This is a genomic window from Pseudomaricurvus sp. ABR4_320 (genome assembly GCF_056159445.1).
This window is the reverse complement of record NZ_JBSWVF010000010.1, coordinates 1-57671: the sequence shown is the minus strand read 5'-3', so window position 1 is coordinate 57671 and position 57671 is coordinate 1. Positions and strand designations below refer to the sequence as shown.

Genomic DNA, 57671 nt, shown 5'->3' with positions numbered 1-57671 from the left:
ACGCCAACCGCTCCCCACAGCCAGCCCCAGATAATCAACCACACCATGAGCACCAGCGGGTTCAAGCGCATATGCGCGCCCAACACCGTCGGAGTTACAAACTGAGCCTCCAGTAAGTTGATCAGGAAAAAGGTAAACGTCGGCAGCAAGGCAAGCGTCGTCAGACCATATTGCTCAAGACCAACAATAGCGAGAATACCCATCCCGATGATCGGACCGACATAAGGCGCGTAGTTCAGCAGCCCGACTAATACACCCCACAACACAGCGTCATCAACACCTTGCAGAGCGAGAGCCCCCGCAGTCGCGCACCCCAACAAAAAATTGATGGCACTTACAGTCACAATGTATCGTGACAGCTCTCGTTGCGTGTTCGACACCAACACCATCAATTTACGCTTGTCGCGTATTTGCGGCAGGGCGTCCAAGCCCGCCTGATATAAGCGCGGACCAAACACCAATAAAAAAAGTACCAGAATCAACACCGTCATCAATTGAGCAACGAGCACAGGAGTAACGCTTAGCAGTGACAGGCCGACCTCCAATGCTCCTTGCATCAAACGCTCTGAGATCCTTAGTGGCTCTTCTGTTGCCGGCGAAGCCCCCTGCTCCTTGTTGCTGCGGAAGAAGCCAAAGAGACCTCGCGGCTTCTCTTCACCAATGGCTTGCTGTGAGGGCGCCAACGCCGCCTGCATATCTCGCAATTCCTGCGACAAATGCGTTGAGATCTCCGGCACACGCGCCAACCATTTTTGCGTAGGCTCCGCCAACTGCACCCCTAAGAGTCCGAAAGGGACGCCGAAAGCCGCTATGAGCAATACTGCGGACAAGGTCCGAGGGATATAAAATCGCTTGAGAAAGGTCACCAGAGGACTTAACAACAAGGCGAGCATCAACGCCACGACAACAGGCATCAACAGTGTGCGCGCAAAATAGATCGTGTAAAACAGAGCCAGCCCAAGCATCGCCCCTTGAATCTTTGTGCCTTTGACCGCCAGCTGGCCCTGCTGCCATACCTGCGTCGAACTTCCCTGGCTTTTTGCCTCAAACTTTATATCTTTCTGCTGATCCATTGCCGCCGCGCTTTCTGCGTCCCCGTGGTCGTAATTGATTGGGCCATGCAGGCCCCGCGCCAACCTTAACAACGAGTAAACCCGCGCCAACAGGTAGACAGCCTGCGCCCTCCAAACAGCAGACAACCCAATACTTCATCAATCTTGCAAGATTTACAGACCGGAATGCTATAGCAATCGAGTCTCGCCTCCAGAAAAAAAATCGGTTACCATATTCACAGACATTAAGGAATTATCTCCTGCCGTTATTGTCCGCTTTGGCCGGTCGCAACAGCTAGCCCGGCAATCAGCAACAAATTCCCCGAGACAGTGCTCCATTCGCGGTATACTCCCTGCTTAGTTAATGAGCCGTGGCTTAGTTCGTATTATTACGCGTCCCGTGCCGAGTCTTGGCCTGCTGCCCTTTTAACTCTGTAAGGCAATTTAATGACAACTGAGCACACGCTTTTTACCGACCTTGGTCTCTCACAACCAATTCTTTCTGCGATTGAAAAAGTTGGGTATGAACAGCCCTCACCAATTCAGGCTCGCAGCATTCCAACCTTGCTCGCCGGCCGCGATATCCTAGGTATCGCCCAGACAGGTACGGGTAAAACCGCAGCCTTTGCGTTGCCCCTTCTGAACAGTCTGGACGTCAATCGGCGTGAGCCTCAAATCCTGGTTCTTGCTCCAACACGCGAGCTCGCCATCCAGGTGTCTGAAGCATTTAAAACCTACGCGGCGCATATGCCTGGCTTTCATGTTTTGCCGCTCTACGGTGGATCCGATTTCCGTGGGCAAATTAAAGGCCTCCAGCGCGGCGCCCAGGTTATCGTAGGAACACCGGGTCGCCTTATGGACCATATGCGTCGTGGCAACTTGTCCCTCGACACTTTGAAAGCGGTCGTGCTTGATGAAGCCGACGAAATGCTGCGCATGGGCTTTATTGATGACGTGACCTGGATTCTTGACCAAACTCCCGACGACCGTCAGGTAGCCCTGTTTTCCGCAACCATGCCGAGAGAAATTCGTCACGTTGCCGAGACCTATCTCAACGATCCGGAAATCATCAAGATTGCGTCTGAAACCCAGACCGTAGATCGTATCGAACAGCGCTACTGGCTGGTGCGCGGCGTGAATAAACTCGATGCTTTGACGCGCATTCTTGAGGTTGAGAACTTCGACGCCCTGATCATTTTCGTACGCACGAAGAATCTCACCGTCGAATTGGCGGAAAAACTGGAGGCTCGAGGATTTTCAGCCAGTGCTCTTAATGGCGATATGAGCCAGGCACTGCGCGAACGCGCCATTGAGCGCTTAAAAAATGGACAGCTGGATGTCGTGGTTGCAACGGACGTCGCAGCTCGTGGTATTGACGTATCCCGAATTAGCCTGGTCGTAAACTACGATATTCCCTACGATGCCGAGGCTTACGTCCATCGTATTGGCCGCACCGGCCGAGCAGGTCGCAGCGGTAAAGCCATTCTGTTCGTCGCGCCCCGCGAAAGACGCATGCTACGCACGATTGAGAGAACCACCAAGCAGCGAATCGAAGAGCTGCAACTCCCAAGCCGTGCGCAAGTGGTTGATAAGCGTATTGATCAATTTAAATCACAGATCAGTGCGGCAATGGAAACTGAAGAACTGGAGTTTTTTCGCGACTTACTCCTGCAATATGCCGAAGAATCTCAAGCGGAGCCTCTCGATATCGCGGCCGCTCTCGCATTTATGGCGCAGCGTGAACGTCCTTTGACCAAATTGGTAGAAACCGAAGTCAAAGAACGCTCTTCAGATAGAGATGATCGCCAGGATTCTCGTCGCCGCGGGCGTCAACGTGATCGCAATACCAACATGGACGTCTATCGCCTAGCGATCGGTCGCAGCCAGCAGGTCAGGCCGAGTGATATCGTCGGAGCCATTGCGAATGAGGCCGGCATTCAAAGCGGGGCGATTGGGCACATTCGTATCAACGATGCCCACTCAACCGTAGAGCTGCCGTCAAACTTGCCTCAAGAGCAAATACAAAAACTGCAAAAAATCCGCATCAAAGGGCAGCCAGCCAATATCACCCTAGGGCGCGACGAGGGACGCTCACGAGGCGGCCGAGATGACCAACGTCACCGTGGAAATCGCGATGACTATAGCCGCAAGCGCAAAGACTCTCGCCCTGCTCGCCGCCACTGATTGGTCAACAGCACAATAGGGGGAAAGCCCCTATTGTGACTGGCGCTGCCGCACTGCCTCGAATAAGCAAACCCCCGCCGCAACAGAAACATTCAGACTGGAAATCGCTCCAGTTAAAGGAATGCTCGCAAGCTGATCACAGGTTTCGCGAGTCAGGCGCCTCATTCCCTTGCCTTCAGCGCCCAGAATCAAAGCAGTAGGTCCGCTCAAGCGAATATCATAGAGCAACTCTGTCGCCTCTCCGGCCGTCCCGATGAGCCAAACGCCCTGCTCTTGCAAACGCTTGAGCGTTCTCACCAAATTCGTCACAAGAATATAGGGGACCACCTCTGCGCCGCCACAGGCAACCTTACGCGCCACTGAATTCATTTTGGCCGAGTTATCTCTAGGCGCTACGACGGCATGAGCTCCAGCAGCAGCGGCCGAACGCATACAAGCGCCCAGGTTGTGAGGATCAGTAACGCCGTCCAACACCAACAAGAGAGGTGTTTGCTCAAGCCCTTCCAGCATTTCGTAAAGATAAGCCTCGTCGTACAATTTGCCGCCACTGGTTTCAGCGATAACCCCTTGATGACGCCCGTCAACCAATTCATCGAGCCTCTGCCGAGCCACGACCTGCACGGGAATATCTAACGACTCAGCCAAACTCAGCAGCTGCTTTAGTCGTCGATCATCACGCCCTCGCTGCACCTGCAAGCCACGGATGTCCTGAGGAGTAGTATTCAACAGTGTCTGTACAGCATGTATGCCAAAAATGAATTCACCGGCCACGAGAAAACCTATTATCGATTAACGAAATGGCGGGAGTGTAACCTCCCACTCATTCAGTCGCACGCGTATTATCGCCGACGACGGGATTTCGCACGCCCTTTGGGCTTAGGAGATTTGGCCGCTGCCTTCTGTCGGTTAAGACCGGAACGCGCAGACTCTTGCGGTTTTTCTGCCGAAGCAGATTTAGACTTATTTCGCGTCTTTTTGGTAGCGGGCTTGGTCTGGCCATCGAGCTGCTCTAAACGCCGTCGATTCTCTCGTGTGTTGATGCTGCCAGCCGTCTTGCTCTTACGCCGACTACTGGACTGGAACTTGACCAGCCCAAGGTCTACCTTGCGATCATCCAGCTTTACCTGCTCGACACGTACGTCCAGCTCATCACCAAGCCTGAAAATTTGCCGTGTTCTCTCACCAACCAAACGATGCTGAGCTGCCTCGAACGAGTAATAGTCATTGGGCAAGTTTGTTATGTGTATGAGACCTTCAACAAACAGATCCTGCAACTCTACAAACAAGCCAAAGTTGGTGACTGCGGTAACAATGCCGGGAAATGTCTCGCCCACACGGTCTTGCAAATACTCACACTTAAGCCAACTGACGACATCGCGCGTCGCGTCGTCAGCCCGCCGTTCTGTCATCGAGCATTGCTCGCCGAAGGTCAGGATATCAGGAACGCTGTAAGGGTATATTTTTGCTTTCGGCAGCACCCTGGCGCCTTTAACTCGCTTTACCAGGGTAGATGCCAAGCGGGAGCGAACGACATGACGAATAGCCCGGTGAACCAACAAATCCGGATAGCGGCGAATGGGCGAGGTAAAGTGCGCATAGGCTTTGTACGCCAAGCCAAAATGGCCTTTATTCTCTGGCTGATATTTAGCCTGACTCAGGCTGCGCAACATCACGGTTTGAATCAACTGGACATCGGGGCGCTCGCAAATACGCTCAAGCAGCGCTTGATAATCCTGTGGCGCTGGGTCTTCGGCACCAGGCAACTGCAAACCAATTTCCCCGAGAAATTCACGAAGGTTTTCTAGCTTCTCAGTTTTCGGCCCTTCATGAACACGGAAGAGTGCTGGCAATTCATGTTTTTCCAAAAACTTCGCAGCACAGACATTCGCTGCCAGCATGCATTCTTCAATAACTTTATGAGCGTCATTGCGTCGGACAGGGACTATTTCCTGAATCTTGCGCTGCTCGTCGAAAAGGATGCGCGTTTCCGTCGTTTCGAAATCAATCGCGCCACGAGCCTCACGGGCCGCACGCAATTGCTTATAGAGACGGTGCAGCTCCTGAATCGACTTGAACACACCGCGACAATTATCACTGATGTTTCCTTCCAATGCGTTACCCACTTCGGTGTAGGTTAGACGGGCATGGGAATGGATCACCGCTTCATAGAAAACGTAACCGCTGACGTTACCTCGCGCTGACACGGTCATTTCACAGACCATTGCCAAACGATCAACCTTGGGGTTGAGCGAACAGAGCCCATTGGAGAGTGCTTCCGGCAACATGGGCACCACGTAATCCGGAAAATACACGGAATTACCGCGGGATTGCGCCTCCAAATCGAGTGCGGAATTTATTGGAACATAATGAGAAACATCGGCAATGGCGACGTAAAGGCGCCAGCCACCAGATTTTTTTGTCTCACAGTAAACGGCATCATCAAAATCTCGAGCGTCCTCTCCGTCAATGGTGACAAGAGGAAGATCACGTAAATCCACTCGGTGTTTTTTATCAGCCTCGGCCACTTCTCGCCCGAGCGTCTGCGCTTCTTTTTCCACAGCAGTAGGCCACTGATGTGGAATGCCCGCAGATCGAATGGCCACGTCGATTTCCATGCCCGGCGCCATGTGATCACCAAGCACTTCGGCGACACGCCCCATCGGCGGACTCTTAGAATCCGGCTGGCGCGTAACATCAATCACAACCAATTGGCCGGGACTGGCTTTGCGATCATTGGGAGGAATGAGAAAATCTTTCGCCAATCTGGGGTTATCAGGGCGGACGAAATCGATGCCATTCTCGCTAAAGTAACGCCCCACGACTTGCCGGGTGTTATGGGAGAGCACCTCTACCACACTGCCTTCACGGCGCCCGCGATGGTCTGTCCCCGTCTCACGAACCAGCACTTCATCACCATCGAGCACACTTCGCATCTGTCGAGGCGAAAGATAGAGATCATCACTGCCATCGTTCGGTAAAACGAACCCATAGCCTTCACGATGCCCCTGAACTCGGCCTCGAATCAACTGCATCCTGTCTAGAACACCAAACCCTTTGCGTCGATTGCTCAGCAATTGCCCATCTCGGGTCATTGCAATCAAACGGCGTCGCAACGCCTCCACCGAGTTTTCATCGTGCAAATCCAAATGCTGGCAAAGCGCTTCGTGAGTCATCGGACCCGACGCTTTCTCAAGCACCTCCAGAATGTACTCACGGCTGGGAATCGGGTTCTCATACTTATCCGCTTCACGCTGAGCAAAGGGATCCTTTTTCTTGGTTTTTTTTCTAGACAATACGTCTCCTGACTGACAGCCCCCAATTGACAATAGGAAGCCGCCTGAATTTCAATGAATAATACGTGCGCTGACCGGCTTAATACGAGAATTTAAACGACAAATCAACATTTTTGCTGTCTTTGGTGCCCACACCTACCTGGTGGGCAAAAGACCTCGAGCTTGCAACTAATTTCGCTTGGCAGGATATTTCGGATCATAGAATTTGTCCTCGGGCGATAATTTTGCCTTGGACCTTCGAGCACAGCCGATCAGAAGCGAGCTGACACCGACATTAGAAACAAACCCCACTCCCGCTCTGTCTCCGACGGGATCGGGTTTTCTAACCGAGACAGCCAACCGGTCCCGTCAATGTCGTGATATTCCATACTGACCAGATAATGTTGATTAATATCCCAACGCAATCCAACCGTCCAATCTTTCGCAAACCGGGAGTGAGCCGGTACCGCGGGGGTACCCAACATAGCAGACGCCTGTGTTGAGGATTCTGCGAACTTCTTACCATCCCGATCGTCATTATCCCAAACCAAACTATCGTACCGAACAAAGGCACTCCAACTGGGGTTGAAACGATAGCTCGCTTGGACAAAATAGCTGGTTCCGGTAAAACTCTTTTCGGAGACACCTTCGGGTCGAAGCCCTTCTGTTTTCGTCGTTCGCAGGGCGTATTCCGTCGTATAGGTTATCGTTTCAGTCTGATATTGAGCTGAAAGGATGATTGGCCGAAAAACGAATTTTCCTTCACCGGGATAATAAGGCGCCTCCGGAGCATGGCTCGGCGCCTGATTTCCCGCCAAGTCAGAGTAGCCAATGCTCCCGAGATTGAACGACGGTCCAGAACCATGGGAATCATAATCCATGTTGATTTCTGCGGCTGTAATTCCCAGTCGAACGCGGCCAAAATCATAATCGTACAGAAACCGCCCTGCCCAACTGGTATCCCCATCGAAGCTTCCAGGAGCCTCCCCTGCAAGCAATGTGGTCTCCAAATCCGGATCATCCGGTCGCGGCTGCCCCGCCCCTAAAACAAAGGAGATATCACTGTTTTCACTGAATTTTTCGAAATACAGATGCACGCCATCAGAAGAAAACGACAAATTCCGATTTACATCAAAATAGATCGACTGAGGTAATAAAATGCTGGGTCGAGTCGCAGCGATATCTCGGGTTTCGTTGTAAAAACCAAGAGGATTGGCAATACGACCGATGCGAATGCCACTGTTCACGCGATCGGAATTCAACCAGTTGTAGTCAAGGAAGGCATAATCCACCCTAAACTGACCGTCATCAGTTTCCCCAGCATCTCGAGCGACGATTTGGGCCGCCACATTCAGTTGGGGTATCGGCTTCCACAGGGCATTAAGACCCACTTCATAGAAGTCAAAACTGCCATCCTCGCTTTCGCCGAAGAAATTATTATCGGTACTGTAGAGATAATTTTGTGTTGCGAAACCATGGAAATCGACGTTATCCAAATAAGACAATTCGACCCCATAGCTGGTGGCGCCATGGATCGCCAACATCCCTGACGCGAGTAGATAAGACAAGCTTTTTTTCTTAATCATGTCTAATCAAACCCCAATACGTTAACGCCATCCTTGACTGCAACACTTCCTATATATCCTATTGAGTTTTCTGTTTTGGAAACCATTTCCAACATCTCGGCTTCCGAACCGACGACCGTTGGCGATTGCCCCGTGCCAGAGAACACCTTTCTGTCCCAGATACGACGCAAATTGTAGGGAAAGGTATTGAGAACCTCCTTGGCAAATTTGACGTGAACCGGATCATCATCCGGCAATACAAAGACTTTTATGACAGATCCGCCCTGCCATTTGCGATTCCGCATTCCGAAGATAGCGCGCAGGGTTCCCGTGTTTACTTGATCAATAGGTACACCGGGATTCGTGATAACCTTCACCCTTCCGGCTGCGATGGCATCAGAAGTGGCAGCATCAGCCGAACAGGGCGTTGCGCCGAAGGACAAAGGAAGAACACATACGAAGGCGAACAGGTATAAAATGCCGCGCATGGATAATCGCCCATCAATGATGATGGAAAACGTCCACAGCTTGCTAAATAGCTTGCTTCTGGCTAACAACATTAATTCTGTACTCGAATCACACCCGCTGTGTCGCTCTCTGAACAAAGATGCGGTTGCGGCTTACCAATATGATAACCCTGTGCGTAATTCACACCCATGGCTGCCAGTAATGCCAGTGACTGGCGGTTTTCTACGAACTCAGCGACGGTCTTTTTACCTAGCCCCTGAGCGACGTCATTAATAGCCTTAACGAATAGTCGATCTTCAATACTCGAAGACAACTCTCTGACAAATGAGCCGTCAATTTTAACATAATCTACAGGAAGCTGGCGTAGATAATACCAGGAGGAAAAACCCACACCAAAGTCGTCTAGAGAGAACTCATAGCCAACCTTACGGAAATGCTCAATAACGGTTGCAGCAGCTTCCAAGTCTTCAACAGCGGATGTTTCCGTCAACTCAAAGATAATTTTAGACCGTTCCAGGCCTCTTGATGTAATTTCTCTCTCAACAAGATCAATAAATTGTTTATTGGATATCGCTTTAGCGGATAAATTTACCGAAAGCTTTATATTTTTCCCTTCGCGCTCGAACTTCTCTAGCGCTTTAGCTGCCAGCTTGATGACATGAACGTCAATCTCGTAAATAAGCCCGGTTTTTTCCGCCACAGGAATAAAAGCACCAGGAGGAATAATCTCACCATCACTTCCCACCATACGAACCAGAGCCTCGTAGTGAGAAACCGTATTGGAGGCAATGTCCAGTAACGGTTGAAAATAAAGCACAAACCGATCTTCTTCTAACGCGTGCTCAATTCGGCGCTTCCAATTAACTCGATAGTAAAGCTCTTCCTTATCAGGCGCATCGACTGAATACACCTCCCAATTACTGCGTGCGTTGGTCGATGCTTTTGCTTTATACATGGCCAGATCAGCATTCGCCATCAACTCCTCAAGTACGGCGCCATGCTCCGGATAGAGTGCGATACCGATACTCAGGCTAATTCGGTGAGTCGAGTTCTTATCGATAACCTGGATATCGCTGGCTTGCTCACAAAACCTTCGAGCAAAAAGTGCAGCATGAGCTCGATCTGTCTTTTCCAGCAGAATGGCGAATTCATCTCCCCCCAACCTGGCGATGGTATCGCCGGGTCGAGTCAACGCCCTCAACTTAGATGCGATATCCCTAAGGAGCTGATCTCCAACCGGGTGTCCACTGGTATCATTGACCGTTTTAAACTGATCAATATCGAAGAAAATCAGCGCTCCCGGCTCTCTAACATCATCATAATCACGAAGAACTCTTTCGAATTCCCTCTGGAAGCGACGACGATTATAAAGTTGAGTGAGTGGATCGTGATCAGCAAGCCAGGCAAGGTTCTTCTCAGCCACCTTACGAGCAGTAAGATCCAGACCGACAGACAGCACAAGTTCATCGCCAATTTCCATAATGGGCAATCGGCTGTGGTACCACTCCATATGCAAAGAGGCATTGTTTAAATCACGAAATTCCAGCTCCTGACGGAATTCGTTAGCACCGTCTTCATCAAGACCTTTAATGCCATCGAAAAACCTTGCTCGATCAGCAGGCTGTAAATAGTCCGCAAAATTCACCCGCTGCGCGTCAGGATTATCGAAATCAATAAGCTTAGTGCCTTCTGAGTTCAACAATTTCACATAACCTTTAAGGTCTTGAGTCAAAATCACTACATGTACGTTGTTAAGGAGGCTGGTAACGAAATTTCGCTCCCTTAACAGCTCTTGGCTACGATTTTTCAGGCGCTGAGTTCTTGACCTGACCGTTTCGTCAAGTTCCTGAAGTGTATGCGACAATGAAATAGACGCGTCGAAAATTTCATGAATTTCATTGCGGACGAGATCTCTATGACCGGCACTTAACTGCAAGCTCTGAATGTTTTCCGTGTGATTCCCAGCCAACTGAGGTAAAACCTTCGCCAATTTTTGCAGGCGCCTCATGGGCAACCAGAGCATCATCAGCAAAACCAACTCTGAAATAATCAGAACGATTCCTGACAGCCCCAACAGATAATTTCGCAAACTGTCCAGCCGAGCCATCTCATCAGTGACATTTTCGATAACGACCAGATGAGCGATTTCTTGCTGCAAGGAGGTGCTAAAAGGTATAAAGCTGATTTCATAGGTCTCGCCATTCAGAGACCGCATTGTCCGTTGATTAGCGACTTGCTCGAAGGAATTTTCCGCAGACAGTCCTCGTAGCAGGTCGAGAGTAACCGGAGCTCCGGTTAATGCCGTAATTTCATAGTGCCAATATTGAAGCTGCTTTTGACTCACTCGTTGAGGATCTTCCGTTTGAGCAACCAGTATTCCGATATCCGCTGCTGTGTTAGCCTGAAAATTCAATACGGCATCGGTTAGAGAGCTGGTCAGTACCATTAAAAACGGTTTGGTTTCATCCGAGAAGGTCGGCACAATTTCGATTTGCACACAGGTGCGAGGACACCAGATTTGGCTGACGGGCGATTCCTCCTGTCGAGCTGAACTCAGCCAATCGGAAGGCAATGTCGCTTGAGAGAGGGGCTCCCCCCAAGATGATATTTGCTGATTTTCGGCATCAAGCAGCAGTAAACTGTCCAAACCCCATTCAAAATTCAGCTGATCCCAATTTTGATCAATGGTTGTTACCAGCGCAGACCTGCGCCCTAACTCTGGAGATAGCGCTGCCTGTCCTTGAAGATGACCGGCCAACCGCTGCATTTGTAACTGCAGCGCTTGCAAAGATCCAGTAACGATATTTTGACGATCAGAGAAAACCCTTTCTCGCTCTGTCGCGAAGCTCTCTTGAAGATTTCTGTGCCCAACATAGGTCAACAACCCCGTTCCCAAAATCAAGACCAAGCTGACACTAAACACAGCTTGCCACTTTAGGCTCAAGAAACTTCCGGAACGAGGCTTGGATTCGGACACGACGGAAACCGTTTCGTTAATTGGCTATCGCGCGTTCAAACGTACAATGTGATGCGTAATCGGCGCTATCTGGAATAGCCATCGCATTACGGTTTGAACACGCTTCTTGCTCACGCTGGCTTAATTCCAGTTGCCACCATGGTCGCCATGCTGCTGTAGAACAGACCATCTTCAGCCTGTTTGCGCAGGGTTTTATGCCATTCAGCTAAAGACTCTGGCGTCATTAAGGATGCTGACATTGCAGCCTCTTCGACTTGATCCATTTGCCCCAACAATCGCCATAGAACATAGTCCGTAATATGGTAACTGGTAGGATAGGCATACACGTCCAACAGACCTGCCGTCTTCATCTGACCGTAGAGATTGCGCCCAGAAAACCCGTTATTGACAAATTTTTCAGCCATGAAATGGGAAATTTTCCGCTCAACAACATCATTTCCTGATGCCGTTGACAAGCTGGCCCAATCAGTATCGACTATAATTATAGTTCCTCCCGGCTTGGTAACCCGCACCATTTCCCGCAGTACTGCCATAGGGTCGGGGAGATGAATGAAAAGCCTTTCGGATCTGACCACGTCAAATGTATTGTCGTCGAAATCAACCTTATCTGCATGGGAAGCAACATGCTTGACAGTATCCTGCAGTCTTTCCGCACGGGCTCGTGCGTCTGCTGCCTGCACCATGTTTACATCCATGTCAACACCGGTTATTGTGGATCCCGCACCCGCCAAGCGGGCCATCGCGCACGTATCAATTCCTGGCCCGCACCCAACGTCCAAAATGTTCTGGCTGGAATCCGGATTGATCGGCGCATAGCTCGCCTTTTTAAGTGGCGCCAACAGCTCAGCAGCCTTTTGCAGATAGGTTTCGTTAATTTGACTTTGATCGATGGTTGTCATGGCATATCCAAAAAACTAATTAAAAATGTTTTTTTATACACAAACTAAACTGTAACTAAGCATAGCCCATAGAGGACTGATGTATATGCAACTTGCCAGATACTTTAATGAAAATTTTTATGTCTGCCAGGCGGAGTCCGAAGAGTTGCTTAACAGTTGCTATCGTGTTCGGCACGAAGTGTATTGTAAAGAGTACGGTTATGAAGCTGTACAGTCCAACGGACTCGAAAAAGATCCCTACGATCCCTGCGCCTTGCACAGTGTTATTATGCAAAAAGAGCAGGATTCACCCATTGGCTGCCTCAGACTGATAGAAACCGGCCCAGACTCCATGAACAAAAAACTCCCTGTGCAGGCTTTTTGCCCTGACAGTCTCGATCCCAACTTGTTTGATTTGGATCGATACCCGCCCGGCCATATCGCAGAGTTTTCCCGGCTCGCCGTGAAGAAAGATTTCCGAATGCGCGCTGAGGACCGCCGAAATACGTCAGTACCCGATCGCCGCAAGCTTGCCCAGATTGAAGATGCAGAACGCCAAAGCGACAGACGTCGACGTATCGAACGACGTCGTTTTCCTGTGGCCACCCTGAGCTTATTTATGTCGGGAATGGTACTGCTAGCCCGCAGTGATGCCGAGGCGGCAATTGCAATGATGGAACCCAAACTAGGCCGCATGCTGCGCATGTCTGGATTTTTATTTCAGCCGATCGGCAAACTCGTTGACTATCATGGACCTCGTGCTCCTTTTATTGTTTTTAGACACCAGATGTTTGATTGCCTGACGACTCCAGCCGTTACTGAGCTCTACAACTCTGTAAAAGCGTCAATGGATGATCCGGCCGCAGCGCGGGAGAGCTTCGACTTCCCGTTTATCGATGCGACCAGTCGTCAGTCGTCTGCTCTTTCAAGAGCATAATTTATCTTTGTACGCCGAAGTAGGTGGTAACACCATGGAGGCGTAACAAGCGTGCTGCCGATTTGCTGACATTTTGAAAATCAAGATACTGACCATTTTCAACCAGCAACCTTTTAAACAGCATTAGGGTACCAAGAAACGCCGCATCAAAGTAACCAAGATAATGCCATTCCAATACGACAGGCTTATCCTGAGACAGCAATTCTAAGCACACCTTTCTGAATTCTTCTCTATTATCCAGAGTCGCTGCGCCATGAATTTCCAATACAATATCGGAACCTCGCTCTTTAGTAACGAATTTTGTCTCTTTATAAAGCTTACTCTTGCGCCGGTAACGCCGATGCAAAAAATAAAGTGGCATCACTTTCTTCGACATCAGACGACAGAGATCCAGTCCGTCAGATAAGTAGCGACTCCAGAGCTTTGGCTCCTCATAGATCCTAAACAGCCACTCCAAACCCATTTTTTGTAAAAGTACAGGTGCTCTATTTACGGTGTTGGATTCAAAATTGACCACTGCCCCAAGGTGCGAAACCACTGGAACATTAAGAGACTCCATGTTCTTTTGGATCCACGCCTGCCCTTTTCGAGCTCCCAGCGACACCACTAAAAAATCCGGGCCACTGGCACGAATCTGAGTCCGAATGGCGTCCGTACTCATGGACTCAACGGTCCCCATTCCGGGATTGTAATGACCGACGCAACTCATGGCGCCACCATCATCATTAACCCTTTCACAGGCAATTTCGGCGACATTATCCTGTCCACCAAAAAAGAAAACCTTCATCGCTTTGGATTTGAGAGACTCAAATAGCGATGCACCCGCCACCCTTTCAACGATAGGGACACCAATAATTCTTGAAACCCAAACTAACGTCATTCCATCTGCAACGGATATGTCACTTTGTATCACGGACTGCTGAAATTCATAAGCAGTGATCGACGCAACGAGAAAGTTGGTATTTGGCGTTGATAAGAAGCATTGAACACGGTTTTGAACACAGTAGTCCAAATGATCCATTGTCTCATCAAAAGATAGATTGTCGATCAGCAGGCCAAGGATACACCAGGCATCACGATTCAGTGTTTCTTCCCGACTGGGACGTCGTACGAGCTCCGACACTTTATGCATCTGACTGGTCACAATAGTTCTCCCTGCCCTTATTCGGCTGTGTTTATCGCGGTAAGGAGCCTTCGGGCATTTTCCCCTTCGGAAAATTCCGTTTCCACTCGCTGTCTGCCGCCGTCGACTAATTGGACGGACAATCCTTCGGTCTCGACAAGCTGCTTAAGTGCCATGGCTGTCGCTTCTGCGTCATTTGGCTCAACCAATAATCCTGTCTCATGATCCAATATCAGCTCAGGAATACCGGAAATTTTCGTTGAGATGACTGGAACGCCAATTGCCATGGCTTCCATTAATACGACGGGAATGCCATCCATATCACCATTACTGTCAACCTTGCAGGGCAACACAAATACATCCAACTCGCTCAGCCAGTGATGCACCTCGGAATGAGGTAACGCACCGACAAATTCCACAAAAGGCGCCACAGTCGACTCTTTTACCTGATCAACCAAGGCTTCTTTTAGTGGGCCATCTCCTGCTAATTTTAGCGTAAATTCGACACCGGCAATATGTAATAGTTGACAGGCAGCAATTAGAACGTCAAAACCTTTTTTCTCAACCAATCGGCCCAACGCGCCGATAATCAGCGGTTTACCGGGCTGACGCTGGGGGCGTAGAGCAAATCGTTCGGGGTCGATGCCACAGCGTACGATGCGGATTTTATCGATATCCGCTCCGAGTTTTCGTAGATAATTGCGATTGAACTCTGATATCGAGGCACAAAACAAACTGCGGCTGACTTTTTCACGGAGCAGCCAACCCCGCTCAAACAAATCATTCGCATGCCCCATAAAGCTGAAGGTAGCGCCACACATCGCGGAGGCGTACATGGCCAGATCCGTGGGAACATGGGCAAAATGGACATGTATGTGCTGACACTTTTTATTATCCACGTGCTCGGCCAGACTAGCCGCCGCCAGAAAACGATATACCTGACCAACTGAGGTTCGCCCAAAACCGAGCGATGCTAAGTCGGACATCAACCACCGGATTGCTTTCAGGTATTTTCCAGGAGTCCGCAACAACCTGAGAACACTGCGGACAAGGTGTTTAACCAATCCATCTTGATAGAGCTCATCAATCTCTCCCAGAGCCTGAGCCACTTCCGGGTGCGCAGACTTCTCTGGCGCGTGCACGGTCATCACGTCGACATCGGCGCCCGCCTTACGCACAGCAAAAATTTCGTTATAAACGAAGGTCGCTGAAAGAGAAGGTATCTCAGGCGCCAGATAGAGTATTCGTTTCAAGGCTCTTTCCCTGTGATCGCCAGCAATCAGATGTTTTCTGGATGCCAGGCAGCTTCCTGCTGCTGATCCAATTCGGCCATGGCTTTCGCCCGTCCTTTAAACAGACACTGCCATTGGTATTTTCTAATAAAGTGGATGAGATCGGTATCCTCCATATGGGGGTTACGATCCAAAACGGCTTTGACGTAGCCCCACATCATATTCAGGCCACCGGCAAGGTAGGGCGGCTCGGTCATACGGAACACCGAGGACGCCAACATGTAAAAGAAGCCCGTTCCCATATAATGCTGACCAAAACCATGCCGCCGCTTGCCGACGTAAATGCTCGTCTGACTGGACCCCATTGGACGCAAATGCGTGAAGCGTAGATCTGGCTCATCCCAACTTACCGCCTGCCAGCCCAAGAATCGACATTTGTGACTGTCGATGGCATCCCACATGACTTCACGAACGAAACCGCCGATCTGCAGAAAACAAGTGGTACGAAAGAACTTAGTCATCCCTACCGACATATCATCACTGCGCCGCTCACTCACCAATTCACCATCTTGCTTCACATACGGCTTGCCGCTGCAAGTGCCCAGGCGAGGATTCTGCTCCATACGATCCATTAGAATTTCGAAATAGCGCGGCGGTAGATGCAGATCTAAATCTAGCTTACAGAGGTAATCATAATCCGTCGGCGTTATCGCCTCGTAGCCAGTATAAAACGCATCAATAACACCAGGCCCTACGCTGCGATGACCTCGATCTTGCCGAGTGACGATCTCAATAAAGGGATAGCGTGCTGCATAGTCCGCAAGAATCTCAGGCGTAGCATCCGTTGAGCCATCATCGACAATGACCCATTTCGCAGGCGGGATGCTCTGCCCCACAACGGTATCGAGTGTCTCTTTCATAAACTCCGCTTCATTGCGACACGGTGAGATGATGAGATACTTTTTCGACATGGGTTGACACCTATCCTTATTGACCAACTATTTGTATTCGATAATGCGAGTGCGGCTGGTCAGTGTACTGAACAGAAACTGAAATACGCCGACACATTCCGCAAATTTTCCCAGGACCAGGTAAAACGCCCAGCGGCGCCCATCCCGTCCGGCGATGGGTGCCTGTTTGGACAGTCGCCATATCTGCAACGGATAGATAAGAAACAACAGTAAAAACCAAACCTGACACAACGAGAGAACGACAATTGCCAGTGGAAGTAGACCTCCCCACAAGCATGCACGCAGACATTCCCTGACCTTAAAACGTTCCTCACTGGCGCCGTGTAACCAAGCGCCAGAAGCAAATGAGTAACCCGCTCGAACCGTACGCTTCCACCATTGACCGAATCGGAATATCGCCGCGTCATGCAACGTCATGTCAGCATCAAGGCGATAGATCTCATGCCCCGCTTTACGCAAACGAAAGCATAATTCTGGTTCTTCGCCCGCAATACGATCCGGACGAAAACCGCCGACCTCACGAAACGCCGCGATCCGCATCAATGAATCACCACCGCAGGCTTTTGCCACTCCAATAGGGGTATTCCACTCAAGATCGCAAAGCCGGTTATAAATTGAGCGCTCGGGAAACTTCTCTCGACGCCGACCACATACAACGGCAGTACTCGGGTTAGCATCAAGATAATCCGCTGCGAATTGCATCCACTGCTGATCGAGAACGCAGTCGCCGTCTATAAATTGTACGAACTCAACCTCTGGCGCCAACTCTAGGAGCTTGTCGACCCCCTCATTGCGGGCTCGCGCCGCGGTAAAAGGCCGCGACAGATCCAGCTCCAAAACCTCACATTGCAGTTCTTTGGCAGCTTCACGGCTCCCATCTGTTGAACCCGAGTCGACATAGACCACCTTATCCGCAAGCGCCGTGACCGATCGCAAGCATTGAATCAGGCGCTCCCCCTCGTTGCGACCAATGGCCACAACGCCAATGCGCCGGGATAAATCGGTGTGCACATCAGACATCGGCAGGCCACTGGATCTTGAAGTCTTTTTCAGCAAACACCGAGGAGAAATTAGCACAGGAGATGTCCACCCCCAGCCAACGCCCCAGGATGCTGAGATCCTGATCAAACACCTCGGCCAGCTTAATAGCTTGAGCCTCATTCAATTCCGGCCGTTCAGACATAGACAGCTGCTTTCGCACTTTCTCCCTCAAACCTTTTGGTATCAGCGCACGACGCGCCCAGGCCATCAACGCAGAATCCACCAGCAAATGGTAACCAGGAAATTTGCGAAAGCGCTGGCTGGAGACATTTTGAGAGGGCGCTTTTTCCTGCCAACGTACGTCACTGGTATAGCCAGCAAACTTCGCGACCCGAGACAGTTGTTCCTGCGGGCGAGCTCGCAGAGCCTCATTCGCTGTAATCAAAATGTTCGAAGCACCATACGCTTTGATATATGGCTCCAGCTGTCTGGCATAGCAGCTGTAATTAATCAATTCCGGAAAGTCAGTAATGGCTTGCCCAATATCACAGCGGATAACCCCCTGCGTCCACTGATGGATATAGTGAGAAACCAATCTTTCAATCGGGTGACGCAGCACGTATATCAAACGACACTGTGGCAACAGTGCCTGCATACGGTCCAGTGTCAGCGGATAATCGGGAAATTTCGTATAGTGGGTGCTGGATTCGCCACAAATATCAGACGCCTCAGCACCTTTAAAAAGGTCCAAATACCAGGATTCGCCGAGCGCGTACTGCTCATCGTCGCTGAAATAATTGGGCTCTTTTGGGTCCGACATGAAAAAGCCGGGCTGTAAGGCCAACTGTTGATGCAGCGTGCTGGTCGCGCTTTTCATCGCGCCAATAATAATGAAATCAGGTTTTCTCACGGTAATCGTCCGGATGCACGTAAGGGCGCTCTGGTTTAGAAAAGTTGATCCAAGTATCAGTCCATTGCTTCGCGCAAACGCTGCTATCGTAGCCTGCGCTGATTTTGGATCTGGCACTCGAAATAGCGCCACCAAGAGTCCACAGAAGGTTCGCCGCCAGCAAGCCGGCACGACCATAGAACTGATTGAAATAACGGGTACGAGATTCGTAATTATATCTCGGCAACCGCTTTTTTAAACGCGCTTGAGCTTTGAGAGGAGAGGTTCCGCCACGCAGGTGCACGACATGAATATTGGGATCATTAACGATTCTCCACCCCTTTTCACGGGCTCGACGGCAAAATTCGACGTCTTCAAAATACATGAAGTAGTCTTCATTCAGCCCCCCTAACGCCTCCATGACCTCACGGCGAATCATGACGCAGGCGAAGCTGGTCCATTCAGGGTAGCTGACGCCATCCTGAACCGGCAGAGCCACTTCATATTGCTTAAAGAGTTGGGTAATCGGCCCTGTATTGGCCGAGCGGATCAACTCGCTTACGGGAGAGTGAAATCGAAAACAACTTTCCTGCGGCCGACCATCTGGCCACTCCAAGCGAGGACTGGCCAGCCCACATTCAGGATGAGCTTCCAGCAATTTGGCAAGCGCAGAGACAGAATCGGGGCGAAGCAAGGTATCACTGTTGAGCAACAGGTAATAGTCTGCCGAGAACTCGGCAATGCCTAGATTGTTCCCCGCCGCAAATCCCCCATTAATCGGAGAATCAACCAAGGTAACCTTAGTTTTAAATTTCTCAGGCAAGCCTTCCCGGATCCTTGCCAAGGAGTCATCTTTTGAGCAGTTGTCGACAATGACGACATGCATATCGTCCCACAAGCTCTCATCAGAAAAGCTCTCCAGACAATCAAGCACCATCCCCGGTGTTTTGTAATTAACGATAACAACTGAAATTTTCATCCGGATGCTTGACCAGCCCTGTAAATCCCTCTGACAGCGCGACAAACCGCTACCACAGCACAATAGTTAACTGTAAGTGTAATTCAAAATGAGCGTTAAGCCCCAATCTTACGCGGCGAACGAAGCCACCAAGCGGCACACAAAGTGCCAACCGCACCGCCAGTGGTATTTAAAATAAGATCCAAGACACTTGAATGCCTGAAATACATCCACGACTGGATATACTCAATGGAAAAACTCACTAAAAAGCTGCCACCAATTGCCAGAGGCAAAACGTAGGCCGGGCGTTGGCGCCAAAACACCAGCAAGAACAACACTCCCAGCGGAATAAAGCCCGCTACGTTTACGACGTAATCCACGAGAGACCAAAATTTCCACCGCTCGAAACGACTGGGCATAGAAAGAAGGTCCTGCTCCATCAAGCCAATCTTGTCAGGTACGGTCAAACCGCCCGGAACATCCGCACCCGAAAGCAGGTGCTCTCCTTCGTTAACAAAGGGTAGCTCCAAAACAGTCTGCCATCGCCCGCCTGATTGAGATGACGAATCTGATAGCCAATGCCTCAACGCGACATATTCTATGTCGCCCACCCAACCGTTATTCAGGTGGGCGGAATTACCCAGTAACAACCGAGTCCCTCCGGACACAATGGGGAGCTGTAGTGCGCCTTTATTAAAGTGACTAACGGGCTCATCATTTAAATACAACGTGCTACGTCCGTCCCGAGAAACCAAACGCAACACTTGCGGCCCTGCGGCGACCGTCGTGCTTAACCGAGGCTGACGACGACTGGCATCGTAATCGTCGCTATCCATAGCGATGAGATGATGCCGCCACTGCCACACGATAAAAGTATCTAAATTTCGGTCACCGTCTGGTATCACCAAAATATTACTTCCACGACGTGAATCCACATCGGTAAAACGACCGCGAAACTCTAACTCAAATCCATCTTGGTTCAGCTGACTTGCCAACTCAGGAGTCAAAAAGGGTTTCGTAAAAGCAATCCCGGACTCACCAAGCGAGAGAGCACCATCCTGCTTAAATTCATACTGATTGGTGACCGAAAACCGACCACCAAGAAAACCGGCCATATAGATTGCCAACAATACTGAGGCCAGCAAAATTGACAATACAACCCGGTTTCCAGCGATAAAGAGGAGTAACTTGCGAATCACAGAAAGATCACTTAACGCATTCGAAAAGGCGAGGGCTAACAATCTGAGTGGACGGCACACGGCTATCCAAGACGATCCAAATATCTGTTCCCATCATGTCGCTTGTTACCACTTGTCGTTCATCACTTACAGGCCCTTTTTTAAGAGCACTACCGTGATCAAATCTTCATATATTAGTCTTGCGCTCGCTGCACAATCCCCATCAACTTGTAAACGAGCAGAGCTGCTGAAAAATCATAGGCGTGCAAGCCTTTCATGGGGGCAAACTCAACCACATCAAAACCGATAATATCCCGCTGCCTCGCCAGGCTATTGACCAGAGCAAGCGTTTGATACCAGCCTGTACCCCCTGGCACGGGAGTCCCTGTCGTCGGGAAAACCGATGGGTCCATTCCATCTACATCCAAGGTGAAATAGACTTTCTCGGGAAACTCATCCGGCAGCTCAAAACTCTGAATCTGCCGTGTTACCAGAACCTCAGCATCAATATGATCAACCCCATAGACTTTACGGGTTTTGATTTCTTCTTCACAGAGCGCGCGAATTCCCAACTGAAACAGCGGAATGTCTTCATCGACAACCCTCTTCATTACCGAGGCATGGCTATAGGGGTTGCCCTCGTATGCCTCTCGTAAATCGGCATGCGCATCGAGTTGAACGACGCCAAAATCCTCAACGCCTGCCGCTAGCAAACCTCTAATGACACCAATTGTCACCGTATGTTCACCGCCAAGAGTAATCGGGAACTTGCCCTGCCGCACGATCGCTTCAGTACGCTCAGCGATACGGCCCACAACGGCCTCCGCCTCACCGTCACAATCGACAGCTTCGTGAGTGTAAATTCCCAGGGACGAAGGGTTGCTTTTCCCGTCCCAGGTCTCCAGCTGCAGCGACGCATCAATAATTTTCTGCGGTCCCAAAGACGTACCCCCTCCGTAGGAAACTGACGCTTCGTAGGGCGCGGGCAGGATATGAAAATGCGCTGCTTCAGGCGATAAGGAATCAATCTCAGAGCCTAAAAAAATTGTCGGCTCACTCTTGTTTACAGTTGTCATAGTCATTCAGTGAAAGGCTAAGACTCAGGAGAGTCGGGATTTGAAGTCTTCATAACCGAAATCGCGAATAACACGCAGGGTATCGGTTTCCGAATTCCAGATGGCGATCGATGGTAAACGCACACCATTGAATGTCGACGTTTTTACCATGGTGTAATGAGACATGTCATCAAACATCAAGCGCTGGCCAATCTCCAGCGGCCTATCAAAACTATAGTCACCCATAACGTCGCCAGCCAGACACGATTGACCACCCAAGCGGTAGGTATGAGACTTAGCTCCCGCTTCACCGGCACCAAAAATCTCCGCCCTATAGGGCATTTCCAAAGTGTCAGGCATATGGCAGGTGGCAGAAGTATCAACAATAGCAATGTCAACGTCATTGCTTGTGACGTCTAAAACCTCGCACACCAGCACCCCACTGCAGACAGCAACGGCTTCGCCAGGTTCCAAGTAGACCTCCAGGCCGTAACGCTGCCGAAGCTGCTGAATACGAGAAATCAGCCCCTCTACATCATAACCTGGCTTGGTAATATGGTGCCCTCCCCCCATATTCAGCCAATGCATCGATTCTAGGTATTGTCCAAACTGAGATTCGACAGCATCCAACGTGCGTGATAGAGGCTGGAATTGCTGCTCACATAACGTATGAAAGTGCAGACCGGAAAAATCACTTAAATCTTCGCCACGAAAAGCATCGAGCGGGATTCCCAAGCGAGAGCCTGGCGCGCACGGGTCGTAAATTGGAACAGCACCTTCGGAGTGTCGAGGGTTAACACGTAAACCAAAATCAACGTCACTACGCTGCTTTCGCGACGCCAGTGCGATCTCCTTATATCTGTGCCACTGATTAAAGGAGTTAAACAACACGTGATTAGACAGCTCGAGAATCTCTGGCATATCAGCTGGAGAATAGCCGGCGCTGTAGGTATGCACCTCGCCACCGTACTCCTCACGCCCGAGCTTTGCTTCATGTAATCCGCTAGCGCAGACGCCTGAAAGATAACGCCTCACCAGGGGCGCCAAACCAAACATCGAAAACGCTTTGAGCGCCAGGAGGATTTTAGCCCCGGACGCCCTCTGGACTTGATCAAGAACCTTAAGATTCTTTTCGACAGCGACCTCATCGACGACAAAACAGGGCGATGGCACACGGCGCGGATCAAAACTCGCAAATGTCTCTGCATTTATCGTTGCCACAACAAACTCCTCTGGCGCAAGATCAAACGAGATCGAAACCTGGGTTTTCAATGACCTTCCAGGGCAATCCCCAGAGGTTCATGCGCTCCATAAAAGGATCTGGATTAAGCTGTTCCATATTCCAAACACCTGGCTTTAACCAAGTCTCATCACACAACAAGCTGGCCCCAATCATTGCGGGCACACCGGTCGTATAAGAAATAGCCTGAGATTTAACTTCAGCATAACAAGCCTGATGATCGCAAATATTATAGAGATATACCGTCTTCTCTTTTCCATCCTTCACACCGCGTACAACACACCCAATACAGGTCTTACCTTTCGTCCTCGGACCTAACGTCGATGGATCGGGTAGTAGCTGCTTCAGAAATTGAATAGGAATAATGTCCTGCCCCTGAAAACTAACAGGTTCAATAGACGTCATCCCCACGTTACCCAAAACCTCTAAATGCTTAAGATAACTGTCACCAAAGCTCATCCAGAATTGAGCCCGCTTCAACGTAGGAAAGTGCTTGGTCAATGACTCAAGCTCTTCGTGATACATCCGATATATGTTGTAAGTTCCAACACTTTCTGGACATGTAAAGCTCTGCTTCAACGACATCGCCGGCGTTTCCTGGAAGGCACCGGACTCCCAGTGACGACACTCCGCTGTCACCTCTCGAATGTTAATCTCCGGATTAAAATTTGTGGCAAACGGATAGCCATGATCGCCGCCATTAACGTCAATAATATCCAGATAGTGAATTTCATCAAAATAATGCTTAGCGATATAAGACGTAAAAACGTTCGTCGCGCCTGGGTCGAAACCGGATCCAAGTAACGCCATCAAGCCCGCTTTTTCAAACTTTTCTTGGTACGCCCACTGCCAGTGATATTCGAACTTCGCCGTTTCTGGAGGCTCATAATTCGCGGTATCCAGATAATGAACACCCGCCTCCAGACACGCATCCATTATGCTCAAATCTTGGTAAGGAAGCGCTACATTGATTACCATAAAAGGCTTTTCTGCTTTTAACAGTGCAGCCATTTCCGCAACATTATCCGCATCAACTTTCGCCGTTCTTATAGGAGAATTTATTTGTGATGCAATCGCCTTACATTTTTCTTCGGTACGGCTGGCTAGCAGAATATCAGAAAAGACTTCAGCATTCTGAGCACATTTATGAGCAACGACCTGACCGACGCCACCAGCGCCGACAATTACGATTTTTTTCATTTATGTATCCTCACTCATCTTCCCGTTCGTAATAGGTATAACCATCTAAGCTCGCCTTGAACGTTTTCAACATCTGCTGGCGTTCTCGAGCAGTAATACGACCTTCTCTCACAGCCCTCTCTGCGGTATTACGATAGCGCAATGCAATTTCCGCAGGATGAAACTCAACATAACTCAGAACGTCTTCGATTGTGTCACCATGAATCTCTTTGACGATATCGAATGTTCCACCACGATTCAAACGCACGCTGGCGACATTAGTATCGCCAAACAGGTTATGAAGATCACCCAGCGTTTCCTGATAAGCACCGACAAGAAAGACCCCAAGGTAATACTCTTCACCGACTTTTAAAGGATGCACAGGCAGCGAATGGGACACACCTTTTCGAGGATTAATAAAACGATCAATCTTGCCATCACAATCACAGGTTATATCAGCCAATACCGCTTCACGCGACGGCTTTTCATTCAAGCGGTGAATTGGCATGATTGGAAACAACTGGTCAATTGCCCAGATATCTGGAAGCGATTGAAACAAACTAAAATTACCGTAATAAATATCCGCCAGCGACAAGCGCAGATTTTCAAGATCCGCCGGCACCTCATCCATGTCCTCAAGAAGCTCCGCAATTGCCTGAAGAATTTTAAGGAAGAGGTTTTCTCCTACCGCGCGTGTTCGCAAATTAATTTCACCGCGGCGAAACAGTTCACGAATTTCATTGCGATGATAGTTTGCATCGTTAAAACATTCCTGCACTCTATCCGCTCGCAGATAACTGAAGATTTCATTCATCAGGTTAATCTGAGAGTGCGGCTCGACACTTTCACCTGCCATTTCAATGGGCTCAAAGGTATTGCTGTCGAGAATGTTGAATAAAAGTACGGACGAATATGCAACCGTTGCGCGCCCAGATTCAGTCACAATCACCGGATGATCAATACCAACTCGATCAAGCGTCGTCTTTATCGTCTCGACAATATCGGCACAGTACTCTTCAAGATCATAGTTACGACTTTGATTATCGTTGCTTCTTGCACCGCTGTAATCGACAGCCAAGCCTCCACCCAGGTCCAAATGAGAAAGTGCTGCGCCTTCGTTGCAAAGATCGATATAGAAGCGACAAGCCTCTGCAATACCGCGGCGAATTTCACTGATGTTTGGAATCTGCGAACCCAGGTGACAATGAAGAAGTTGCAGACAATGCAACATTTCCTCTTGCCGCAGGGTATCCACAACATCGATTAACTGCGCCGTTGTCAGACCGAAGACACTGCGATCCCCGCTAGTAGAATTCCAGTGACCACTAACCTGGCTGATCATTTTCACGCGCACACCGATGTTGGGCTCTACTCCCAATGCGCGACTGCGAGAAATGATAATAGGAAGCTCGGTAGGCGTCTCGATAACAAAAAAGCATCGAAACCCGAGCTTTATTGCCTGCAAACCGAGATCGATAAACTCCTGGTCTTTATATCCATTACAAACGATTAAGCTACCCGGCTCTTCCAGAGTCGACAGAGCGGCAATCATTTCAGCTTTGCTACCGACTTCGAAACCGTGCTGAAAACGAGAGCCAAAAGCGGCAATTTCTTCAACAACCTGAGCCTGTTGATTCACCTTTATCGGGTAAACACCTCGATAACTATTTTTGTAATCAAACTCTTTAATCGCTTTAATAAAAGCATTATTCAGGCGTGATATCTGCGCATCGAGTACGTTTTCGATTCTCAGCAGAACCGGCATTTGAAGGTCCCGCTCCAGCAACGCCTCAACGATATCCAACAAAGGAACTGCCGTATTGAGGGTCTTGGCAGTTACGTTGCCGTCCTCGTTGACACCAAAATAGTCATTTCCCCAGCGGTCAACACCGTAAAGCTCAGCGGATAGTTCAGCGTTCCACTGATCGAAGGAGCGAATATTCAACCAAAGTCTCCCAATGCACAGGTAAAAGAATGGCGCTGACGAGGCAGGCCCGCCTCCAGCGAAAAGCGCAATTCTGAACGTATTGGCAGCAATTTGCTACCAAAATGGCGCAAATAATATCGTTGACAGATTTACCTCCAAATTAGGATAAAACAGCAGAAAACGATCAGAAAATAGGCTCAATCTCCAAAAAAAGGAGGCTCGCAAGGAATTTGCAATCCAGAGCATATCGGCCCTGTTTCACTTGTCCCAAAGCATTGGGCACAAAAAAGCCTGGGTGACGGATCACCCAGGCTTCTCTAAAAATTCTGACGATCAGAATTAGTTGGTAGCGTCGTCTACCGCATCGCCAGCGTCTTCCATTGACTGATCAATAGACTCGCCAACATCTTCGGCGCTGTCGGCGCTGTCGTCGCTGCATGCAACAATTCCCAGGGCCATGAAGGCCAGAAAGAAAGGAAGTACCAGTTTCTTGTAACTCATATCAAACACTCCTTGGTAAGAAAAACTTCACAATCGCGGCGACTTGCCTCTTAAGGCTCCCGAAATGAGAGAGATCGCAAGCAACACGACGAACACAAAGAAAATAATTTTCGCGATTCCCGCAGCAGTTCCGGCAATTCCGCCGAACCCAAAAACAGCTGCGATAATGGCGATGACTAAAAATGCTAATGACCAGCTCAACATGGTTCTATCTCTCCTCAGCTTGTTGTGAATACTGCTGATAGACGATAGAGCCAATACCGTGCCACTTCTTTAGACAACATCATTCGTGTTTAATTTTCGCCAACCCAATAAATATTTATTACCTATAATCAATAAGTTACAAACCAATAAAATTAACTGTCAGGTAACAACACATTGACTGGCGGTTAACACAAGCTGCAAACCACAGCTGTAACCTTTACAGATTACTCAGAAAAAGTTGCAGCCGTATGAATGACCTCCGTAAGAAGAGATCTTAAAATGACTTATAAAAAGATCACTGAAAAGAAGAGAGAGTTTCGTTGTAACGACGAAAAGACAGAAAGTTCAGACGTCAGAGGCAGCTGTTTCGACAACCGCTTTTAAACGTTGCATATCGACCGGCTTCAAATAGCAGTCATCAAGATCCGATTCATGCAGAACCTGCGAAGGAATTTCTTCACCAGTAAGCGCAATGATTTTAAAACCGGCACCAAATTTTTCTCTAAGCCGCTGCGCCAAATGATAACCTGAATCGTCCGGCAAATTGATATCCAGCAGAACGACTCGTGTACAGCCCGGCGTAAATTTATCGACAGCCGAGGCTGCAGTTTCAGCCTCTTCAACACCACACCCAAGCATACGCAGTAGCTGCGCTGTCGACTGGCGCGCATCACGATCATCTTCGACCAGCAGAATGCGGGGATCCGAAGTTTGATCTTTCGAACAGGGGGCACAGGGTTGCGAAGCGCTACGCAACTTAGCAAGGTTGTCTCGAATACACGTCAACAGCTGCTGCTGATCGATCGGCTTCGTTAAGTGATCGGTAAATCCCGCCCTAAGATTATCATCTTTCTGCCCTTTCATCGCTGTTGCAGTAAGCGCAATAATCGGCTGAGAAAATGCCATCTGTCTTAATTTCTGCGTTACTTCAAGTCCACTTAATCCTGGCATTTGCATATCCAGAATTAACAGATCAAAGGGAACTCCGGCATCACGCGCGGCCACACTTTGCGCGAGGGCTTCTCTACCGTCACACGCATAGGTCACTTTACCGCCGGCTTGCTGAATAATGTGCCCGACCAAATTCAATATTTCCGGAACATCATCGGCCACCAGTATCCTGCCATTGATGGATGCACTGATCTCAAGTGACCGGTGCTGGCTTGGTTGCGTCAAATCCAGAGGCTTACACTCTTTCCAATCATCCTGCTGCAACGGCAGAGATAACGTAAAGCGACTGCCAGCCCCCAAGTGACTGCTAACCTCTATGGTACCCCCCAACCTGGAAGCCAACTGCAAGCTGATGGCCAAACCAAGCCCGGTACCTTTCTCTGTATCAAACCCAGAATGGGCGGCCTGACTAAATGGTTTGAAAATTCTCTGCAGGTCACTGTCAGAAATTCCTCGCCCCGTATCTTCAATATGGAACAAAAGAAGATGTTGCTCACCGTCTTCTTTGACATCGATAGAAAGAGACACACTGCCCTTTTGGGTAAATTTAATCGCGTTACCAAGAAGGTTTAACAGTATTTGCCGTAACCGAGTTGAATCCATAGATATCTGCGTGGGAATATCTCTCAGCGCATTAACGTTCAACTCCAGAAATTTATCTTTTGCCTTTACCGCCATAAGCTGGAAAATATCCGCAAGAAATGCGTGCAAATCCAACGGTAAATATTCGATTTCCAATTTGCCCGCTTCAATTTTGGAAAGATCCAAAACATCATTTAGCAAACTGAGCAGATGATGGCCGTTTCGCTTAATAACCTGCAAACTATCTTGATTGACAGGATCAGCGGCCTGACTCAGCATCAAATCGGTGTAGCCTAAAATAGCGGTTAAAGGCGTGCGCAGCTCGTGGCTTAAGTGCGCTAAAAATTCACTCTTAGATCGATTCTCAGATTCCGCACGCAGGCGCTCAACCCGCTCAGCCTCCATCTCCTTTCGAGCCACCGCATACCGAATAGCACGAGCCAATCGCGATGCATTTAGCTGGGACTTCACCAGGTAATCGACCGCTCCCGCAGATAATGCGTCGGCATCCAGCCGCTCGTCATCCTGCCCGGTCAACATGATAATTGGGCCACGAAAGCCCAACTGAGATGCTTCCCTTAATAAAGAGACACCATCTTCCGGTCCCAGAGAATAATCCATAAGGCAAACGTCGTGACGATTAGCGGACAATTCAGCCCTGGCACTCTCCACATCATGAACCCAATCCAGGCTATAGGACTCTTCGCCGAGATCCCGCAGAAGATCTCGCGTAATGATGAAATCATCTTCATCATCCTCGACCAGAAGTAGCTTGGTTTTAATCATGACGCGCGCCGCACTATCCTCGACTTACCTATCTGCCGCACTGGGCAGTTCTACAAATTCAATCCAATATCGCCCCAGAGCTTTCATAAGCTCGACCAGGCCGTCGAAGGTTACCGGCTTTGTTAAATAGGAGGCGGCACCCAAGTTGTACCCCTGCAACATATCCTCTTCAACTTTTGAGGTTGTCAGAATGACAACGGGTATTCGGCGCAACGCATCATCAGACTTTAATTCCAATAATGTTTCCCGACCATCCTTACGGGGCATGTTCAAGTCCAGAAGGATTAAACCTGGCCAGGGGCGCGCCTGATCTTTAAAACGCCCCTCACCCCGCAGGTATTCCAGTAACTCCACACCGTCGTTAACAATGTGCAATTCATTGGCAACCCGACTTTCCTGCAGGGCTTCCTGAGCGAGCAGCTGATCGTCCTTGTCGTCATCCGCCATTAAAATAACGATAGGTTTTTTATTCACTTTGCGATGCCTCGCGTTCGACGTTCAATAATGTATCTTCGCGATACTTGGTTAACTTAAGAATAAACCGACTTCCAACATCGGGCGTGCTGGTGACATCAAGTTCTCCCTGGTGCCGCTCAACGATTTTTCTACAGATGGCCAAGCCAATACCAGTTCCCTGATACTTTTCACGACCATGCAAACGCTGGAAGGGTGTAAATATTTTATCGATGTACTTTTCGTCAAACCCGATGCCGTTATCTTCAACTGCAATCAGATAGTGTGGGTTTTCTGTACCATCTTCAGGCTCCATGCTTTCAGAACTGATTCTGACTTCGGGTGGCACATTTTCACGACTGAATTTTATTGCATTGCCCAGTAAATTCTGAAAAAGCTGGCGCATCTGAGATTGATCGGCTTCTATCTCCGGCAGTGTCTCCACAAGAATTTTTGCACCAGACTCTTCGATTTTAACATCGAGATTATCGATAACTTCCTGTAACACGCCGTTGAGATCTACCATTTGAAAAGGGTTTGCACGAGTGGAAACCCGTGAGAACTCCAACAAGTCTTCGATCAGGCGAGACATACGAGCGGCGGCTTTTTGCATGCGATTGATGTAATCCGCACCCTGACCCAACTCACTGCTGTACCCACTTTTTAAGCGATCTCCAAAAGCTTGAATTTTTCGCAGTGGTTCCTGCAAGTCATGGGAAGCAACAAACGCAAAATCTTGCAGCTCACGGTTACTGCGTTGAAGCTCGTCAGAATAGTGCTCCAATTCCGCCGTACGTGACGTCACCATTTCTTCCAGTTTCTCGGATTCTTGCACCTGAGAATCCAGCGCCCGACGAACCAGTATCGCAACCATTAGAACAAGCAGCAAACCGACAGAATTTGCGATAACAATCGTTCGCATAACATCATTGCGACTTTGAGATGCGACCAACGATTGATTGGCGAGATGTTCGTATTCTTCTGCTTCCAGCTCTTCAATCACATCCCGCAGCTCTTTCATGCGGTTGTGACTTTGCATCATTTTAATTGACGAGAGCCATTCCGAGGATTCGTTGGCTTTTTTCTGCTGTATGTGCCGGCCCATCTCTTCCAAGCGCTCGACGATCATACGCTCCAGAAGATCGACACGCACCAGCTGCTGTTCTGACTCATAGTTATAATCTTTGAGTTCCAGCAGATTTGCCTGTATTTGATCCAGCGATTGAAAATAGGGCGTTAGATAGCTTTCATTGCCGGACAGAAGATAACCTCTCAACCCAAGTTCCGCATCCTGAACTGAGGAATAGAGATTCTTGACAGTACGCAAGGCGGATTTGGTCACGCTCGCTCGGTTTTCATTCGCGACCAGCTCATTGATTGCCCGGTACGACTGCCCCGCATTAAGGGCCAGCATAACCACCAGCCCAACGATAATGACCACCCAATTTCGCTGAAAAGATTTTACTCTGTTGGCCACGACACCTGCGCCTGCGAACCGGGAAAAGCAATCATAGCAAACGCCTAGCTTTTAGAAGGAGAAAAGGCGTCATCGAGCAGAGAAGAGCAGTTCTTACACTCTTGCAATATTTTATCAGCACTACTGAGCACCTGAGGATTTGCATCACCACTTTGCACCAGCAATTTTATCAACTCGGCATTCACCGAGATGGTATTTAGCTGATTGCGAAGTGCATGGCGAATATTGCCATCTTGATCACTTTGCATTGTCACACATGTCCTATTGTCTCCAGGAGATCGAGTTCATACGTCGAGCTCTGAATCACTGCCACCAAATTTCACCCTGCGACATCGAAAACCACAGGGCAAATACCACTACAACATTTCTAATTTTAGTCTTCTTTCTGGTACTGATTGAGCCGGTTGTATAGCGTCTTCAAACTAATACCGAGCATTTCTGCCGCTTTAGGTTTGTCGCCGTCTACTTTTTGCAGGGTCAGAGAAATCAGCTCTTTCTCAATTTGCTGTATCGTCGTACCGGCGCGCAATGAGCTGTCCGGTGCTTTCTTGCTTGAGAAAGGCGAACCTAACTGCTCCGGCATGCGCAAATACCGCTCATCGCTACCGGTAAGAATAAAGGCCCTGAACAGAGCGTGCCGAAATTCACGCACATTACCTGGCCAGTCGCACTGAATAAGACGCGCCATGGTCGCCTCATCAATCTGTACCGTCGAATTGTGCTCTTCATTCATTTGCTCAAGGAAAAACTGACTTAATCGAGGGATATCATCCTTGCGCTCTCGAAGTGGCGGCAAATCGATCGGGAAAACCGCCAAACGAAAATAGATATCTTCCCGCAAACAATTATCCTGAGCCAACTGCTCCCGGGTACGGTTCGTTGCCGATACGACACGGCAGTTGACGGCAATCTCTTCGCTGCCTCCAACTCGCGTGATTTTTCCTGTTTCCAATACCCGCAACAACGTTGGCTGCATTTCAATCGGCATTTCAGTGATTTCATCGAGAAACAGGGTGCCATTTTTCGCCTGCTCAAACAGGCCGATCTTACGGCTGATCGCCCCCGTAAACGCTCCACGCTCGTGGCCAAAGAGTTCACTGCTCAACAACTCTGGAGACATGGCCCCACAGTTTGTTGCCACAAAGGGACCGTTGTAGCTGGAAGCATTGTGGATCGCTTGCGCCACCAACTCCTTACCCGTACCACTCTCGCCTTGAATCATCACATTGGCACTTGTTGGGCCAACTTTTGAGATCATGTCATATACCGCACGCATCTCTAGCGACTCGCCGACCAGTACGCCAAAATGGCAAGAATTGTCGGGATCTTCAATGTGCGTCGCACGCTCCAACAGCGCACGGATAGAATCGATATCAATCGGCTTCAGCAGATAACTGACATCTGGCCCGGTTACCGATTTGATCAAAGATTTAATCGCTGTGTGCCCGGTGATAAAAGCAATGTGCTCCGGGCGACTGTCTGCAGGCACTTTATCGAGCAGATCCAGTCCATTGCCGTCAGGGAGCATTATATCGAGTAACAACAGGTCGAATCGTTGCTCATGCAATAAAAGAAGCGCACTGGAAATCGAGTCCGCCACGGTGGTTTCATGGCCTAGCAACTCGATGATTTGCCGAGTAGCTTCGGTAAATCCCTTGTCGTCATCCACCAAGAGAATTTTTGACACTAATGCTCCCCTATATAACTGGTCTGCAGAACTAATAACTGAGGACTGATATAACATATTATGCCCTTCCAAACCACAGAAACTGCGTCAACACAAATAATTTCCTTTATTTATCAACCAGTTATAAATAAACACAAGCAGCACTCATCTTAAGCGAGAAACCTCCGCTTGCAAGACGCTGTCACTGCATTCGCTGCGCTGCCGCTTTTACCGGCCGGACCAGCAACAAATTCTTCACCTGAGTCACGCCCTTCACTCCAGCCGCAATATGCTCTGCAAGCTTCCGATTCTGGGCGTTAGCTACACTCCCCTGTAGAGTGACAATTCGCTCTCGGGTTCGGACATCGACGTCTTCGGCACTGACATCCTTCTCAAGAATCAATTTGTACTTCACTTTGGCGCTGATGGTTGCGTCGGTGATGGATTGGGCAGGTGTCGAGCCCCCATCCGCTTGCCCCGCTACACTTGCCAGAGAGCGATCAATTTGAATTTGATTAACAATCGACTTAACACCTAACGCTTTTTCGACTAACTCCTCAAACATGGATTTGTCCATGCGATTGGCCACAGCGCCAGTGAGTACCACCCCCTCGCTTGAGCGGGAAACCTGAATTCCGAGCGGCTCTAACTCTGAGACGAGTACCGCCAAACGTTCATCAGTAACACCTGCCAGGGAAAAGTCCTCATCGGCAGAATCATTAGAACGAGCAGAGGCAACCAACGCCTGCAAGTCCTTTCCAAAATTATCCGGCAGCTTGAGCACCGTCGAATCAGATGATGACATGGGTGAATTTGACACTCCCAGCCACCCAAAAATGACCAGCAAAGAGCCGCCGACAAGCACACCCGCAAGGATAATGGGTCTGGTGAATTTTTTAGCGTTCATAAACCAACAGTGATAGTCGTCCCGGTACTATCCTTTACCCCACGTCAGAAACTGATCTTGCGGAGGGACGATGACAGTTACGAAAGGAGCCAGATGAAATTTGAATCGGGCGCCACGAATCCATAGACAGTCATTCCTGCCTAACTACCCCGCCATTCAAAATGTGCGCCACAACAAACGCAGATTTCGCGCGCCAAAACACACGAAACAGGCCGCTGCTTCCAACAATTTCCCAGTCAACAAAAGTAAGAATTACAAGAAACCGCGAAACTTACAAAACAATCCTGGCGCGGCACGCTTTTTGTCGATAGAAATACCCCGCGTGTGGCGACATCTAATAACGCATCCAAAGTAGAGACATCGTAAAGACTGGCGACAACGCAGGAGAATGCGGCGAAAGATGAGAATCGCCGAAGGAAAAGGTCTGCAATTTGCTTTATTCCAGAAGTACAGGCAACCAAACCTGGTTGACTGAGAAACGTTGTGCAAAATTGAAATTAAGGGCGCCTCTAAAGACTGTGATTTGAGTATTCTGGTCAGGAAAAGATGACTCAACGCGAAAGGAGCATGAACAGTCTTATGTGACTCGTTGACCACAGCCCTGACACGGCCAGAATTTCAACATCAGTATTTTAGAGACACTCTTAAGAGGGATTAACGTCGGAGTAGGAGCATTATGAGACCCGGCCTTTACTATACAACTGGCGCGCTGATCAGTGTTGCACTTGCATGGATAAGCCTTAGGAGCGTTCAATCCCCGATGCTCGCTAATGTGCTGTTCACGCTATTTCTTTGGATAGGCATTTCTTTAGCATTGGTGGCAGTTGCCTACCTGCAAAATAAAGCCACGTTACTTCGCAAAAATAAGGACGGCCGCATACCGGCAGCAATACGCTGGCTGTTTATCCCCTACTTCATCGGCTGTAACCTCTACAACCGCTGGGCGAGACAGCAAGAACAATGTCCACCGCTGCAACAAATTGAAAATCATCTCTTTCTCGGCGCCAGACTGCGCGCCAGTGAAATCAGTCTACTGAAAGATCATCACATTGATGCCGTTCTCGACGTCACAGCAGAATTCGACGCTTTGGATTGGTCACTGATTAATACACCGGTGGATTATCTGAATGTCCCCGTATTAGATCATGGTGTTCCCTCTGCCGACCAAATTAAACAAAGCATCAACTGGATTGACCAAAAAATCTCATCAGGGAAAAACGTCCTAGTCCATTGCGCGTTGGGACGACAAAGATCCGCCATGATTGTCGCCGGTTACCTGCTCGCCGCGGGTCACTCAGACAGCGTCACCTCGGTCATACAGACGCTCAAGCAACAACGAACACAAGTGGGTTTGACTCGTCGACAAGAAGCATTGTTAGAAAATGAATATGCCTCGGGCAGGCTCAAGCTTCTCAAGGAAGCCTGGATAATCGCCAATCCGGTCTCAGGCGGGGGCAAATGGCCACAGCATAAAGACGACATTATCGAACGGCTCTCCCCCTATTTTTCTCTTCAAATTTTGGAGACAACACCGGAAACTGGCGCGGGCGCGTTAGCAGAGCAAGCCTTAAAGAAAAACGCCCGGCTTGTTATTTGCTGCGGGGGGGACGGATCAGTGACAGAAGTCGCCTCGCACCTCATCAATACAGAAACCGCCATGGCGATCATACCCATGGGGACTGCCAATGCGCTCAGTCACGTCTACTTCGGAATCAGCTCTAAAATAACCCCGATAGATGTCGCCTGTGACAACATCATCGGCGGTAATGTTCAGCACATAGATGCGGCCTACTGTAACGATCAGCCAATGTTACTGATGGTTGGCCTGGGCTTTGAACAGGAAATGATTGAGCTGGCCGACCGTGAAGCCAAAAACCAACTCGGGCAACTCGCCTACATTAAAGGCCTTATGCATGCCTGCAGCCAGAATCATATACACACGCTACAGATAGCGATCGATAATCAACCAGAGACAACCTTGGAGACCAGTAGCCTGATTGTTGCCAATGCCGCACCCCTGACCAGCCTTCTGGCACTCGGCAGCGGTGAGCCGGACATCGCCGACGGACTTCTCGACATTACCTGGCTGGAGCCAGGCGAAACCGCAAGCGACAATTATATCAACCTTCTCGAACTCGCTTACACCGGCCTTACCGAACACTCGCTGAACATTGGCAATCAGCACACAACCGCGGAACAGATAAAAATTCGCGGAGAAGGACCGCTGAAATACGTCATTGATGGGGAAGTTTTCGAGGCGGATTCTCTCGATATTCGAATTCTCCCCAAAGCCATTAAAATGGTGCTGCCAGAGACCAGCCCTGCCATTTCCAGTCCTGTTGAGGTCACAGACGCCGAAACGTCTGACACCGAGTCTCCTCTATCCTCTTCAGCCGCTTAAGCGGCTGACCCACCTAGAAATCGGACATTCTTCCTGGCAGCAACACCCCGTTGCAAAATAATTTCCGGCGAATGGTTTACACTATTCCTCTTCAAGTGCTATAGCTTGCGTCCAATCGCTAACTCAAGCGAAAACACCTTAGGGCCAGCTCAAGGAAAGCCTGGAAGTAATGAACAACGCTACGCAACACACGGAGAGTGGAATCATCGCTCCTCCACTCATGCCTGTCCCAATTATTTTGATGGCTGCCCTGATGGCAATGGGACCCCTCGCGGTCGATGCCTACCTACCTGCACTCCCCAAAATAGCAGAGACCTACGGCGTATCCATTCATTCAGTGGAACTGACACTTAGCTTTTATCTCGCAGGTTTCGCTGTCGGCCAGTTGGTCGGAGGCCCTTTCTCAGACCATTTTGGGCGCCGCCTGTCCACTTTTGTTGGTATGGGACTTTTTGCGATCGGCAGCCTCGGCGTCATGCTTAGCCCGAATATTGAAGGGCTCTGGCTGTTTCGGCTGGTTCAAGCATTGGGCGGCGGGTTGGCCGTGATAAATCCAGCGGCAGTCATTCGAGATCTCAGCAGCGGCATCGAAAGTGCGCGGAATATGGCTCACATGGCCATCATTATGATGATGGCCCCCCTGCTCGCCCCCTTTATTGGCAGCTTTATTCTCTACCTGAGTCAGTGGCAGAGCATCTTTCTGTTTTTATTGATGTATTGCCTTATCATCACCGCCATTATCTATTTTCGACTTCCCGAAACGCGAGTCTTGCAAGAGACTCGCCCCAAAGCGTGGACTCGCTATTGGCAAGTTTTAAGTCATCGCCATTCTCTCGGCTATATTTTTGCCCAGAGCTTCGCCTTCGCAGGCATGTTTGCGTTTGTGACGGCATCGCCGCAGATTTACATGAACTTTTTTGGCGTCAGTCAAACCCAATATTCGTTTTTATTCGCCGGCAACGTTCTGGGGTTGATGGTCTTTAATCGCATTAATGTAAGACTACTTCGGTACTTTTCTCCCCTGAACATACTGCGCGCCGGACAAGCTGCACAAATTATTATTTGTCTATTGTTTGTTCTCTATGTCAATCTGACTTCCGACATGCAGCTGAGTATCGTCGTCACATTGATTGTTTTGAGCATGGCGACAGGCGCTTTTATTGCCTCCAACGCATCGGCAAACACCATCGAGTACTTTCCCACCAATAGCGGTACGGCAACGGCACTACTTGGCGCAGCCTCATTCCTTACAGGCTCTCTCAGCGGGGCGGTGGTCGGCCTGATTGGTGACGGAACACCGATACCGATGGCTGGTGTCATGCTGGGATGTGCGGTCGCAGGAATGTTACTGCGTGTTGGCTTTCAGCTTGGCAAGGATCCAAACGCCAAATCAACTCATTAACCCAAAGAGGAAACCGTAGAGCCCGAGAGATGTCTAGGGACGTATAAATCTGCATTGCGAGAATGGGGTAAAGCCGTTACGCTTAATTGAGGAGACTTTACAAGTATGAGGATGTCAGATATGTCCAACAGTCGCTTCAGGGAAGTTCTAAACTCCTGGACTGAAAAAGCCGCAATAAAAGAAGAGACTGAGACGATTTCCGTGACTGTCAAAGCATCGGACTTTCACAAGCTCGAGGCGTTGGCCAGTGTCTACGACCAACCTCTGGAAAGCATCACGTGTGAACTGCTGCACAACGCTATCCGTGAAATTGAAGCAGCCATGCCTTATGTGGAAGGTGATAAAGTCATCCGTGTCGAAGACGGGCAGGAAATTTACGAGGACGTCGGACCAACCCCCAAATATGTGGAAGCCTTGAATCGTTCGACCCAATCCAAGGCCGGTTAACCCTTGTGCCATAGGGCGATCAACATTGCGTGTTGATCGTTCTGTCTTGCCCGCAGAACAGGACCAGCCCATTATCGACAGCACAATGACCACACTTCGACAGCGTGACACCGGTCATCTTACAACTGCCGCGCCACCCTGGCACGCATCTCTCTCATTTTATCTATCCAAGCCTGCTGCCAACCCCTGGCACATGGCGATATCGACGATCAGGAATCACCCTTGGACAATATTCAAATAAATCCCGTGGGCAGCATGAGCCTCCTCTCCCAAAGTGAGGCAAACCTTATCAAGCTCTCGGCAGATAGCCATCTCTATCAACTGTTTCGCAGCTGCTCACTCGCGGTGCTGAATAGCTCCAGCTATACCGATGATGTCGAGAGCTTGCTACAAAAGCACACAGATTTTGATATTCGGGTTTTACAGCGCGAAAGAGGCGTCAAGCTGGAACTGATAAATCCACCCGACACCGCTTTTGTCGATGGTGAAATCATACGTGGTGTAAACGAGCTTCTCTTCGCTGTTCTGCGGGATATTCTCTTTATCGCCGTAAAACATGAAGCACGACTGGCCGCGCCTGACTCCTCTGCAGATATCACCAATCTGATCTTCGACATTCTGCGCAACGCCCAAGTCGTCAAAGCCAACAGTGCCGTTAATATGGTGGTGTGCTGGGGCGGGCACTCGATCAGTGAAGCGGAATATGATTTCAGCAAAGAAGTTGGATACCAATTAGGACTACGAGGGTTCAATATCTGCACTGGCTGTGGTCCCGGCGCAATGAAAGGGCCTATGAAGGGCGCCACCATTGGGCACGTAAAGCAGCGATTTGGAACCGCTCAATTCGTGGGTTTAACTGAGCCAGGAATCATCGCAGCTGAGCCTCCCAATCCAATTGTTAATCAGCTGATTATCATGCCGGATATCGAAAAGCGACTCGAAGCATTTGTTCGCATCGCCCACAGCATTATTATTTTTCCTGGAGGTGTCGGCACAGCAGAGGAACTGCTGTATTTGCTTGGCATCATGTTACACCCAGAAAACAAAGCTCATCGCCTACCAATCATTCTGGCGGGTCGAAAAGAGTCCGCCGAGTATTTTCAGGTACTCGATAATTTTGTCGCCACGACGCTTGGCCCGGAAGCTCAGTCGCTCTACGAAATCATCATTGATGATCCAGAAAAAGTCGCCCAACGGGTCAAAGAGGGCACCAGCGAAGTGAGGGAATTCCGAAAGAACATTGGTGATGCGTACCACTTCAACTGGACACTCCATATCGATCCCGATTTCCAGCAGCCATTCATGCCTACCCATGACGCTATGGCCGGCTTAAAACTCTTCCCCAACCAGAAAAAGAATCAACTCGCGGCTCACCTGCGCCGAGCCTTTTCCGGCATCGTCGCAGGCAATGTAAAACCGGAAGGTTTACTCGCCGTCGCAGAGAAAGGTCCCTATGTTTTGCATGGTGACCGTCAAATTATGGAACAATTGGATAAGTTACTGCAGCAGTTTGTCCAACAGGGTCGAATGAAGCTGCCGGGGAGCGACTACCACCCCTGTTATCGTATCGCGCTGGAATAGTTTTTCAGCCAGTCGCCACCTACAGATCCTGCAGGTGGCGATTCAGATAATCGAGCAACTTCTCGCGTCCCTCTTCTCGTCTGACCACTTGTTTTGCGCTTAATTTTCGAAAGGCTTTCATCAGCACTTTGTGATCCCCTGCGGGCATCTGCTTCAGTAAACTGCCTTCATTACTGGTATTTAATATCGGAGTGCGATTGCCATGAGCATGATTGAGAATTTCACGATAGAAGAGCAATGCCCGCTCTAAGACAATAAACGGAAATTGCGGATTCCGATTCGGACCAATAACAACCCGAGAGCCGCCTAACGGCATTTTCATCACGCGTGTGTTTGCCAGATCCTGGCCTTTTAGCCAGGTTAGCCCACTTGCCCCCAGAGCTCCGGCAGCCGTGAACACACCAAAAGAAAGACCGTGTGCTGCCACATCTAATGCAGCCCCCAATCCGGCCCCCATCCCAGCCGACGCCACCAAAATCTGCTTTTGCGTCAAACCGAGAATTTGCCAGGTTCTCTCAGAAAATAAATCTTCCTGCAGCAGAGAATGACTGGGCAACTCAAAGTTAAAAACCTGATGACGGTAGAGGCGTTTTAATTCTCCAAACAAACGGCTTTCCCGTTCGGAAATGGCCTCTCGATAATCGTCGCCTGCTTGCTGCTTTATGTCGGACTCGGACAGTTTTGGAGAACAGTTTTTCTCGTGGCGATAATTAATAACCTCCTCAAGATAAAGCACGGTTGCCTCAGCAACCCGGCGGCGGCGATACAACCAATCATCCTTAAAAGCCAGCACAGCTTTTTCCAAAGCGGGCTCCCAATCCTGATGAATGGCTTTCAACGTCTCGAGCAATTGAATCCGCTCACTGAACCTTGCATGGTGCGCATTAAATTCGCGAATGACATTAAAGTGTCTGCGAAACGCCTGCTTCCAATCCTCCAAATACGTGCTGTCTTCTTCCTTAAAATTGATTACCGCCATACGCGGCTTGTTGATCAGCCGCAAAATCTCCATTTCAGCAATGTCGACATCCAACAGTGGACGAGAGCAGTCCACCACATAGATGAGTCCCGCCCCTTCCAGCAACGGCAACATCAACTCCCGGTCGTGGCTGAAATCCTCACGCCCTGAAAACTCTTGAACAAAATGCTTCAGCAGAGCCTCATCAGTAAGCTGAGCCTCCTGCATAAAAGCGAGCACCCGCCGAGGATTCTGAAATCCAGGAGTATCGACAAATTCCAGTACCGTCTCGCCATTTATCACCACTGGAAAGCGCTGACAGCGAATCGTATCACCAGGGAAATCACTGACCACAACAGAATCATCTTCAGTCAGCGTGGAAAGCACAGAGGATTTACCTTCGTTGGGATGGCCAACAATCGCGATCAGAGGATGAGAAGTCATTGACGTGTCTCCGCTGCATCGTCACTCTGGTCAACGGTCGACAGAATAAGAAGATTGGGCCGCGCCAACTGATGTATTTTGCGGCGCCACACCATCGCCATCGCATCCGGCAAGTCTCGCACAGAGTCTTTGCCCGGCTTGCCAAGTAACGCCAGATAGACTGACTGATTCTCCCCTCGCTGGTCAGCCAGTTGACCGAGCTCTGCTAACACTTCCTCAATCGGCGATTGCCACCCTTCCAACAACAATAGCAGCTTGCTGTCTTGCTGATATTCCGCCGCCGGCGAGAGAGAATCCATTGGAAAAACCTGCATATCGCGATTGACATGCTGAGCGAGCCATCGGTCTATCACAGCACGAGGATAACGTGACAGGGTATCGCTGAGGACCAACGCCTGGCGAAACCCGTGACCGGCTCCCTCCGTCATCGCCACCGCCGGTCGGGCACCGCGATGATGCTCGGTTTGCGCACCGGTGGTCGTCAAAAGAGGGCTGGTTAAACGTTCGTACAGAGGATTATAGATTGACGCACGTAAGCGATTACTGCCGAGAAACTGGCGCTCGTAGATATAACTTCCGATCAGCAATAGCATTCTTGGCAGCAATCCATAAACCGTAACGGACAGCAAAAGAAAGGGCCACCAGGAAATCAGAGCGCCACTGCGGGACACACCATCCATTCCTCCACCGAGCAATATCCGCGACGCCTCGATTTCCTGCAGCGACGGATAACCACTGCCTTCACCAAATAGCCAACTCCAGGGCAACGCCAACCACTGAACCAACTGACTGACCGTTTGAGCGGAATCGGTTAACGAACTCTGCCAACCGAAAGCCCGATCAGTGAACATCAACATCAGTAATGCGGTCAGCAGTACGGACACATTAAACGCGATACCAAACCATTGGGCCAAGCGCACACCCTGCAAGGTCACCAGCGGACTGTGCTGTCGAAACAAGGACTCGACAACGCTGTGCAGGGACTCTTCTCCAATCGAAGCACCATTTGACGAAGAGCGTCGCCGAGCATGAATCAGACGATCGGCAAACCACTGGCACCAGTGTAAAGGGAGGCTATACCAGGCGCTGGGAAATCCCCCGAATAGACGACCGGCGATCCAGCATACAAATAGCAATACCAACAGCAACAGCTGAGGTGCCAAGATCACAGCGAGAAACACGCTGACGTTAACCGGTACACTGCCATCGTAAGTGAGTGTCGACAGCGCCACGCTGACGCCAAGTAAACTGCCGAGCACAAGCATTCCAAACAACACCAACCCCACACTGCGCTCCAAGAGGTTTGCAGGGTCTGGCTGCAGAGGCTGCTGCTGTTGGCGACAAGACAACCAGTGCCGAAACAGTGAATCTCGCTCGACAGAGCGGGTGGAATCGCTCAGTGCAATGTTTCGATCTCGGTTTTCGAGCTCGGCGGCGTTTTTTCCGCTGTCCAGCAGACGATAGCTTTCGAAGCGTACAAGATCTTTAAACGACCAATAAAGGGGGGATGATTTTGGCACCAGGCTATTTCTTAACTGAATCAATCAGCGGCAAGGTTAAAGGGCGATAGAAGTCTAAGCAAGTCCGTACCAAAAACGGTATCATCATCGTTAACGTCACCACCTCCACGAGAGAACAGACACATATGCTCCGGCACTGCACCCCACGACCGTATCGACAATAGGCGACGCTCTATGACTGATCTACTGGTGCGCTACCTGCACTTTCTTGGCATACTGATTTTTGCATCTTCCCTTGTCGCAGAGCACCTGCTCTTGAAGGGGCGGCTGGACCATCAACAGATCCGCCGCATTGCAATAATAGATGGTTTCTACGGTGTGGGCGCTCTTTTGGTGCTGGGAGCGGGTTTATCGCTCTGGTTTTTCGTTGGTAAGCCTGCCGATTTCTACACCAATAACTGGATCTTTCATCTTAAAGTCACCCTCTTTGTCATACTCGGACTGATCTCCATTATTCCAACCATATTCCTCAGTCGTCGTAATCGTGCGGGGCTCGACGGCGTCGACATTCCTCGAAGTATCGTGATGATCATACGCCTAGAACTGCTGTTGCTGGTTGTTATCCCATTTCTGGCCGTACTTATGGCATCCGGGTATGGTTTGCCAAGCTAGTTGATCCAGGACATGAACGTAGAGCGCCACTTATGAACGAATTTCACCAACTCGGCGAAGAGCGTATTTATTGCCCATACTGTGGTGAACCTCTAGACGTGCTCATCGATGCATCCGAAGGGTCACAAACTTACATTGAGGACTGCCAGGTTTGTTGTCGTCCCATCGAGTTCTTCCTGACCCTCGATATGGAAGGAAACTCGCACCTGTCGGTTCAAAGGGACGACGAATAATTTTCACCGCAGTAAGAGATACAGCGCTATTTATGTTTTTCACACCACTGATCGATTTGATCTCTCGCCACTGGCGAATTCTCTCTCTGCTACAGCTCGCTTTCGTGACTCTGGCCTGTCTCACACCAGCGCCAGAGCTGCCTGACGTACCAGGCACGGACAAACTACACCACGTGGTTGCTTTTTTTTGCGTCGCGCTACCTTTGGGATGTGGTCGCCCTAAAAACTGGCTGTTTTTTGCCGCCCTATTGATTGCCTGGAGTGGAGCGATCGAACTCATACAACCCTACGTCAACCGAGTTGCCGACTGGGTAGACCTTGGCGCGGATACTTTAGGTGTTGTTTTGGGCGTTATTACAGGCCAAATGTTAAGTTGGCTACGCACGGAAGAATCGGCGCTGTAACTCACGTCAATTCAAGATGGCGTTTCTGACTGCTCAAATTTGCGATAACTGCGGATCATCGCTTTCACTTCACTAACGTATGCGTCACGTCGCTGGGAATAATTTACCAAGCCATCTGCCAGCACCAAGCCGTTTAACGGCTCGCCAGAATCTCTCAAGCGGGCGCGAATATCTCGCAGAGGCTTGTACGCGTCGTGAGTATTAAGATTGAGCAAATAATTCTGAATGGTGTCGCCAATGTTATCGAAAGCGGCCAATTCATGGGTCGCCCCAGCGGCTCTGGCACTCGGCACCACGCCGCACCCCTCGGTATAACACCATTGCCCAAACAGGTTATTTGCGGTTTTAGCGAACCGGGAACGTCCCCATCCGGATTCCTTCGCCGCTTGCACTAATGCCAACTCCAACGGTATTTCGTCGACACGGCGAGTCAATCTGGCAACCAATTGCTGCTGTTGTTCCAGTGTTGAAAACGGATCCAAAGATTCAGCGTCTGCGGGATCCTCTGCTTCTCCAGCGTCGCTTTCCGGCATTACTAGCCGGTATTGAGTCGCCAGTTCACGCAGAGATTTTAAATTGCGACCTTTGAGCGCCTTGCCCGCATCAAGTTTTTTTGACAACGCCAGAACCTTTGCGCGCTGTTCTGCAACAAGCGCATTCTGCTCATCAATAATGGGCGTCAAATAGTCAAAGAAAGCCTCTTTCAATTCATCGGATGATTCATATTGTGAAAAATCTGGTAGAGGCTCAACGTCAGGCGCTTCGACACCGGAGAGGTTTAATAGAAGAACGGCGGTCAGAGCAAGCACGATAGTAATCGCAAAAAGGTAAAGTGTCTTTTTTGTCATATCCACACAAGTCATCCACGGCCATTATCGTATTCGTGGAATCGAAGTGTCAAAAGCAACTCCCCACATGAAAGACAGCAGGCTTACATTGCTGAATTGACAGCAGTCTACCCCATAACAGGAGCTTGCGGTAGGTCGCGGCGGAGGGCGTACCCTTCACCGCGATAAGCAGGGTTTACTTTTTGGCGCGTTTTCTTTCGTTTTCTGTCAGCAGTTTCTTGCGGATTCGAATAGACGCCGGTGTAACTTCTACCAGCTCGTCATCTTCAATAAACTCAAGCGCCTGCTCAAGGGTATGGCGAATGGGCGGTGTCAGAGTCAGCGCCTCGTCCGTACCGGCAGCGCGGATATTGGTCAGCTGCTTGGCTTTAGTGGGGTTTACAACCAAATCGTTGTTGCGGGAATGAATTCCGACCACCTGACCTTCATAGACATCAATACCATGGCCGAGGAATAGGCGTCCGCGGTCTTGCAAGCTATAAAGGGCGTAGGCCAGTGTCTTACCTTTAACCATACTGACTAGCACGCCATTCTTACGATGAGCAACTTCGCCATCTTTGACGGGACCATAGTGATCGAAGACGCTGGTCATAATTCCTGAACCCGACGTCAACGTCAGAAAGAGACCACGGAAACCAATTAAACCGCGCGAAGGCACAACGAATTCCAAGCGAACGCGGCCTTTACCATCGGGAGCCATGTTTGTCATTTCAGCACGACGCAGACCCAGCTCTTCCATAATGGATCCTTGATGCTGCTCTTCCACGTCGATAACAACCTGCTCGAAGGGCTCTTGAATCTCGCCATCGACTTCTTTCTGCACAACTTCAGGACGGGATACACCCAACTCAAAACCTTCACGGCGCATGTTTTCGATCAAAACGGACAGGTGCAATTCACCGCGACCGGAAACGATAAACTTGTCCGCGGTATCGCCTTGCTGGACGCGCAGCGCAACGTTATGAATCAGCTCCTGATCCAAACGCTCCTTGATGTTACGGGAGGTCACAAACTTGCCCTCCAATCCCGCAAATGGCGAGTCATTGACCATAAAGGTCATGCTAACGGTGGGCTCATCCACGGTCAGCGCGGGTAAGGCTTCTACACAATCGGGATCGCAGAGGGTGTCGGAAATACCAAGACCATCAATACCATTGATACAAACAATGTCACCGGCGCTGGCTTGCTCTGTATCGATCCGCTCCAGGCCGAGATAACCTTTTACATTCAAAACACGTCCACGGCGCTGAGAATCGTCAGCACATTTGATAATCACTTGCTGGTTTGGCTTCAAGGTTCCGCGAGTAATGCGGCCAATACCAATAACACCCACGTAGCTGTCGTAGTCCAGAGCCGATACCTGCATCTGGAAAGGGCCTTCCGGATCGACCTCTGGCGCCGGAACATTCTCGACGATCATTTCGTAGAGCGGCGTCATGTCTTCTGCCATCTCTTCCGGATCCATACCCGCAATACCATTTAAGGCAGAGGCATAAACAACCGGGAAATCCAGCTGCTCATCGGTGGCGCCGAGATTGTCGAACAAATCAAAGACCTGATCCATAACCCAATCCGGACGGGCACCGGGGCGGTCAATTTTGTTAATCACAACAATCGGACGCAGGCCACGTTCGAACGCCTTCGACGTCACGAAACGGGTTTGAGGCATGGGGCCATCGACTGCGTCGACCAACAGCAACACGGAATCCACCATGGAGAGCACGCGCTCTACCTCACCACCAAAGTCGGCGTGCCCCGGAGTATCAACGATATTGATTCGGTAGTCCTGCCACTGGATCGCGGTATTCTTAGCCAAAATGGTAATACCCCGCTCCTTTTCCTGATCGTTGGAATCCATGATCCGTTCTGTCCCTTCGTTTTTGCGGTCTAGGGTGCCGGATTGGCTGAGGAGTTTATCAACCAGAGTGGTTTTACCATGGTCAACGTGGGCGATAATGGCGATATTGCGAAGTTTCTCGATCACAGGAACATCTCTACGTCAGGGAAGCAAACTCCCGTGGCGGGAGGGGGCTAGCGAAAAGGCCGGGATTATACTCTGCTGCCCCAGGCCAAGGAACCAGTTATCGTCACAGAGCGAACAATTTTTATACAATATAGCGAACAAATCCGCGACCTCGCGCTGCGACTCTGCCGATATTGGCTTACATCACCACATACGAGGGGGAATGGACAAAATTTACCACCTCCGCGGCGGGCATTGGACGCGCAAAATAGAACCCCTGTCCCTCTCGGCAGCCGTGCCGACTCAAATAATCCAGTTGGGCTGAGGTTTCCAGCCCTTCCGCAACGGTATCAAGGGAGAGTTTGCGGCACAGATCCAGTAGCGACGCGACAATTTCGGTGGACTCGGTATCTTGCTCCAAACGTGTGACAAAACTGCGATCAATTTTCACAGAATCAATAGGAAGGTTTCGCAGGAAAGTCAGAGAGGAATAACCTGTGCCAAAGTCATCGAGACTTACCTTCACCCCGGCATTGCGAAGGCGCGTAAGATGATCAATGACAAGCTCTTCGTCAGTTAAAATACTGGTCTCGGTCAGTTCGATTTCAATTCGTTGAAGATCAATCTGAAATTCTCTGGCCAGCATCAAAAAGTTTTCTGCAAAATTTTCCTGCGCCAACTGCCTCGCGGAAATATTTATCGCGACTCTCACCCCCGGAGGCAAAATTCTGTGCCACTGCTGAATGTGATAAAACGCCTCAGCGATAATCCATCGCCCGAGGTCGTAAATCAGCTGGGAGCCTTCTGCCAGAGGAATAAACTGCGCAGGCGACACATAGCCCAACTCAGGGCTTTGCCAACGAATCAGCGCCTCAAAGCCACCGATCTGCATCGTATCCAGCTTGATTTTCGGCTGAAAATGCAGAGAAAACTCAGACAGCTTGAGCCCTCGTGCAATTCTCTGCTCCATTTCAAGACGCTCACTAACCTGCTTGTTAATCGATTCGGTAAACAGATAGTACTTGTTCTTACCCAGTCGCTTAGCTTCATACATCGCTAAATCGGCATTCCGAAGCAGGGTATCTGCATCTTCTCCATCGTAGGGATAGATCGCCACGCCGACACTCGCGCCGACACTGACCGGGCTTCCTGAAAGACTGATCGGCGCATTTATATCGGTAATTAAACGCTCAGCAACGACGGCAATGTCCCTGGCGCTGTCGACATCATTAATAATGGCGTTGAACTCATCGCCTCCTCGACGACTGATCAATGATCCCCCCTCGCCCTTATCCGGGCGAAAGTCGTTGGTGCCACCGGAGATCAGATCACCGCCTCGCAGACAACGACTGAGTCGGTTGCCAACCTCGACCAATAATTGATCACCTGACGCATGCCCAAGCCGATCATTAACCTTTTTAAAATCATCCAGATCGATAAACAAGATTCCCAGCATGCGATGTTTGCGTGCCGCCGTCTCAATCATCTTCTGCAAGGAGTGCCGAAGTGTCTCGCGATTCGGCAGGCGAGTCAGTGGATCGTAGAATGCCAGCTGAGTCACCCGCGCGTTGGACTCTCCGAGCTGCTTGCCCATCACCCGGAAAGCATCTGCCAACTCGCCCATCTCGTCCCCGGACCGAATAGGAATATCCGGCTCATAATTGCCGGCCGAGATGGTTCTGGTTGCCCTGATCAGCTGGTCTATCGGACGCACAATCCAACGCGCTAATTGTGCATAGAAGATCAACACAACCACAGAAATCAGAACCGCCACCGCAATAAAAGCTGCGGTCAGTAAATTTCTGGTATGCATCAGCAAGGCATTCTTATCCAGCAAGGTGCCAAACCAAAGCCCGTTCGCGGCTGGATGCAACATCATTTGATACGAGTGGCTGTTAAACTCAACCGCGATGGTTTCCTCATTGCCTGCCAGCAACGCCGGCTGCATATATCCCTGGGGCAGTTCGTCGACCTGAATTGACTCCGACTTACTGAGAATTTTCCCCTCTTCGTTACTGAAAAAGAGCAACAGATCTTCAGTCTGGTTGAGCGTAACCAACCGTTGCAAAACGGTATTGTTGATATTCATCGCCAGATAGCCCAAATCCCCGGACTCCACGGAACGCACCGGCAGAAGCAACCGGAAAATCCGACCGCCTTCTGCATCGTCGACACCATACATGCGGTAGCTCCCCGGCGCAGGCAGCCGACCTGAAACCTGAAGCGGAAATCCAAGCGGCGTACTGTTTCCCACCAAGCCAGTGACGGAGGCACTTTCCAGCGCACCAGAGGTGTCGTAAACCGCCATTTCCACCAGGCTTGAATTCAGCTTCAAAAATTCCCGCAGCGCCCGCTGCAACGACAGCGCAGACGCCCGATCCGGCTCGCCACGATAGGCGAGCAGTTTCTCAAGGAAATGGGCGTTATCTGCCATACCTCGGTAGAAATTGAGATTGCGTTGCAGATTGTAACCAACAGACTCGTTAATCCGCTTGGTCAGCAGGCGCTGCTTCGACAGCGCCTCATCAAAAAACCGGCTGGAAAAATACCAATATCCCCCACCGCTCAACAGGGCGAGCGGAATAATCAGCAAACCGAGGAGCATTAAAAGCAGCTTGCTGCGCAGCCCCATGGAAATCCTCAACACATCGACAACCTTTTGAACGGAACACGGTGAAACATCCCGCGGGGCGGGATTAGCCAGGTAGCCTATAGACAAAAGCTGAGAGACGTAGATTCAAGGGAAGATAACTGCTGGTGATTAGAATAAGGAGTCGCACTGGCGCGCCTGATCCATGTATGCAGTTCTACCGCCGAGCACCTATAACCGAGGCCCTGGTTCATTAAGTATAGAACAAAACCGGCAACAGGCTGCCAATCCAAAGGCCCAATCTTAGTTATTCAGGACGCCATACGGAAACGTTGCGATGCCCCGCATCCCAGAGATTTGCAGCCTGCAACTGGCTGAGCACCCCTTTATCGCAATAGAGCAGATAGTGAGTGTTCGCATCCAGCCCGGAAAATTTCGTTGGCAGCTGGTAGAAAGGAATCATGATAATTTCAGCGCCAACATCCCCCAGCGGTCGCAACTCGGTTTCAGTTGGATGCCGCACATCGATAACCACCTGACCAGGTGCAATAACTGGCGACACACTCACGCTTTCTGCCAGCTCGGGCGAGGGGCGCAAATTCTCAATACTGTTGAATTCCCGCCCCTGAATCGCAGCATCTAAAATAGAGAAATCAAATCGGGCTTCTTCGCCCTCCACACGATACGCCTTGGCCCGCGTTGTCGGCTTACGGGATATAACACCGCAATACTCAGGAATCGATGCGACCAACTCCTCGGCCCCCATCGCCCGAACACTTTGAATAATCTCGCCCTTTCCACGCGCCGCCAAAGGACGCAACACCAGATGATCGGTGACGCGATCAATTATCGCCAGATTCGTCAACGTTTGACTGGACACCTGAGCGATGGCCTCCCCGGTAACCAGCGCAGGGACATTGAGCTCTTCCGCCATCGCTGCCGCAGCACGCAGCATCATTCTCTTGAGGATGACACCCATGTAGCGGTTATCCACTTTCTCCAGAATTTCCGTCACAACGTCTTCAAAAGGGATGGTGATAAAGAGTGCCTTATGGGAGCGTGCATATTTTTGCCAGAGAAAATACGCCACCTCTTTTACGCCGACCTCATGGGCCGCACCCCCTAACCGAAAGAAGCAAAAGTGCGTACGAACACCTCGGCGAATCATATCGAAACTGGCAACGGTAGAATCGAAGCCGCCGGAGATCAGTGACAAAACCGGCTCTTGGGTTCCCATTGGAAAACCACCCAAACCAGCAAGCTGACGCTCCACAATAAACGCTCGCTGATCTTTGATATCCACCCGAAAAGTGATATCCGGCTGTTTCAAATTAACACCGGCAGCATTGCTACCACGATTCAGGTGTGAACCAAGAACCCGCTCCGCGTCAATAGAAGAAAACCCATGCTCCCCAGTTCTCTTGACCCGAACACAAAACGTCTTTCCCTCGACCTGTTTGGCCCAAATTGGAACCACCTGCTCGACAACATCATCAAGCGTCGCAAAGCTAAACGACTCCACCACATCGACATGGGCAATTCCCGGGGTCGACGCCAGAATCACCTCCAATTGCTGGACCTGTTCTGGCGTTTCAGGATCGGCAAAGATATCCAGGCGATCCCATTCGCGCACAATCCGAACGTCGAAGGGTAACTCTGCGGTTAACGTCTTTAAATTCTCACGAAGCTGACGGGTAAACCGCTTACGGACCGGTGGACTTTTGATGGTAATTTCTGGAAATAACTTTACGACAAATTGCATGATGGCAGCGGAACTGATTGATCGAATTGAGCTCCATTATACGCGATAGAAGGAATAGGCTGAAAATTCGCAAAAACTTTCGACCACACCGATCGCACCAATAGTGGGCACATTTTATTTTCAGCACCACATTGGCGCCCTTCACCTATCTACTGATAGAGACCTCGCAACGATACGCGCGCCACAGTGAGCAATTATGTTGCAGAATTTCAATGGCATATTATTTGCCGGTCATGTTTCCACTCTTAGAAACGCACTGATCTCGCACAGGAGTAGAACACACACTTGCGTCGTCTCGTTAAAGAGTGAAGAATGCGAACGGACTTTTCGCCGAAACTGCCTCGAATCGATGCAGCAGACGGGAAGATTATCCTAAAAAACGTTACTTTGACTTAAGTTAGGCCATCTGGAGGCACCCGCATGTCAGAGAAAACTCTGAGTTTGATCAAAGAGAGCGAAGCCCGCTGGGTTGATTTACGCTTCACCGATACCAAAGGTAAAGAACAACACGTCACGATTCCCGCTAGAGCTGTTGACGAAGAATACTTCGAAAACGGGCAAATGTTTGACGGTTCTTCAATCTCCGGGTGGAAAGGAATCAACGAATCCGACATGATTCTCATGCCGGACGACAGCACCGCAATTCTCGACCCATTTACCGATGAGCCGACAGTAATTTTGCGTTGTGACATCATCGAGCCGTCCACCATGGAAGGCTACGATCGTGACCCCCGTTCCGTTGCCAAGCGCGCGGAAGAATATCTGAAATCTACCGGACTCGGCGACACCGCCTTCTTTGGTCCAGAACCTGAATTCTTCATCTTTGACGACATCAAGTGGGGCGCTGACATGAGCGGCTCTTTCGTCAAGATCAATTCTGAAGAAGCCGCCTGGGCTTCTGCCATGGACATCGCCGATGGCAACATGGGTCACCGCCCTCGCGTCAAAGGTGGCTACTTCCCCGTACCTCCAGTTGACTCACTGCACGACATCCGTTCTGCCATGTGTAACGCCATGGAGCAAATGGGTCTGGACGTAGAAGTACACCACCACGAAGTTGCCAACGCTGGCCAGTGTGAAATCGGTGTTTCTTTTAATACGCTCGTATCCAAGGCTGACGAAACTCAGATCCTGAAATACTGCGTTCACAACGTTGCTGCCGCTTACGGCAAAACCGCGACCTTCATGCCTAAGCCACTGGTTGGAGATAACGGTTCTGGTATGCACTGCCACCAGTCTTTCTGGAAAGATGGCGTCAACCAATTTGCTGGTGACGGCTACGCTGGGTTGTCTGAAACTGCCCTTTACTACATTGGCGGTATCATCAAGCACGCGAAAGCACTGAACGCGTTCACCAACCCAGGCACCAACTCGTACAAGCGTCTGATCCCAGGCTTTGAAGCACCGGTCATGCTGGCATACTCTGCCCGTAACCGTTCCGCGTCACTGCGTATTCCTTTCGTTTCTTCTCCGAAAGCAGTACGTGTAGAAGCGCGCTTCCCTGACCCAATCGCCAACCCATACCTGGCCTTCGCAGCATTGCTGATGGCTGGCTTGGACGGCGTCAAGAACAAGATTCACCCTGGCGATCCTGCCGATAAAGATCTTTACGACCTGCCACCTGAAGAAGCAGCTGAGATTCCACAAGTTTGTGGCTCTCTCCGCGAAGCACTGGCTTCTTTGGATGCAGACCGCGAGTTCCTGACTGCCGGCGGTGTATTCACTGACGACATGATCGATGCCTACATCGAGCTGAAGATGGAAGATGTTTACCGCGTTGAGCACACCACTCATCCGGTAGAATTCGACCTCTACTACTCTGTATAAGTCGCTCAAGCAAAGCGGGTTTCTCAACCCGCCACGCTGAAAAGGCCCCATTGGGGCCTTTTTTATTGTCGCTAAAATCTTCCTGTGTTCATAAATAAACCAACCGGGTATAGTAAGCCTGAAACATGCGCCAAGCAGTATCGGCCATTGTTAAACAGCTATACTGCACGACACCCGAAGAGACTTTATCAGAGCCAGACAGTAGAGATATGACTATGACTCGCTTACTGTTCGCCACACTGATCACCGTCAGCCTTTGCAGCGCTGCCAGTGCTCAGGTGTACAAAACCGTTAATAAAGACGGCAGTGTTACCTACAGCGACAGCCCCCAAAACGACGATTCGAAACCCGTTGAACTGGAGCCGCTCAACACCCAGCCCGCGATCGCACCACAAAACCAGTCAAAAATAACTCCCAGCCAGAAACAACCGCTAGAAGAATCCCTGCAAATTCAGATCGTTGATCCCCGAGACGGAGCAACCGTCCCGCCGGGACAAAGAGATCTCCTGGTTTCCGTGGGCCTTAGTGATCCACTACCCAATGGCTATCTCATTCAGGTATTGCTGGATGGCAAACCCGCCAGCCCCCCAAGCCAGGAAACCGATGTCGCAATCGGCAACCTCGTTCGCGGCGAACACACCATCAGCGCGGTATTGGTCGACAGCAATCGTAAAGTCGCTATCCAGTCAAAACCCGTCACGGTTTTCGTGCAACGCGCCAGCATCGCCAACTGACAGGCTTGCGTAAAACCCCGCCCCGCTCCCGACTTTCTATAGACAAGCCTTCGCTCACGCACTACTTTAGCGCGTAAAAGTCGGGCAGATTTCTACTATAAATGCCAAAAACCGCTGAAATCACCGAATTAGGGCGAGTGCGCCCTATTGGTTCGCTTTTTGCTGAATTAGCAGCCAGATTTCAATAAGTCGATAAAACGTCCGAGACTTAATGGTGATAGAACATCAATTTAAATCCGTATTTGATCACTTAAACATCTCTCTGGTTGTTATCGACCGGGCCTTACAGATCAAGTATCTGAACCCTGCCGCAGAGATGTTGTTGGCGATCAGTGGCGCCCAGGCGATCGATAAGCCATTCCTCAAACACTATCGTGAGGACGGGACACCAGAAGAGGTGATCCTGCAGGCGGCCGCGAATCACTCGCAGTTCACAAAGAGACGCGCCAACTGGCATTTGCACAACGGCCAGAAGTTTACCGTTGACTACAGCGTAACCCCGCTTCCCGACGCCGACCTGTTGATCATAGAGATATTGCCTCTGGATCATATTTTGCGCATCAGTCGCGAAGAAACGCTGATCTCCTCTCAAGAAACCACACGCAATCTGGTTCGCAGCCTCGCTCACGAAATCAAAAATCCGCTGGGCGGAATTCGTGGCGCAGCCCAGCTGCTGGCTCGAGAACTGCCAGACCCAACGCTGGAAGAGTTCACCCAAGTCATCATTGAAGAAACCGACCGACTGCGCAATTTGGTCGACCGCATGCTGGGTCCGCGGCAGTTGCCGCAATTTGAACGCATTAATGTGCATGAAATCGTCGAGCATGTAGCCAAAGTGATGATCGCGGAATGCGGACTCGACATCTCCATTCAACGGGACTACGACCCCAGTATTCCTGATGTCGATGCCGATCGTGAGTTTATGGTCCAGGCACTTTTAAACATCACCCGAAATGCCATGCAAGCGCTGCTGGAATCCGGGTTGAACCAACAGAACACCATAACCTTGCGCACACGCATTAAGCGTCAGCTGACCATCAGCCATCACTACTACCATCTGGTTTGCCGCATCGACGTCGAAGACAATGGCCCCGGCATTCCAGAAGATATTCTCAACGATATTTTTTATCCGATGATATCCGGCCGCGCGCTGGGAACTGGCCTAGGACTCGCCATCTCTCAAAATATCATCAATCAACACCACGGCCTGATCGAATGCGAAAGCCACCCTGGCCAAACCATTTTTTCTATCTTCTTGCCTTTGGAACAAAGCAATGCCGCCTAACAACGTATGGATTATTGACGACGATCGCTCTATTCGCTGGGTACTGGAAAGAGCCCTGCAACAAGAGGGAATCAACTGCACCGCTTTCGAAAACGGGGATAGAGCCCTAAGCGCACTCAAAAACGATCGCCCCAATGCCGTCATTACCGACGTGCGCATGCCGGGCACTGACGGCCTGGCACTGCTGAAGATCTTCGCAGAAGAAGCGCCGGGACTGCCGATCATTATCATGACCGCCCACTCGGATCTCGACAGTGCTGTGTCAGCCTACCAAGGCGGCGCATTCGAATATCTTCCGAAACCCTTTGATGTCGACGAAGCCGTCGCCGTTATCAAACGCGGCCTCGCTCATGCCAATGAAGAGCAACGCGAAAGCGAGCCTCCCGTCCCCGAAGTTGGCGCCGAAATCATTGGTGAAGCCCCTGCCATGCAGGAAGTCTTTCGCGCCATTGGTCGCCTGTCGCAATCCAACATAACGGTATTGATAAACGGCGAATCCGGAACGGGTAAAGAGCTGGTCGCCAGAGCCTTACACCGCCACAGCCCACGCCGCAACAATACGTTTATCGCATTGAACATGGCCGCGATTCCAAGAGACCTGATCGAATCAGAACTCTTCGGTCACGAAAAAGGCGCTTTTACCGGCGCTGGCGGGCAGCGCCAGGGGCGCTTTGAACAAGCCAATGGCGGCACCCTGTTTCTCGACGAAATCGGAGACATGCCCGCGGAAACACAAACGCGATTATTGCGAGTACTGGCCGATGGTGAATTCTATCGCGTAGGCGGCCATACCGCGGTAAAAGTGGACGTTCGAATTATCGCGGCAACCCACCAAAACCTGGAAACGCTGGTTGAACAAAATCGCTTCCGCGAGGATCTCTTCCACCGCCTGAATGTTATTCGAATTCACATTCCGAAGCTGTCGGATCGCCGCGAAGACATTCCAAAGCTCGCCCAGTATTTCTTCCTGAAAGCCGCCCGCGAACTGGAAGTTGAACCCAAAATTCTACTGCAGGATACCGAAAACTACCTCTGCAATTTGAACTGGCCAGGCAACGTTCGCCAGCTCGAAAACACCTGCCGCTGGATCACCGTAATGGCGTCTGGACGAGAGGTTCACCTCGAGGACCTGCCGCCGGAATTGATGGACAGCAAGCCCGAAGACAGCCCTTCCGGCGACTGGGAAAAAGCACTTCGCCACTGGGCGGATCAATCCCTTGCCAGGGGCCAAAAGGACATCCTTTCGGTCGCCGTACCGACTTTTGAAAAAGCACTGATAGAAACCGCACTAAAACACACGGCCGGCCGCAAGCGCGATGCCGCGAACCTCTTGGGCTGGGGGCGCAATACACTGACCCGCAAGCTCAAAGAATTGGGCATGGCCGATGACGGCGATGGCGACGGGAACGACTAGAGTTCCGCCCCACCATCAACAGAACGCCAATTCAGATTAGAGTCCTACTGAACGATGATCCCGGATAGCGGCTAACGCGGCTTCCGGGATTATTGCGTTATGGGGTATTGCGTCGGATCCTCTCCGGGAGCCTGATAGCGCTTCTTAGCGTTACGCCAGTACCCTGGACGCTGTTGAAACACAGTCAATGAAATACGACGAAAACTCGTGAAGCGACAATCTAACAACAATCACTGAACGCAATCCCGATTGTAGGCACTGTCTTTGCCGACCCACCACCTATCCGCAACCATAGCCCCTCCTCTCTATGGCGATGAAGTCGCTACTGGCACAATCAGCACCTACGAAACACGACAATATTTCTAAATAAAGCGCTCTTAGCAATCGACAACAATATTTACCCGAGTACGCGAAAGAAACATCTCTTTTTCTTAACTATCTTTGGAATGCGCTCACTACTTATTAGGGTGTCTCTCAAAAAATTTGAATTTTCTTACAACACAGCGGTCTATCATCGCCGGAATGTTACAATTCCATTCACGTGTTTTTTTATTTAAGAACCGCGCGTACAATGCGCGAAATTTAAAGCCCCGGCACAAAAATAAAGACAAGAAAAACAAACTTAGTAGACTGAAATAAATTTAGTGGATAGAAAAAGGAACTTAGTAGACACGGACATATCTGCAGCAAACCACATTTAAAAATAAATATGGTAAGCATAGGGATATACAAGAAAAGACTGTTAGACGTTAAACAGTAGCTCGTCAGAAAAAGCGACGACTGCCATTTATTTTAAGGTCTAACACAGTATAGATAGATTTATTTCATGGAAGACCCACAGAAATTTCCCATTTGTCTTTCGACAAATCATCCCCTTCTCTTTCATTGGTTTTGCCGCGTTGCCGAGCCTATTTTTACCAGCAAAAATAACGGCACAACAGCGCTTCACAGACAGCAAAACAACACGTCAGCCAGACTACGCAAAATACCTATTCATTCTAATTTACCGGGATTTTACGTAAACCAATGACAGATTCGAAGGTAAAAAACGTGATGCGAAATTCAAAATTAATATCCTCAAATTTTCAGCTAATGCTATTACTCCTTTGTCTTATCCTCACCGCTTGTGGTGGAGGCGGCGGAGGTGGAGGTTCCAGCGATAGCGGTGGCTCTGACGATAGCAGCGCAGATGATGGTAGTACCGATAATGGCGGCAATACCAGTAATAATAGTTCTGGAGAAATAAATTCAGGTCTATCAGGTAAGTTTTTATATGAAAATTCAAAATCTGCTTATTTGATGGATATAAGTTCTGGGGAATATATTCGAATACCTAATACAGATTGGATATCCCAGAATACTCGATTTCCACTTAGCGCAACGTATTTCGTTAAAGCATCAGCCGATAACACAACATTTTGGGTGACCGCTATCGGTTGTCGCTATCACACTGGCGATGTATTGGGTGGTGAAGATACGTGCGTATCTGTTCAGGATTTTAATGGTGTTTATATCGCAGATATTATTGTCGACTGGGATCTAAAAACAGGGGCAGAACCATCACCAGATGGTCAGTATTTCGCTGCATTTCGAGAGCTTGACGATATCTGGTTGGAAATTTGGGATATCCAAGGTAATCGAATTGGCGGCATT

At 49.9% G+C, this 57671-nt stretch carries 46 protein-coding genes (1 of these 46 running past the window's edge); 14 read left to right on the top strand and 32 right to left on the bottom strand.

Annotated elements, in window-relative coordinates; genetic code table 11:
• On the bottom strand, positions 1-1199 hold the 5' portion of the coding sequence (locus ACXAFR_RS18785; protein ID WP_475179573.1) for an AI-2E family transporter. 97 nt of this gene lie to the left of the window's left edge; 1199 of the gene's 1296 nt are visible here — the first part of the coding sequence; the start codon lies at positions 1197-1199; the stop codon falls past the left edge of the window.
• A 300-nt stretch (positions 1200-1499) separates the two neighbouring features.
• On the opposite strand from ACXAFR_RS18785, the gene ACXAFR_RS18780 reads away from it, so the two are divergent.
• Entirely contained in the window at positions 1500-3236 is a 1737-nt protein-coding gene (locus ACXAFR_RS18780; RefSeq protein WP_475179571.1) for a DEAD/DEAH box helicase, read from the top strand.
• Positions 3237-3266: 30 nt separating this feature from the next.
• Here the strand turns inward: ACXAFR_RS18780 and rlmB are convergent, their stop codons facing one another.
• From rlmB to ACXAFR_RS18750, 6 genes are all read right to left on the bottom strand, one after another.
• Positions 3267-4007, bottom strand: coding sequence for a 23S rRNA (guanosine(2251)-2'-O)-methyltransferase RlmB (gene rlmB / locus ACXAFR_RS18775; RefSeq protein ID WP_475179569.1), 741 nt, complete (start codon positions 4005-4007; stop codon positions 3267-3269).
• A 68-nt stretch (positions 4008-4075) separates the two neighbouring features.
• On the bottom strand, positions 4076-6529 hold the full coding sequence (gene rnr / locus ACXAFR_RS18770) for a ribonuclease R (RefSeq protein ID WP_475179566.1): 2454 nt from the start codon (positions 6527-6529) through the stop codon (positions 4076-4078).
• A gap of 251 nt (positions 6530-6780) precedes the next feature.
• Entirely contained in the window at positions 6781-8094 is a 1314-nt protein-coding gene (locus tag ACXAFR_RS18765; protein ID WP_475179561.1) for a hypothetical protein, read from the bottom strand.
• A gap of 2 nt (positions 8095-8096) precedes the next feature.
• Complete coding sequence (locus ACXAFR_RS18760; protein ID WP_475179557.1) at positions 8097-8633, bottom strand: hypothetical protein; 537 nt, start codon at positions 8631-8633, stop codon at positions 8097-8099.
• Positions 8633-11485 (bottom strand): bifunctional diguanylate cyclase/phosphodiesterase, encoded by a 2853-nt coding sequence (locus tag ACXAFR_RS18755; RefSeq protein ID WP_475179553.1) that lies wholly within the window; start codon positions 11483-11485, stop codon positions 8633-8635. The genes ACXAFR_RS18760 and ACXAFR_RS18755 overlap by 1 nt, the downstream gene beginning before the upstream one ends.
• 143 nt (positions 11486-11628) lie before the next feature.
• A complete protein-coding gene (locus tag ACXAFR_RS18750; protein ID WP_475179551.1) occupies positions 11629-12417 on the bottom strand; it encodes a methyltransferase domain-containing protein in 789 nt (262 codons plus the stop codon).
• 85 nt (positions 12418-12502) lie between these two features.
• Between ACXAFR_RS18750 and ACXAFR_RS18745 the strand changes: the two genes are divergently transcribed.
• Entirely contained in the window at positions 12503-13333 is an 831-nt protein-coding gene (locus ACXAFR_RS18745) for a PEP-CTERM/exosortase system-associated acyltransferase (RefSeq protein WP_475179549.1), read from the top strand.
• Between the two features lies 1 nt (position 13334).
• Here ACXAFR_RS18745 and ACXAFR_RS18740 read toward each other — a convergent pair whose 3' ends face one another.
• From ACXAFR_RS18740 to ACXAFR_RS18650, 19 genes are all read right to left on the bottom strand, one after another.
• Entirely contained in the window at positions 13335-14477 is a 1143-nt protein-coding gene (locus ACXAFR_RS18740; protein WP_475179544.1) for a WecB/TagA/CpsF family glycosyltransferase, read from the bottom strand.
• 17 nt (positions 14478-14494) lie between these two features.
• Positions 14495-15709, bottom strand: coding sequence for a glycosyltransferase (locus tag ACXAFR_RS18735; protein ID WP_475179541.1), 1215 nt, complete (start codon positions 15707-15709; stop codon positions 14495-14497).
• Between the two features lie 26 nt (positions 15710-15735).
• Complete coding sequence (locus ACXAFR_RS18730; RefSeq protein WP_475179540.1) at positions 15736-16659, bottom strand: glycosyltransferase family 2 protein; 924 nt, start codon at positions 16657-16659, stop codon at positions 15736-15738.
• A gap of 27 nt (positions 16660-16686) precedes the next feature.
• Positions 16687-17679, bottom strand: coding sequence for a glycosyltransferase family 2 protein (locus ACXAFR_RS18725; RefSeq protein ID WP_475179538.1), 993 nt, complete (start codon positions 17677-17679; stop codon positions 16687-16689).
• Entirely contained in the window at positions 17672-18550 is an 879-nt protein-coding gene (locus tag ACXAFR_RS18720) for a sulfotransferase family protein (RefSeq protein WP_475179533.1), read from the bottom strand. The genes ACXAFR_RS18725 and ACXAFR_RS18720 overlap by 8 nt, the downstream gene beginning before the upstream one ends.
• Positions 18537-19508: a glycosyltransferase family 2 protein gene (locus tag ACXAFR_RS18715; RefSeq protein WP_475179531.1), complete on the bottom strand. Its 972-nt coding sequence runs from the start codon at positions 19506-19508 to the stop codon at positions 18537-18539. The genes ACXAFR_RS18720 and ACXAFR_RS18715 overlap by 14 nt, the downstream gene beginning before the upstream one ends.
• A gap of 95 nt (positions 19509-19603) precedes the next feature.
• On the bottom strand, positions 19604-20686 hold the full coding sequence (locus ACXAFR_RS18710) for a VanZ family protein (RefSeq protein WP_475179529.1): 1083 nt from the start codon (positions 20684-20686) through the stop codon (positions 19604-19606).
• 173 nt (positions 20687-20859) lie between these two features.
• Positions 20860-21741, bottom strand: a complete 882-nt coding sequence (gene speB / locus ACXAFR_RS18705; RefSeq protein WP_475179526.1) for an agmatinase — start codon at positions 21739-21741, stop codon at positions 20860-20862.
• A gap of 24 nt (positions 21742-21765) precedes the next feature.
• Entirely contained in the window at positions 21766-22941 is a 1176-nt protein-coding gene (gene nspC / locus ACXAFR_RS18700; RefSeq protein WP_475179521.1) for a carboxynorspermidine decarboxylase, read from the bottom strand.
• A 22-nt stretch (positions 22942-22963) separates the two neighbouring features.
• A complete protein-coding gene (locus ACXAFR_RS18695) occupies positions 22964-24160 on the bottom strand; it encodes a saccharopine dehydrogenase family protein (RefSeq protein WP_475179518.1) in 1197 nt (398 codons plus the stop codon).
• Between the two features lie 10 nt (positions 24161-24170).
• Positions 24171-26084: a biosynthetic arginine decarboxylase gene (gene speA / locus ACXAFR_RS18690; protein WP_475179516.1), complete on the bottom strand. Its 1914-nt coding sequence runs from the start codon at positions 26082-26084 to the stop codon at positions 24171-24173.
• A 321-nt stretch (positions 26085-26405) separates the two neighbouring features.
• A complete protein-coding gene (locus ACXAFR_RS18685) occupies positions 26406-26567 on the bottom strand; it encodes a hypothetical protein (protein WP_475179514.1) in 162 nt (53 codons plus the stop codon).
• A 27-nt stretch (positions 26568-26594) separates the two neighbouring features.
• Positions 26595-26771, bottom strand: coding sequence for a DUF1328 domain-containing protein (locus tag ACXAFR_RS18680; RefSeq protein WP_475179511.1), 177 nt, complete (start codon positions 26769-26771; stop codon positions 26595-26597).
• Between the two features lie 345 nt (positions 26772-27116).
• Entirely contained in the window at positions 27117-29090 is a 1974-nt protein-coding gene (locus ACXAFR_RS18675) for a response regulator (protein WP_475179509.1), read from the bottom strand.
• 24 nt (positions 29091-29114) lie between these two features.
• A complete protein-coding gene (locus tag ACXAFR_RS18670) occupies positions 29115-29564 on the bottom strand; it encodes a response regulator (RefSeq protein WP_475179507.1) in 450 nt (149 codons plus the stop codon).
• Positions 29557-31020 carry a sensor histidine kinase gene (locus ACXAFR_RS18665; protein ID WP_475179504.1) on the bottom strand — a complete coding sequence of 488 codons (1464 nt, stop codon included), beginning with the start codon at positions 31018-31020 and terminating at the stop codon, positions 29557-29559. Before ACXAFR_RS18665 ends, ACXAFR_RS18670 begins: the two co-directional genes overlap by 8 nt.
• A gap of 44 nt (positions 31021-31064) precedes the next feature.
• Positions 31065-31268 carry a hypothetical protein gene (locus ACXAFR_RS18660; protein ID WP_475179502.1) on the bottom strand — a complete coding sequence of 68 codons (204 nt, stop codon included), beginning with the start codon at positions 31266-31268 and terminating at the stop codon, positions 31065-31067.
• A 125-nt stretch (positions 31269-31393) separates the two neighbouring features.
• Positions 31394-32707 (bottom strand): sigma-54-dependent transcriptional regulator, encoded by a 1314-nt coding sequence (locus ACXAFR_RS18655; RefSeq protein WP_475179500.1) that lies wholly within the window; start codon positions 32705-32707, stop codon positions 31394-31396.
• A 181-nt stretch (positions 32708-32888) separates the two neighbouring features.
• Positions 32889-33593 carry a BON domain-containing protein gene (locus tag ACXAFR_RS18650; RefSeq protein ID WP_475179497.1) on the bottom strand — a complete coding sequence of 235 codons (705 nt, stop codon included), beginning with the start codon at positions 33591-33593 and terminating at the stop codon, positions 32889-32891.
• A gap of 676 nt (positions 33594-34269) precedes the next feature.
• Between ACXAFR_RS18650 and ACXAFR_RS18645 the strand changes: the two genes are divergently transcribed.
• The 4 genes from ACXAFR_RS18645 to ppnN all read left to right on the top strand — a co-directional run bounded on the left by ACXAFR_RS18645 (position 34270) and on the right by ppnN (position 39424).
• Complete coding sequence (locus ACXAFR_RS18645) at positions 34270-35994, top strand: diacylglycerol kinase family protein (protein ID WP_475179495.1); 1725 nt, start codon at positions 34270-34272, stop codon at positions 35992-35994.
• Between the two features lie 169 nt (positions 35995-36163).
• A complete protein-coding gene (locus ACXAFR_RS18640; RefSeq protein WP_475179493.1) occupies positions 36164-37396 on the top strand; it encodes a multidrug effflux MFS transporter in 1233 nt (410 codons plus the stop codon).
• Positions 37397-37516: 120 nt separating this feature from the next.
• A complete protein-coding gene (locus ACXAFR_RS18635) occupies positions 37517-37843 on the top strand; it encodes a hypothetical protein (RefSeq protein WP_475179491.1) in 327 nt (108 codons plus the stop codon).
• 222 nt (positions 37844-38065) lie between these two features.
• A complete protein-coding gene (gene ppnN / locus ACXAFR_RS18630; RefSeq protein ID WP_475179489.1) occupies positions 38066-39424 on the top strand; it encodes a nucleotide 5'-monophosphate nucleosidase PpnN in 1359 nt (452 codons plus the stop codon).
• A gap of 19 nt (positions 39425-39443) precedes the next feature.
• Here the strand turns inward: ppnN and ACXAFR_RS18625 are convergent, their stop codons facing one another.
• Positions 39444-40826 carry a GTPase/DUF3482 domain-containing protein gene (locus ACXAFR_RS18625; protein WP_475179487.1) on the bottom strand — a complete coding sequence of 461 codons (1383 nt, stop codon included), beginning with the start codon at positions 40824-40826 and terminating at the stop codon, positions 39444-39446.
• The gene (locus ACXAFR_RS18620; protein WP_475179485.1) at positions 40823-42346 is read right to left on the bottom strand and encodes a DUF2868 domain-containing protein; all 1524 of its coding nucleotides are present in this window, start codon (positions 42344-42346) and stop codon (positions 40823-40825) included. The genes ACXAFR_RS18625 and ACXAFR_RS18620 overlap by 4 nt, the downstream gene beginning before the upstream one ends.
• A gap of 174 nt (positions 42347-42520) precedes the next feature.
• On the opposite strand from ACXAFR_RS18620, the gene ACXAFR_RS18615 reads away from it, so the two are divergent.
• The 3 genes from ACXAFR_RS18615 to ACXAFR_RS18605 are packed head-to-tail and all read left to right on the top strand — an operon-like array spanning position 42521 to position 43595.
• Entirely contained in the window at positions 42521-42958 is a 438-nt protein-coding gene (locus ACXAFR_RS18615; protein ID WP_475179482.1) for a DUF2214 family protein, read from the top strand.
• Positions 42959-42990: 32 nt separating this feature from the next.
• Positions 42991-43191: a CPXCG motif-containing cysteine-rich protein gene (locus tag ACXAFR_RS18610; RefSeq protein ID WP_475179480.1), complete on the top strand. Its 201-nt coding sequence runs from the start codon at positions 42991-42993 to the stop codon at positions 43189-43191.
• Between the two features lie 32 nt (positions 43192-43223).
• Entirely contained in the window at positions 43224-43595 is a 372-nt protein-coding gene (locus ACXAFR_RS18605) for a VanZ family protein (RefSeq protein ID WP_475179476.1), read from the top strand.
• A gap of 11 nt (positions 43596-43606) precedes the next feature.
• Here ACXAFR_RS18605 and ACXAFR_RS18600 read toward each other — a convergent pair whose 3' ends face one another.
• The 4 genes from ACXAFR_RS18600 to thiI all read right to left on the bottom strand — a co-directional run bounded on the left by ACXAFR_RS18600 (position 43607) and on the right by thiI (position 50758).
• Positions 43607-44443: a glucosaminidase domain-containing protein gene (locus tag ACXAFR_RS18600; protein WP_475179474.1), complete on the bottom strand. Its 837-nt coding sequence runs from the start codon at positions 44441-44443 to the stop codon at positions 43607-43609.
• Positions 44444-44618: 175 nt separating this feature from the next.
• Positions 44619-46427: a translational GTPase TypA gene (gene typA, locus ACXAFR_RS18595; RefSeq protein ID WP_475179471.1), complete on the bottom strand. Its 1809-nt coding sequence runs from the start codon at positions 46425-46427 to the stop codon at positions 44619-44621.
• Between the two features lie 178 nt (positions 46428-46605).
• Positions 46606-49053 carry a bifunctional diguanylate cyclase/phosphodiesterase gene (locus tag ACXAFR_RS18590; protein ID WP_475179469.1) on the bottom strand — a complete coding sequence of 816 codons (2448 nt, stop codon included), beginning with the start codon at positions 49051-49053 and terminating at the stop codon, positions 46606-46608.
• A gap of 250 nt (positions 49054-49303) precedes the next feature.
• Positions 49304-50758, bottom strand: coding sequence for a tRNA uracil 4-sulfurtransferase ThiI (thiI, locus tag ACXAFR_RS18585; protein WP_475179465.1), 1455 nt, complete (start codon positions 50756-50758; stop codon positions 49304-49306).
• 420 nt (positions 50759-51178) lie between these two features.
• Here thiI and glnA point away from each other — a divergent pair, with 420 nt between their 5' ends.
• The 5 genes from glnA to ACXAFR_RS18560 form a co-directional block, all read left to right on the top strand.
• Complete coding sequence (glnA, locus tag ACXAFR_RS18580) at positions 51179-52585, top strand: glutamate--ammonia ligase (RefSeq protein WP_475179463.1); 1407 nt, start codon at positions 51179-51181, stop codon at positions 52583-52585.
• Positions 52586-52800: 215 nt separating this feature from the next.
• Complete coding sequence (locus tag ACXAFR_RS18575; RefSeq protein ID WP_475179461.1) at positions 52801-53319, top strand: DUF4124 domain-containing protein; 519 nt, start codon at positions 52801-52803, stop codon at positions 53317-53319.
• Between the two features lie 211 nt (positions 53320-53530).
• Positions 53531-54604 (top strand): nitrogen regulation protein NR(II), encoded by a 1074-nt coding sequence (gene glnL / locus ACXAFR_RS18570; RefSeq protein WP_475179459.1) that lies wholly within the window; start codon positions 53531-53533, stop codon positions 54602-54604.
• The gene (gene glnG, locus ACXAFR_RS18565; protein WP_475179456.1) at positions 54594-56018 is read left to right on the top strand and encodes a nitrogen regulation protein NR(I); all 1425 of its coding nucleotides are present in this window, start codon (positions 54594-54596) and stop codon (positions 56016-56018) included. The genes glnL and glnG overlap by 11 nt, the downstream gene beginning before the upstream one ends.
• A 1026-nt stretch (positions 56019-57044) precedes the next feature.
• The coding region (locus ACXAFR_RS18560; RefSeq protein ID WP_475179454.1) for a hypothetical protein at positions 57045-57671 on the top strand (627 nt) is incomplete at its 3' end.

Excerpts from the sequence above, each read along its gene's own strand:
- ACXAFR_RS18780 (WP_475179571.1), top strand. The coding sequence starts at position 1,500 with ATGACAACTGAGCACACGCTTTTTACCGACCTTGGTCTCTCACAACCA.
- ACXAFR_RS18765 (WP_475179561.1), bottom strand. The coding sequence starts at position 8,094 with ATGATTAAGAAAAAAAGCTTGTCTTATCTACTCGCGTCAGGGATGTTG.
- ACXAFR_RS18760 (WP_475179557.1), bottom strand. The coding sequence starts at position 8,633 with ATGTTGTTAGCCAGAAGCAAGCTATTTAGCAAGCTGTGGACGTTTTCC.
- ACXAFR_RS18750 (WP_475179551.1), bottom strand. The coding sequence starts at position 12,417 with ATGACAACCATCGATCAAAGTCAAATTAACGAAACCTATCTGCAAAAG.
- ACXAFR_RS18745 (WP_475179549.1), top strand. The coding sequence starts at position 12,503 with ATGCAACTTGCCAGATACTTTAATGAAAATTTTTATGTCTGCCAGGCG.
- ACXAFR_RS18730 (WP_475179540.1), bottom strand. The coding sequence starts at position 16,659 with ATGTCGAAAAAGTATCTCATCATCTCACCGTGTCGCAATGAAGCGGAG.
- ACXAFR_RS18725 (WP_475179538.1), bottom strand. The coding sequence starts at position 17,679 with ATGTCTGATGTGCACACCGATTTATCCCGGCGCATTGGCGTTGTGGCC.
- ACXAFR_RS18715 (WP_475179531.1), bottom strand. The coding sequence starts at position 19,508 with ATGAAAATTTCAGTTGTTATCGTTAATTACAAAACACCGGGGATGGTG.
- speB (WP_475179526.1), bottom strand. The coding sequence starts at position 21,741 with ATGACAACTGTAAACAAGAGTGAGCCGACAATTTTTTTAGGCTCTGAG.
- ACXAFR_RS18695 (WP_475179518.1), bottom strand. The coding sequence starts at position 24,160 with ATGAAAAAAATCGTAATTGTCGGCGCTGGTGGCGTCGGTCAGGTCGTT.
- ACXAFR_RS18685 (WP_475179514.1), bottom strand. The coding sequence starts at position 26,567 with ATGAGTTACAAGAAACTGGTACTTCCTTTCTTTCTGGCCTTCATGGCC.
- ACXAFR_RS18680 (WP_475179511.1), bottom strand. The coding sequence starts at position 26,771 with ATGTTGAGCTGGTCATTAGCATTTTTAGTCATCGCCATTATCGCAGCT.
- ACXAFR_RS18675 (WP_475179509.1), bottom strand. The coding sequence starts at position 29,090 with ATGATTAAAACCAAGCTACTTCTGGTCGAGGATGATGAAGATGATTTC.
- ACXAFR_RS18660 (WP_475179502.1), bottom strand. The coding sequence starts at position 31,268 with ATGCAAAGTGATCAAGATGGCAATATTCGCCATGCACTTCGCAATCAG.
- ACXAFR_RS18650 (WP_475179497.1), bottom strand. The coding sequence starts at position 33,593 with ATGAACGCTAAAAAATTCACCAGACCCATTATCCTTGCGGGTGTGCTT.
- ACXAFR_RS18645 (WP_475179495.1), top strand. The coding sequence starts at position 34,270 with ATGAGACCCGGCCTTTACTATACAACTGGCGCGCTGATCAGTGTTGCA.
- ACXAFR_RS18640 (WP_475179493.1), top strand. The coding sequence starts at position 36,164 with ATGAACAACGCTACGCAACACACGGAGAGTGGAATCATCGCTCCTCCA.
- ACXAFR_RS18635 (WP_475179491.1), top strand. The coding sequence starts at position 37,517 with ATGTCCAACAGTCGCTTCAGGGAAGTTCTAAACTCCTGGACTGAAAAA.
- ACXAFR_RS18625 (WP_475179487.1), bottom strand. The coding sequence starts at position 40,826 with ATGACTTCTCATCCTCTGATCGCGATTGTTGGCCATCCCAACGAAGGT.
- ACXAFR_RS18615 (WP_475179482.1), top strand. The coding sequence starts at position 42,521 with ATGACTGATCTACTGGTGCGCTACCTGCACTTTCTTGGCATACTGATT.
- ACXAFR_RS18610 (WP_475179480.1), top strand. The coding sequence starts at position 42,991 with ATGAACGAATTTCACCAACTCGGCGAAGAGCGTATTTATTGCCCATAC.
- ACXAFR_RS18605 (WP_475179476.1), top strand. The coding sequence starts at position 43,224 with ATGTTTTTCACACCACTGATCGATTTGATCTCTCGCCACTGGCGAATT.
- ACXAFR_RS18600 (WP_475179474.1), bottom strand. The coding sequence starts at position 44,443 with ATGACAAAAAAGACACTTTACCTTTTTGCGATTACTATCGTGCTTGCT.
- thiI (WP_475179465.1), bottom strand. The coding sequence starts at position 50,758 with ATGCAATTTGTCGTAAAGTTATTTCCAGAAATTACCATCAAAAGTCCA.
- glnA (WP_475179463.1), top strand. The coding sequence starts at position 51,179 with ATGTCAGAGAAAACTCTGAGTTTGATCAAAGAGAGCGAAGCCCGCTGG.
- ACXAFR_RS18575 (WP_475179461.1), top strand. The coding sequence starts at position 52,801 with ATGACTCGCTTACTGTTCGCCACACTGATCACCGTCAGCCTTTGCAGC.
- glnL (WP_475179459.1), top strand. The coding sequence starts at position 53,531 with ATGGTGATAGAACATCAATTTAAATCCGTATTTGATCACTTAAACATC.
- glnG (WP_475179456.1), top strand. The coding sequence starts at position 54,594 with ATGCCGCCTAACAACGTATGGATTATTGACGACGATCGCTCTATTCGC.